The organism is Paucibacter sp. M5-1 (assembly GCF_027498415.2).
Classification (GTDB): Bacteria; Pseudomonadota; Gammaproteobacteria; order Burkholderiales; family Burkholderiaceae_C; genus Roseateles_E.
The window spans coordinates 5,818,019-5,870,825 of the sequence record NZ_JAPZLM020000001.1; the positions used below are offsets into that span (position 1 = coordinate 5,818,019).

The 52,807-nt window shown below is 68.1% G+C and carries 57 protein-coding genes (2 of these 57 cut by a window edge); 35 read left to right on the forward strand and 22 right to left on the reverse strand.

What is annotated here, in order from left to right; translation table 11 throughout:
• Positions 1-522 carry the 3' end of an efflux RND transporter permease subunit gene (locus tag O5M90_RS27460; RefSeq protein ID WP_269840795.1) on the forward strand. 2,565 nt of this gene lie to the left of the window's left edge, so the window shows 522 of its 3,087 coding nt (coding positions 2,566-3,087); its start codon lies off the left edge, out of view; its stop codon occupies positions 520-522.
• A gap of 202 nt (positions 523-724) precedes the next feature.
• On the opposite strand, the gene O5M90_RS27465 is transcribed toward O5M90_RS27460, so the two are convergent.
• From O5M90_RS27465 to O5M90_RS27475, 3 genes are all read right to left on the reverse strand, one after another.
• A complete protein-coding gene (locus O5M90_RS27465) occupies positions 725-1,708 on the reverse strand; it encodes a tripartite tricarboxylate transporter substrate binding protein (RefSeq protein ID WP_269840794.1) in 984 nt (327 codons plus the stop codon).
• Positions 1,709-1,769: 61 nt separating this feature from the next.
• Complete coding sequence (locus tag O5M90_RS27470; RefSeq protein ID WP_262968044.1) at positions 1,770-2,519, reverse strand: fumarylacetoacetate hydrolase family protein; 750 nt, start codon at positions 2,517-2,519, stop codon at positions 1,770-1,772.
• 2 nt (positions 2,520-2,521) lie between these two features.
• Complete coding sequence (locus O5M90_RS27475) at positions 2,522-3,757, reverse strand: pyridoxal-phosphate-dependent aminotransferase family protein (RefSeq protein ID WP_269840793.1); 1,236 nt, start codon at positions 3,755-3,757, stop codon at positions 2,522-2,524.
• 135 nt (positions 3,758-3,892) lie between these two features.
• On the opposite strand from O5M90_RS27475, the gene O5M90_RS27480 reads away from it, so the two are divergent.
• From O5M90_RS27480 to O5M90_RS27490, 3 genes are all read left to right on the forward strand, one after another.
• Positions 3,893-4,582 carry a GntR family transcriptional regulator gene (locus O5M90_RS27480; RefSeq protein WP_269840792.1) on the forward strand — a complete coding sequence of 230 codons (690 nt, stop codon included), beginning with the start codon at positions 3,893-3,895 and terminating at the stop codon, positions 4,580-4,582.
• On the forward strand, positions 4,579-7,632 hold the full coding sequence (locus O5M90_RS27485; RefSeq protein WP_440402491.1) for an FAD-binding and (Fe-S)-binding domain-containing protein: 3,054 nt from the start codon (positions 4,579-4,581) through the stop codon (positions 7,630-7,632). The genes O5M90_RS27480 and O5M90_RS27485 overlap by 4 nt, the downstream gene beginning before the upstream one ends.
• Positions 7,633-7,740: 108 nt before the next feature.
• Positions 7,741-8,430, forward strand: a complete 690-nt coding sequence (locus O5M90_RS27490; protein WP_269840790.1) for a PEP-CTERM sorting domain-containing protein — start codon at positions 7,741-7,743, stop codon at positions 8,428-8,430.
• A gap of 65 nt (positions 8,431-8,495) precedes the next feature.
• Here the strand turns inward: O5M90_RS27490 and O5M90_RS27495 are convergent, their stop codons facing one another.
• On the reverse strand, positions 8,496-10,361 hold the full coding sequence (locus O5M90_RS27495; protein WP_269840789.1) for a glycoside hydrolase family 13 protein: 1,866 nt from the start codon (positions 10,359-10,361) through the stop codon (positions 8,496-8,498).
• Positions 10,358-11,908 (reverse strand): alpha-amylase family glycosyl hydrolase, encoded by a 1,551-nt coding sequence (locus tag O5M90_RS27500; protein WP_269840788.1) that lies wholly within the window; start codon positions 11,906-11,908, stop codon positions 10,358-10,360. Before O5M90_RS27500 ends, O5M90_RS27495 begins: the two co-directional genes overlap by 4 nt.
• Before the next feature lie 135 nt (positions 11,909-12,043).
• Between O5M90_RS27500 and pulA the strand changes: the two genes are divergently transcribed.
• Both pulA and O5M90_RS27510 read left to right on the forward strand, forming a co-directional pair.
• Positions 12,044-14,815, forward strand: a complete 2,772-nt coding sequence (pulA, locus tag O5M90_RS27505; RefSeq protein WP_269840787.1) for a pullulanase-type alpha-1,6-glucosidase — start codon at positions 12,044-12,046, stop codon at positions 14,813-14,815.
• A gap of 118 nt (positions 14,816-14,933) precedes the next feature.
• A complete protein-coding gene (locus tag O5M90_RS27510) occupies positions 14,934-16,097 on the forward strand; it encodes a tetratricopeptide repeat protein (RefSeq protein ID WP_171018204.1) in 1,164 nt (387 codons plus the stop codon).
• A 15-nt stretch (positions 16,098-16,112) separates the two neighbouring features.
• On the opposite strand, the gene O5M90_RS27515 is transcribed toward O5M90_RS27510, so the two are convergent.
• The 3 genes from O5M90_RS27515 to O5M90_RS27525 are packed head-to-tail and all read right to left on the reverse strand — an operon-like array spanning position 16,113 to position 18,663.
• Complete coding sequence (locus tag O5M90_RS27515; protein WP_269840786.1) at positions 16,113-16,448, reverse strand: YkgJ family cysteine cluster protein; 336 nt, start codon at positions 16,446-16,448, stop codon at positions 16,113-16,115.
• Between the two features lie 9 nt (positions 16,449-16,457).
• Positions 16,458-17,903, reverse strand: a complete 1,446-nt coding sequence (locus O5M90_RS27520; RefSeq protein WP_269840785.1) for a serine/threonine protein kinase — start codon at positions 17,901-17,903, stop codon at positions 16,458-16,460.
• A gap of 4 nt (positions 17,904-17,907) precedes the next feature.
• Positions 17,908-18,663, reverse strand: a complete 756-nt coding sequence (locus O5M90_RS27525; RefSeq protein ID WP_137942366.1) for a metallophosphoesterase family protein — start codon at positions 18,661-18,663, stop codon at positions 17,908-17,910.
• A gap of 93 nt (positions 18,664-18,756) precedes the next feature.
• Here O5M90_RS27525 and O5M90_RS27530 point away from each other — a divergent pair, with 93 nt between their 5' ends.
• Positions 18,757-19,572, forward strand: coding sequence for a substrate-binding periplasmic protein (locus tag O5M90_RS27530; RefSeq protein ID WP_269840784.1), 816 nt, complete (start codon positions 18,757-18,759; stop codon positions 19,570-19,572).
• 3 nt (positions 19,573-19,575) lie between these two features.
• Here the strand turns inward: O5M90_RS27530 and argF are convergent, their stop codons facing one another.
• Together argF and O5M90_RS27540 are read right to left on the reverse strand one after the other, a co-directional pair.
• A complete protein-coding gene (gene argF, locus O5M90_RS27535) occupies positions 19,576-20,538 on the reverse strand; it encodes an ornithine carbamoyltransferase (RefSeq protein ID WP_137942367.1) in 963 nt (320 codons plus the stop codon).
• Complete coding sequence (locus tag O5M90_RS27540; RefSeq protein WP_269840783.1) at positions 20,535-21,737, reverse strand: aspartate aminotransferase family protein; 1,203 nt, start codon at positions 21,735-21,737, stop codon at positions 20,535-20,537. The genes argF and O5M90_RS27540 overlap by 4 nt, the downstream gene beginning before the upstream one ends.
• 256 nt (positions 21,738-21,993) lie before the next feature.
• Between O5M90_RS27540 and O5M90_RS27545 the strand changes: the two genes are divergently transcribed.
• The 3 genes from O5M90_RS27545 to O5M90_RS27555 all read left to right on the forward strand — a co-directional run bounded on the left by O5M90_RS27545 (position 21,994) and on the right by O5M90_RS27555 (position 24,436).
• The gene (locus tag O5M90_RS27545) at positions 21,994-22,323 is read left to right on the forward strand and encodes a DUF3579 domain-containing protein (RefSeq protein WP_137942369.1); all 330 of its coding nucleotides are present in this window, start codon (positions 21,994-21,996) and stop codon (positions 22,321-22,323) included.
• 314 nt (positions 22,324-22,637) lie between these two features.
• Positions 22,638-23,633, forward strand: coding sequence for a M14 family zinc carboxypeptidase (locus O5M90_RS27550; RefSeq protein ID WP_269840782.1), 996 nt, complete (start codon positions 22,638-22,640; stop codon positions 23,631-23,633).
• Positions 23,630-24,436, forward strand: a complete 807-nt coding sequence (locus O5M90_RS27555) for an alpha/beta fold hydrolase (protein WP_137942371.1) — start codon at positions 23,630-23,632, stop codon at positions 24,434-24,436. Before O5M90_RS27550 ends, O5M90_RS27555 begins: the two co-directional genes overlap by 4 nt.
• A 113-nt stretch (positions 24,437-24,549) precedes the next feature.
• Here O5M90_RS27555 and rpsT read toward each other — a convergent pair whose 3' ends face one another.
• On the reverse strand, positions 24,550-24,846 hold the full coding sequence (gene rpsT, locus O5M90_RS27560; RefSeq protein ID WP_137942372.1) for a 30S ribosomal protein S20: 297 nt from the start codon (positions 24,844-24,846) through the stop codon (positions 24,550-24,552).
• A gap of 152 nt (positions 24,847-24,998) precedes the next feature.
• On the opposite strand from rpsT, the gene murJ reads away from it, so the two are divergent.
• From murJ to O5M90_RS27600, 8 genes are all read left to right on the forward strand, one after another.
• The gene (gene murJ, locus O5M90_RS27565; protein ID WP_269840781.1) at positions 24,999-26,561 is read left to right on the forward strand and encodes a murein biosynthesis integral membrane protein MurJ; all 1,563 of its coding nucleotides are present in this window, start codon (positions 24,999-25,001) and stop codon (positions 26,559-26,561) included.
• Positions 26,562-26,571: 10 nt separating this feature from the next.
• Entirely contained in the window at positions 26,572-27,426 is an 855-nt protein-coding gene (locus tag O5M90_RS27570) for a SirB1 family protein (RefSeq protein WP_137942374.1), read from the forward strand.
• A gap of 80 nt (positions 27,427-27,506) precedes the next feature.
• The gene (hda, locus tag O5M90_RS27575) at positions 27,507-28,187 is read left to right on the forward strand and encodes a DnaA regulatory inactivator Hda (protein ID WP_137942375.1); all 681 of its coding nucleotides are present in this window, start codon (positions 27,507-27,509) and stop codon (positions 28,185-28,187) included.
• Complete coding sequence (locus O5M90_RS27580) at positions 28,184-28,852, forward strand: HAD family hydrolase (RefSeq protein ID WP_137942376.1); 669 nt, start codon at positions 28,184-28,186, stop codon at positions 28,850-28,852. Before hda ends, O5M90_RS27580 begins: the two co-directional genes overlap by 4 nt.
• A complete protein-coding gene (gene pcnB, locus O5M90_RS27585; protein WP_269840780.1) occupies positions 28,849-30,411 on the forward strand; it encodes a polynucleotide adenylyltransferase PcnB in 1,563 nt (520 codons plus the stop codon). The genes O5M90_RS27580 and pcnB overlap by 4 nt, the downstream gene beginning before the upstream one ends.
• Positions 30,408-30,911, forward strand: a complete 504-nt coding sequence (gene folK / locus O5M90_RS27590; protein ID WP_269840779.1) for a 2-amino-4-hydroxy-6-hydroxymethyldihydropteridine diphosphokinase — start codon at positions 30,408-30,410, stop codon at positions 30,909-30,911. Before pcnB ends, folK begins: the two co-directional genes overlap by 4 nt.
• 133 nt (positions 30,912-31,044) lie before the next feature.
• Positions 31,045-31,692, forward strand: coding sequence for a DUF47 domain-containing protein (locus O5M90_RS27595; RefSeq protein WP_137942379.1), 648 nt, complete (start codon positions 31,045-31,047; stop codon positions 31,690-31,692).
• A gap of 15 nt (positions 31,693-31,707) precedes the next feature.
• The gene (locus O5M90_RS27600) at positions 31,708-32,718 is read left to right on the forward strand and encodes an inorganic phosphate transporter (protein WP_137942380.1); all 1,011 of its coding nucleotides are present in this window, start codon (positions 31,708-31,710) and stop codon (positions 32,716-32,718) included.
• A 56-nt stretch (positions 32,719-32,774) separates the two neighbouring features.
• Here O5M90_RS27600 and O5M90_RS27605 read toward each other — a convergent pair whose 3' ends face one another.
• Positions 32,775-33,206: an NINE protein gene (locus tag O5M90_RS27605; protein ID WP_269840778.1), complete on the reverse strand. Its 432-nt coding sequence runs from the start codon at positions 33,204-33,206 to the stop codon at positions 32,775-32,777.
• A complete protein-coding gene (locus tag O5M90_RS27610) occupies positions 33,203-33,760 on the reverse strand; it encodes a GNAT family N-acetyltransferase (protein ID WP_137942382.1) in 558 nt (185 codons plus the stop codon). The genes O5M90_RS27605 and O5M90_RS27610 overlap by 4 nt, the downstream gene beginning before the upstream one ends.
• A gap of 232 nt (positions 33,761-33,992) precedes the next feature.
• Between O5M90_RS27610 and rpsP the strand changes: the two genes are divergently transcribed.
• The 6 genes from rpsP to O5M90_RS27640 all read left to right on the forward strand — a co-directional run bounded on the left by rpsP (position 33,993) and on the right by O5M90_RS27640 (position 37,993).
• Entirely contained in the window at positions 33,993-34,259 is a 267-nt protein-coding gene (rpsP, locus tag O5M90_RS27615) for a 30S ribosomal protein S16 (RefSeq protein WP_137942383.1), read from the forward strand.
• A gap of 14 nt (positions 34,260-34,273) precedes the next feature.
• Complete coding sequence (gene rimM / locus O5M90_RS27620; RefSeq protein WP_137942456.1) at positions 34,274-34,897, forward strand: ribosome maturation factor RimM; 624 nt, start codon at positions 34,274-34,276, stop codon at positions 34,895-34,897.
• A gap of 27 nt (positions 34,898-34,924) precedes the next feature.
• The gene (trmD, locus tag O5M90_RS27625) at positions 34,925-35,704 is read left to right on the forward strand and encodes a tRNA (guanosine(37)-N1)-methyltransferase TrmD (protein WP_269840777.1); all 780 of its coding nucleotides are present in this window, start codon (positions 34,925-34,927) and stop codon (positions 35,702-35,704) included.
• A 142-nt stretch (positions 35,705-35,846) separates the two neighbouring features.
• The gene (gene rplS, locus O5M90_RS27630) at positions 35,847-36,200 is read left to right on the forward strand and encodes a 50S ribosomal protein L19 (protein WP_089417256.1); all 354 of its coding nucleotides are present in this window, start codon (positions 35,847-35,849) and stop codon (positions 36,198-36,200) included.
• Positions 36,201-36,265: 65 nt separating this feature from the next.
• Complete coding sequence (locus tag O5M90_RS27635; RefSeq protein WP_269840776.1) at positions 36,266-36,961, forward strand: CoA pyrophosphatase; 696 nt, start codon at positions 36,266-36,268, stop codon at positions 36,959-36,961.
• Positions 36,962-37,003: 42 nt separating this feature from the next.
• Entirely contained in the window at positions 37,004-37,993 is a 990-nt protein-coding gene (locus O5M90_RS27640; protein ID WP_262968070.1) for a CobD/CbiB family protein, read from the forward strand.
• A 108-nt stretch (positions 37,994-38,101) separates the two neighbouring features.
• On the opposite strand, the gene O5M90_RS27645 is transcribed toward O5M90_RS27640, so the two are convergent.
• The gene (locus tag O5M90_RS27645; RefSeq protein WP_269840775.1) at positions 38,102-38,989 is read right to left on the reverse strand and encodes a Tim44 domain-containing protein; all 888 of its coding nucleotides are present in this window, start codon (positions 38,987-38,989) and stop codon (positions 38,102-38,104) included.
• A gap of 175 nt (positions 38,990-39,164) precedes the next feature.
• Between O5M90_RS27645 and O5M90_RS27650 the strand changes: the two genes are divergently transcribed.
• Entirely contained in the window at positions 39,165-40,697 is a 1,533-nt protein-coding gene (locus tag O5M90_RS27650) for a methyl-accepting chemotaxis protein (RefSeq protein ID WP_269840774.1), read from the forward strand.
• A 23-nt stretch (positions 40,698-40,720) separates the two neighbouring features.
• On the opposite strand, the gene O5M90_RS27655 is transcribed toward O5M90_RS27650, so the two are convergent.
• Genes O5M90_RS27655 through O5M90_RS27675 form a run of 5 tightly spaced genes read right to left on the reverse strand, consistent with a single transcriptional unit; the run spans position 40,721 to position 44,271 of the window.
• Positions 40,721-41,458, reverse strand: a complete 738-nt coding sequence (locus tag O5M90_RS27655; RefSeq protein WP_269840773.1) for an SDR family NAD(P)-dependent oxidoreductase — start codon at positions 41,456-41,458, stop codon at positions 40,721-40,723.
• Positions 41,455-42,060, reverse strand: a complete 606-nt coding sequence (locus O5M90_RS27660; RefSeq protein ID WP_269840772.1) for a DUF938 domain-containing protein — start codon at positions 42,058-42,060, stop codon at positions 41,455-41,457. The genes O5M90_RS27655 and O5M90_RS27660 overlap by 4 nt, the downstream gene beginning before the upstream one ends.
• A 6-nt stretch (positions 42,061-42,066) precedes the next feature.
• The gene (locus tag O5M90_RS27665; protein ID WP_269840771.1) at positions 42,067-42,666 is read right to left on the reverse strand and encodes an RluA family pseudouridine synthase; all 600 of its coding nucleotides are present in this window, start codon (positions 42,664-42,666) and stop codon (positions 42,067-42,069) included.
• Complete coding sequence (locus O5M90_RS27670; RefSeq protein ID WP_137942392.1) at positions 42,666-43,142, reverse strand: protein-tyrosine phosphatase family protein; 477 nt, start codon at positions 43,140-43,142, stop codon at positions 42,666-42,668. The genes O5M90_RS27665 and O5M90_RS27670 overlap by 1 nt, the downstream gene beginning before the upstream one ends.
• Before the next feature lie 40 nt (positions 43,143-43,182).
• Positions 43,183-44,271 (reverse strand): hypothetical protein, encoded by a 1,089-nt coding sequence (locus O5M90_RS27675; RefSeq protein WP_269840770.1) that lies wholly within the window; start codon positions 44,269-44,271, stop codon positions 43,183-43,185.
• A 120-nt stretch (positions 44,272-44,391) separates the two neighbouring features.
• Here O5M90_RS27675 and O5M90_RS27680 point away from each other — a divergent pair, with 120 nt between their 5' ends.
• Entirely contained in the window at positions 44,392-44,979 is a 588-nt protein-coding gene (locus O5M90_RS27680) for a hypothetical protein (RefSeq protein ID WP_269840769.1), read from the forward strand.
• 9 nt (positions 44,980-44,988) lie between these two features.
• Here O5M90_RS27680 and O5M90_RS27685 read toward each other — a convergent pair whose 3' ends face one another.
• On the reverse strand, positions 44,989-45,492 hold the full coding sequence (locus O5M90_RS27685) for a thioesterase family protein (protein ID WP_262968075.1): 504 nt from the start codon (positions 45,490-45,492) through the stop codon (positions 44,989-44,991).
• A 116-nt stretch (positions 45,493-45,608) separates the two neighbouring features.
• On the opposite strand from O5M90_RS27685, the gene O5M90_RS27690 reads away from it, so the two are divergent.
• Complete coding sequence (locus tag O5M90_RS27690; protein WP_269840768.1) at positions 45,609-46,943, forward strand: cation:proton antiporter; 1,335 nt, start codon at positions 45,609-45,611, stop codon at positions 46,941-46,943.
• A 22-nt stretch (positions 46,944-46,965) separates the two neighbouring features.
• Here the strand turns inward: O5M90_RS27690 and O5M90_RS27695 are convergent, their stop codons facing one another.
• Positions 46,966-47,280: a BON domain-containing protein gene (locus O5M90_RS27695; protein WP_137942396.1), complete on the reverse strand. Its 315-nt coding sequence runs from the start codon at positions 47,278-47,280 to the stop codon at positions 46,966-46,968.
• A 215-nt stretch (positions 47,281-47,495) separates the two neighbouring features.
• On the opposite strand from O5M90_RS27695, the gene O5M90_RS27700 reads away from it, so the two are divergent.
• Entirely contained in the window at positions 47,496-48,047 is a 552-nt protein-coding gene (locus O5M90_RS27700) for a hypothetical protein (RefSeq protein ID WP_269840767.1), read from the forward strand.
• A 65-nt stretch (positions 48,048-48,112) separates the two neighbouring features.
• Here O5M90_RS27700 and O5M90_RS27705 read toward each other — a convergent pair whose 3' ends face one another.
• Positions 48,113-48,379, reverse strand: coding sequence for a hypothetical protein (locus O5M90_RS27705; protein WP_262968077.1), 267 nt, complete (start codon positions 48,377-48,379; stop codon positions 48,113-48,115).
• A 181-nt stretch (positions 48,380-48,560) separates the two neighbouring features.
• Between O5M90_RS27705 and O5M90_RS27710 the strand changes: the two genes are divergently transcribed.
• The 7 genes from O5M90_RS27710 to O5M90_RS27740 all read left to right on the forward strand — a co-directional run.
• A complete protein-coding gene (locus tag O5M90_RS27710) occupies positions 48,561-48,890 on the forward strand; it encodes an ArsR/SmtB family transcription factor (protein WP_269840765.1) in 330 nt (109 codons plus the stop codon).
• Positions 48,891-48,937: 47 nt separating this feature from the next.
• Positions 48,938-49,435 carry an arsenate reductase ArsC gene (locus O5M90_RS27715; protein ID WP_137942400.1) on the forward strand — a complete coding sequence of 166 codons (498 nt, stop codon included), beginning with the start codon at positions 48,938-48,940 and terminating at the stop codon, positions 49,433-49,435.
• Between the two features lie 21 nt (positions 49,436-49,456).
• Positions 49,457-49,963: an arsenate reductase ArsC gene (locus tag O5M90_RS27720; protein ID WP_269840764.1), complete on the forward strand. Its 507-nt coding sequence runs from the start codon at positions 49,457-49,459 to the stop codon at positions 49,961-49,963.
• A gap of 10 nt (positions 49,964-49,973) precedes the next feature.
• A complete protein-coding gene (locus O5M90_RS27725; RefSeq protein WP_269840763.1) occupies positions 49,974-50,669 on the forward strand; it encodes an aquaporin in 696 nt (231 codons plus the stop codon).
• Positions 50,662-51,393, forward strand: coding sequence for an arsenical resistance protein ArsH (gene arsH, locus O5M90_RS27730; RefSeq protein ID WP_269840762.1), 732 nt, complete (start codon positions 50,662-50,664; stop codon positions 51,391-51,393). Before O5M90_RS27725 ends, arsH begins: the two co-directional genes overlap by 8 nt.
• 8 nt (positions 51,394-51,401) lie before the next feature.
• Complete coding sequence (locus O5M90_RS27735) at positions 51,402-52,490, forward strand: ArsO family NAD(P)H-dependent flavin-containing monooxygenase (protein WP_269840761.1); 1,089 nt, start codon at positions 51,402-51,404, stop codon at positions 52,488-52,490.
• A 108-nt stretch (positions 52,491-52,598) separates the two neighbouring features.
• Positions 52,599-52,807, forward strand: partial view of a MarR family winged helix-turn-helix transcriptional regulator gene (locus tag O5M90_RS27740; protein WP_269840760.1) — the start only. Its footprint extends 271 nt past the window's final position; only the first 209 of its 480 coding nucleotides appear in the window; it begins with the start codon at positions 52,599-52,601; its stop codon lies off the right edge, out of view.

Genomic DNA, 52,807 nt, shown 5'->3' on the forward strand with positions numbered 1-52,807 from the left:
GCCAACAAGGCCTTGTTCGCGGTGTTTCCTGTCATGTTCGCCGTGATGCTGACCCTGCTGATGATCCAGCTGCAGAGTTTCTCGCGCCTGCTCATCGTGTTCCTGACCGGCCCGCTGGCGCTGATCGGCGTGGTGCCGGCCTTGCTGCTGTTCCAGGCGCCGTTCGGCTTTGTCGCGCTGCTGGGCGTGATTGCGCTGGGCGGGATGATCATGCGCAATTCGATCATTCTCGTCGACCAGATCGACCAGGACATCGCGCGAGGCGTCGCGCCGTGGACCGCCATCGTCGACGCCACGGTGCGGCGCTCGCGACCGGTGGTGCTGACGGCCGCCGCCGCAGTGCTGGCGATGATCCCGCTGTCGCGCAGCGTCTTCTGGGGACCGATGGCCATCTCGATCATGGGTGGCCTCATCGTCGCCACGGCGCTGACCCTGGTCTTCGTGCCGGCGCTGTACGCCGCGTGGTTCAGCGTCCGGCGCGACAGCCCGGCCAGGGTGCCGACGGCGGCGATCGCTGCTTGAGGACCGGGTGATGGGTTTGATGCATGATCATGGGGCGCATGGAGACGGCCGATCCGCCGGAAGTCGTGGCTGGGGCGGTGGAGCGGGCATGAGCAGGCCCGCCCCCAGTCCGCGCCCTTAGAACTGCGCCCTGAGAACAGCGCCCTTAGAACTGCGCCCTTAGAACTGCGCTTAGACCCGCACCCGTGGGCGCAGCCGGCACTCAGGTGTCGATCGTCACCTTGCCGTCCTTGACCACTTTGCCCCATTTGGCGGTTTCGGTCTCGATGAAGCGCTTGAACTTGTCGGCCGAGCCGCCGCCGTCTTCGGCGCCGTACATGTCCAGCTTCTCCTGCACATCGGGCATGGCCAGCACGGTGTTGACGTCGCGGTTGACCTTGTCGGTGATGGCCTTGGGCAGCTTGCCGGGGCCGGCCAGGCCATACCAGGTGGTGGCCTCGAAGCCCTCGAAACCCTGTTCCTGCATGGTGGGCACGGTGGGGTGGCCCTTGGCGCGCTTGGTGCGGGTCTGGGCCACCGCGATCACCTTGCCGCTCTTCACATGGGGCGTGGCCGCCGTCATCGTTTCGAAGCTGTACTGGATCTGGCCGCCCATGATGTCGGTCAGCAGCGGGCCGCTGCCCTTGTAGGGGATGTGCAGCGCGTCGACCTTGGCCTGCTGCTTGAACAGCTCCAGCGCCAGATGCTGGGCCGAGCCATTGCCGGCCGAGCCGAAGCTGATCTTGCCGGGCTCGGCCTTGCACAGCGCGGCGATGTCCTTGGCGGTCTTGGCCTGCTGGCCCGGGTGCGCGATCAGCAGGTTGGGCGTCACGCCCACCAGCACGATGGGGGTGAAGTCGCGCTCGATGTTGTAGCGCAGCTTGGGCTGCAGGCTGGGCGCCAGCGCATGGCTGTTGATATGGGCCATCAGCAGCACGCTGCCGTCGGCCGGCTGCTGCGCCACATACTCGGCCGCCAGCACGCCGGCCACGCCGGCCTTGTTCTCGATCAGCACCTGCTGGCCCCACATCTGCGAGAGCTTCTGCCCGACCACCCGGGCCAGCGCATCGGTGCCGCCCCCTGGCGGGAAGCCGACGATGATGCGCACCGGGCCGGCCGGCCAGTCGCCCGCCTGGGCGTGCAGCCGGGGCGCGACGAGGCCGGCAGCGGCCGCACCGGCCGCCTGGATCAGGGTACGTCTTTGCATGCTTTGTCTCCTGTTGTGATGGGAAATCGAGCGAAGGAACGCGCGGTCGATCAGAACAGCATCAAACCAGCACCAAACGCACCGGGGGCAGGCCGGCGATCTGCCCCAGCGCCTCGCCGGGGCCTTCGGGCAGATAGGCACCGGTATAGGTGCCGGTGGTGATCAGCGTGCCGGGCGGGACGGCCTGGCCACGCTCGCGGCAATGGTTGAGCACCCAGACCAGCAGGCGGCGCGGATCACCGGCCGGGTTGGCGGGCAGAGTCGGGGCGATGTCGCGGCCGTCGAACTGCCAGCTCAGTGCGGGCGCAACAAAAGGGAAGGCCGGGTCATAGGGCACACAGGCACCGGCGACCAGCGCGCCGTGGTTCTGCAGATCGGCCAGCTGGGCCAGCGGTGCCAGCGGCTTGTTGTCGCCCTGGGGGCGCAGGCGGCTGGCGACCAGCTCGATGGCGGCACAGACGCCGTCGACGCCGGCCAGCGCTTCCTCGAGGCCATAGGGCTGCGGACGCACCGGGAACTCGCGGCCGATCCGGAACGCGATCTCCAGCTCCAGGCCCAGAAAGCGGCCGAAGCGGGCCGGCTGCAACCGTGCCGGACTGAGCAGCACCTGCGGCAGCGGTGCGCCCTGGGCCGGGCCGTCGGCGCCCTTGGCCCCGACCTTCCAGCCCGCTGCCTGCTGGCCGCGCAGCAGCAGGGTCAGGTCTTGCACCGTGTATGACGAGGCCGCATCGAGAGGTGTCAGTTCGAGCGGCAGCGCGACCGGCCCGTCCATCCAGGCCTGGGTCAGCAGGGCAGCCAGATCAGCGTCCATGCTCAGCCCCGCTTCAGTGCGGCTGCCGCGTGGGCGGCGAAATAATCCATCGCCGCCTGCACGCCGCTGCCGGCGAGCCGGACGCCGGCCAGCTTCAGCCCCATCTCGCAGCCGGCCAGCGTGGCCAGCAGGGTCAGGTCATTGCTGTCGCCCAGATGGCCGATACGGAACATGCGGCCCTTGAGCTTGCCCAGGCCGGTGCCCAGCGACATGTCGAAGCGCTCGTAGATCAGCCGGCGCACCGCGTCGGCATCGACGCCCGCCGGCATGATGACCCCGGTCAGCACCGGCGAGTAGACGGCCGAATCGGCGCACTGGATGGGCAGGCCCCAGGCCGTGACGGCGGCGCGCACGCCGGCGCCCCAGCGCTGGTGGCGGGCGAACACCGCGTCCAGCCCCTCGGCGGCCAGCATCTCCAGCGCCTCGTGCAGGCCGTAGAGCAGATTGGTATTGGGTGTCGAGGGCCAGTAGCCGTCCTTGTTCATCTCCAGCATCTCGTCCCAGGCCCAGTAGGCCTTGGGCAGCTTGGCGCTCCTGGCGGCCTCCAGCGCTCTCGCCGAGGGCACGTTGAAGCTGATGCCCGGCGGCAGCATCAGGCCTTTCTGCGAGCCGCTGACCGTCACGTCCACGCCCCATTCGTCATGCCGGTAGTCGGCGCTGGCCAGGCCCGAGATCGTGTCGACCAGCAGCAGGGCCGGGTGGCCGGCCGCGTCGATCGCGCGGCGCACCGCGGCGATGTCCGAGGTCACGCCGGTCGAGGTCTCGTTGTGCACGACGCAGACCGCCTTGATCTTCTTGTCGACGTCCTTCTTCAGCCGCGCCTCGATCAGCTCGGCCTGCACGCCGCGCCGCCAGCTGGGCGCCTGCGGCAGGTGCTCGTCCTCGCCGGCCCAGGCCAGGATCTCGGGCTTGAGCCCGAGGCGCACAGCCAGCTTGGCCCATAGCGCGGCGAAATGGCCGGTCTCGTACATCAGGACCTCGTCGCCGGGGCTCAGGGTGTTGGCCAGGGCCGCCTCCCAGGCGCCGGTGCCCGAGGCCGGGTAGATCAGGACCGGCTGCCGGGTCTTGAAGATGGGCTTGATGTCGGCCAGCAGCTGCCGCCCCAGCGCGCCGAACTCGGGGCCGCGATGGTCGATGGTGGGCAGGCTCATCGCGCGCAGGATGCGGTCCGGCACCGGGCTGGGGCCGGGGATCTGCAGGAAATGGCGGCCGGTGGGGTGCTGGTCGAGCTGGAGCATGGGGGTCTTTCCGAGTTCTTTGCCTTGGGCTAGTTTTGCATGCAAAAACAAGGGGTGCACCTTGGAATACCCTTAATCATTGGCTTTATAGGGGTGAAAATTTGCATGCAAAATACGACGAAGGAGTTTTCAGCCATGGCCGAGATCGTCAAGATGTCCCATCTGGCCCTGCATGAGCAGGTGTCCGCGCGCCTGCGCACCATGCTGGTCGAAGGCCGGATCGCGCCGGGCGCCAAGCTCAACGAGCGCGAGCTCAGCGAGCAGCTGCAGGTCTCACGCACGCCGCTGCGCGAGGCCATCAAGCTGCTGGCTGCCGAGGGGCTGGTGGATCTCTTGCCCAACCGCGGCGCGGTCGCGGTCAAGCTGACCGAGGCCGATGTGATGCACAGCTTCGAGCTGCTGGCCGAGCTGGAGGGCCTGTCCGGCATGCTGGCGGCCGAGCGCATTGCCGAGGCCGAGATCGCCGAGCTGCGCGCCCTGCATTTCGAGATGATGGCCTGCCATGCGCGGCGCGATCTGTCCGGCTACTACCGGCTCAATGCCCGCATCCACAGCGCCATCAACGAGGCGGCCGGCAACCCGGTGCTGGCCCAGACCTATCGCGCCATCAATGCCCGCGTGCAGTCGCTGCGCTTTCGCACCAACCAGGACGAGGCCAAGTGGGCCCGCGCGCTGGCCGAGCACCAGCAGATGATTGAGGCGCTGGCCGCGCGCGATGGCGCCCGGCTGCGCGAGGTGCTGATCCAGCATGTGCTGGCCAAGCGCGACGCGGTGCTGGCCCTGCTGCGGGACGGGGCTATCTATCCGGCCGAGGCCGTGCGATGAGCGGCGATGTGCTGTTGATGGAGCAGCGCCTGCGCCGCGAGACCGAGGGCGAGGTGAGGTTTGATGCCGGCTCGCGTGGCCGCTATGCCACCGACGCCTCGATCTACCAGATCATGCCGCTGGGCGTGTTCGTGCCCAGGACCGAGCGCGACATCGCCACCGCGATCGCGATCGCCGGCGAGCTGAAGATTCCCGTGCTGCCGCGCGGCGGCGGCACCAGCCAGTGTGGCCAGACCACCGGCGCGGCCCTGGTGATCGACAACAGCAAGCACTTTCGCCGCGTGCTGAGCGTCGATGTCGAGCAGCGCCGCGCCACGGTCGAACCGGGCCTGGTGCTGGACCATCTGAATGCGCAGCTCAAGCCCCATGGGCTCTGGTACCCGGTCGATGTCTCGACCAGCGCCCAGGCCACCTTGGGCGGCATGGCCGGCAACAATTCCTGCGGCTCGCGCTCGATCGCCTACGGCAATATGGTGCACAACGTGGTCGGCGCCAGCGCCTGGCTGTCCGATGGCTCGCTCGTGGATTTCGGGCCGGTGTCAGGTCTTGCCGCCGGCCGTGCGGCCGGGATCGCCGAGTTCGTGCGCGGTCTGGCGCAAAGCCATCGCGCCGAGCTGGCCGAGCACTGGCCCAAGGTGCTGCGCCGCGTCGGCGGCTACAACCTCGACATCTTCGACAACCAGAACGAGCGGCCTTACACGGCCGACGGCAGCGTCAACCTGGCCCATCTGCTGGTCGGCTCGGAGGGCACGCTGGCCTACACCCGCAGCCTGAGCCTGCAGCTGGCCGAGCTGCCGCGCGCCAAGGTGCTGGGCGTGGTCAATTTCGAGAGCTTCCACGCGGCGATGGATGCGGCCCAGCACATCGTCAAGCTGGGCCCCAGTGCGGTCGAGCTGGTCGACCGCACGATGATAGAGCTGAGCCTGGCCAACCCGGCCTTCAGGCCGACGATAGAGACCGCGCTGATCGGCCGTCCGGCCGCCATCCTGCTGGTCGAGTTCTCCGGCCCGCAGAAACCGCCCCTGCTGAGGCAGCTGGCCGAGCTGGTCGATCTGATGGGCGAGCTGGGCCTGCCGGGCACGGTGGTGGAGATGGCCGACGAGGCGCCGCAGAAAAACCTCTGGGAGGTGCGCAAGGCCGGGCTCAACATCATGATGAGCCTGAAGGGCGACGGCAAGCCGGTGTCCTTCATCGAGGACTGCGCGGTGCCGCTGCAGCACCTGGCCGAGTACACCGACGCGCTGACCGAGGTGTTCGCGAAGTACGGCAGCCGCGGCACCTGGTATGCCCATGCCTCGGTCGGCACCCTGCATGTGCGGCCCATCCTGGACATGCGCCGCGACGGCGCGCTGAAGATGCGGGCGATGGCCGAGGAGGCCTCGGCCCTGGTGCGCAAGTTCAAGGGGGCTTACAGCGGCGAGCATGGCGACGGCCTGTGCCGCGGCGAATGGATTGAATGGCAGTTCGGCCCCAAGCTCAATGAGGCCTTCCGCGCGATCAAGCACCATCTGGACCCGGCCGGTCTGTTCAACCCCGGCAAGATCATCGACCCGCCGAAGATGGACGAGGGCGCGCTGTTCCGTTTCCCGCCGGCCTCGGCGCCCAAGCCCTACCGCACGATTGCCTTGAGGCCGGCGCTGGACTGGTCGGCCTGGAATGTGCAGAACGATCCGGTCACCGAGGCCACGACCGCGCCTGGCAGCGGCGGCGACAGCACCGGCGGCCTGGCCAAGGCGGTCGAGATGTGCAATAACAACGGCCACTGCCGCAAATTCGACGCCGGCACCATGTGCCCCAGCTACCGCGTCACCCGCGACGAGCAACACCTGACCCGCGGCCGCGCCAACACGCTGCGGCTGGCGCTGTCGGGCCAGCTGGGCGAGGGCGCCTTCACCAGTGAGGCGATGGCCGAGACCATGGCGCTGTGCGTCGGCTGCAAGGGCTGCAAGCGCGACTGCCCCACCGGCGTCGACATGGCGCGGATGAAGATCGAGTTCCTGTCGCACTACAAGGCCAGGCATGGGCGGACGCTGAAGGACCGGCTGGTCGCCGCACTGCCCGACTACGCGGCCTGGGGCGCGCGTGCGCCCTGGCTTTTCAACCTGCGCCTGCCGGGGCTGACCGAAAAACTACTGGGTTTCTCGGCCAAGCGCAGCCTGCCGCGCTGGCGCCGCGACACCTTCTGGCGCGCACCGGACGAGGGCCTGTTCTCCAGTCTTGAGGCCACCTTGGCGGCGGGCGAGAAGGCAGCCGTGCTCTTCGTTGACACCTTCAACGGCAGCTTCGAGAGCGAGAACGCGCTGGCCGCCGCGCGCGTGCTGAAGGCGGCCGGCTATACCCTGCACCAGGTGAGCAAGAACGGCGGCCAGCATTGCTGCGGCCGCACCTATCTGGCCAGCGGGCAGGTCGATGAGGCCAAGGCCAGGGCGGGTGCGCTGATCACGGCGCTGCTGCCGCTGGCCAGCGCCGGCATCGCGGTGGTGGGCCTGGAGCCCTCCTGCCTGCTGACCCTGCGCGATGAGGCCCTGGTGATGGGCCTGGGCGAGCCGGCCCAGATCGTCGGCGCCCAGGCGCTGATGTTCGAGGAGTTCATCGCCCGCGAGGCCAGGGCCGGCCGCTTCGATCTGAAGCTCAGGTCCGCGGAGGCGCCCATCCTGCTGCACGGCCATTGCCATCAGAAGGCCTTCGGCGCGGTGACTCCCATCCTCGAGGTGCTGCGGCTGATTCCCGGCGCGAGCCCGGAGCTGATCGAGAGCAGCTGCTGCGGCATGGCCGGCAGCTTCGGCTACGAGGCCAGGCACTATGAGGTGTCGATGCAGATGGCCGAGCTGAGCCTGCTGCCGGCCATCCGCGCCCGGCCCGAGGCCATCGTCGTTGCCGATGGCACCAGCTGCCGGCACCAGATCAAGGACGGCGCGCAGCGCGAGGCTGTTCATGTGGCGCGGCTGCTGGAGCGGCTGATGCAGCCCCCCGCATCTGCGGGGGATGCCGGCCATGATTCAGGTGACAGCAGGGCCGATTCCGTCGCTTCGGGGCCCGCCGCGCCTTGACGCTCGGCGGCATTGCTTTAGATTGCGGCGGCGCACCTCCGTCTTTCGGTCCCGGTCGTGCGGTCTCCTCTCCCGGGTCCTGTTCTCGATAGACATGAAGGAATAAACATGAAATTGCTGCTCTCCGCCGCCGCGCTGGGTCTCGCGCTGGGCGCCTCCTCGGCCTCGGCCCTGGTCGTGCAAGACAACGGCGCCTACACGCTGAGCTATGACGAAACCACCTCGTTGGGCTATCTCTCGTCCTGGTTCAGCAGCTCCAATGACACTTATGGCTTCAGCTGGAATCTGGACTCCGGCATCCAGGCCATCAGCGAGGGCGGTTCGACGGTCAATGCCTTCAGTCTTCCCGACTTCGTGCTGAGCGCGAACTCGGGCTATGTGCTGGGGGGCAATGTCAGCGCCTTCCTTGGCAATCTGGTTTTCAATCAGCTGGGCGCCGCTGCCAGCACCGGCGCAACCGTCAGCGCAATGATCTCGGTCGACGGCGGTCCGGCAATCGCCTTCGGTGGCCCGCTGGACCAGGTGATCACCGCGTCCAGCGGCAATTTCACGTCCGGCTACTTCTCTGTAGAGACCAGCCAGAATTTCGGCAACTTCAGCAGCCTCAGCGTCAGTGCGGTGACCTTGACCTTGTCGGCCGAAGGTGGCACGTTTGCCAGCGTGCTGAGCCAGCCCCAGAACAAGCTGGAAGTCAGCTTCCAGGCCGTTCCCGTGCCTGAGCCCGAAACCTATGCGATGCTGCTGTCGGGCCTGGCTGCGCTGGCCTGGGTGGCGCGCCGCCGCCGTCGTTGCGACTGAAGCGTTGACCCCAGGGGCGTGTGCGTCACGCCCGAGCAAGAGGCCCCGTCGGGGCCTCTTTTCATTCAGGGTTGCAGATCGAGCAGCAGGGCCGAGCGGGCCGGCACGCGCAGCGAGCCCCCGAGTGCATGACGCGCGCCGGTCAGCGGATCGTGGCCCCAGGTGCTGGAACCCAGCACCTCGCCAAAGCGCCGCGTGTCCAATTGGGTCTCGCTGCCGTTCTTGTTCAGCACCAGCATCACGGTTTGCGTGCCCAACTGGCGAAACAGCACATAGCAACCCTGCTCGGGCGTGTAGTGAATCAGCCGCCCGGCATGCACGGCTGGCGAGCCCTTGCGCCAGTTCAGCAAGCGACGCAACCAGTCCTGCGCCTCACGCTGCTGCGCGCTGAGTCCCTGGCCGCTGAAGCCGTTGACGCTGTCGCCGGCCCAGCCGCCGGGGAAGTCGGCCCGCACCACGCCGTCATCGCGCTGCTTCGGGCTTTGCAGCAGCAGCTCGCTGCCGTAGAAGAACTGCGGGATGCGCCGCGTCACGGCCAGATAGGCCCAGGCCATCTTGGTCAGTGCCAGCTCGCCGTTGAGCAGCGAATGCAGGCGCGGCGTGTCATGGTTGCCCTCGAACAGCACCAGATTCGCCGGGTCCGGGTAGACGAAGTCATGGGCCAGGGCCTCGTAGAGCTTGATCAGCCCGCCGCCCTGGTCCTCGGGTTCGCTGAGGCCGGCCAGCAGCGCGCCATGCAGCGGGAAATCCATCATGCTGGGCGTCTGCGAGACATAGCCGTCGTGGTTTTTCTTGCCGCGCTGCCAGTAGGACACGATGGCCGGGTGCGGGCTCCATTCCTCGCCGACGATATTGAGCCGGGGGTACTCGCGCATCAGCCGGGCCGACCAGGCGGCCAGGAAGTCCTTGTCGGAGTAGCTGTAGGTGTCGGTGCGGATGCCGCTGAGCCCGGCGTACTCGATCCACCACACGCTCATCTGGGTCAGGTAGCTGGCCAGCAGCGGATGGCGCTGGTTCAGGTCGGGCATCGTCGTGGTGAACCAGCCGTCGGTGAAGCGCTTGCAGTCGCTGGCGGCGGCGTAGGGGTCGAGCAGGCTGATGCGGGCGTGATGGGTCTCGGTATAGGCCGGCCATTGGTTGAGCCAGTCGGGGTCGGGCAGGTCGCGCATCCACCAGTGCTGGCCCCCGATGTGGTTCAGCACGATGTCCTGGATCACGCCCAGGCCCTTGGCGCGGGCCTCGGCGACCAGGCTGCGGTAGTCCGCGTTGCTGCCGAAGCGTGGGTCGACCTTGTAAAAGTCGGTCGCGGCATAGCCGTGATAGCTGTAGGCGGCGCTGTTGTTCTCGCTCAGCGGGGTCGGCCAGAGCTGGGTGAAGCCCATGCCGGCGATGTAGTCCAGATGCTGGCGCAAGCCCTTCAGGTCACCGCCATGCCGGCCGCCCGGTGATGCGCGGTCAAGCCCCTCCCGCATCCCCGCGCGGGCCGTCAGCCCAGGGTCGCCCTGGGCAAAGCGGTCCGGCACCACCAGATAGATCGCGTCCTTGGGGCCGAAACCCTGGCGCTGCGCCGAGCCGGGCTCGCGGGTCTGCAGCGCATAGCGCTGCGTCAGCACGGTCTTGCCCTGAGCGCTGTCGAAATGCAGTTCGAGCTCGCCGGCCCGGGCGGCCGCGTCCAGTTGCAGGTCCAGGAACAGGTAGTTGGGGCTGCTGACCCGATGGACCTCGCGCAGGCTGACGCCGGCATAGGGCTGCAGTCTGGGGCTCAGCTCGGCGATGCGCTCGCCATGCACCAGCAGCTGCAGGCCGGGTTCGGCCATGCCGACCCACCAGGACGGCGGCTCGATGCGGGAGAGGGTGTGAGCGAGGGCTGTGTTCATCAGAAAGCTGGCGCCGAGGGCGAGCGCGGCCAGAGTGCTTGCGAGGATGTTCATGGCTTGATGCGGTAGACGGCGACCGATCGGGCCGGGATGGACGGCCGGCCCTGCGCATCGGCGCGCAGCCGCGTCTGCCCGCGAGGATAAACGGCCTGCAGCCTGGCCCGGGCCGGCAGGGTCATGTGCGGCGTCGGCGCGGCCTGCGCGCCGTAGTTGATCACGACCAGGGTCTGCTCGCGCCCCAGCCGGCGCCGGAAGCTCAAGACCTGACCCTCGACCCGGGCGGCCTCGTAGCTGCCGCGGGCGATGGCGGGCAGGGTGTTGCGCAGCCTCAGCATGGCTTTGTAGAAATTCAGCAGGGAGTCGGGGTCGGCAGCCTGGGCGGCGGCGTTGTGGGTGGCGGCATTCGGTGAGGTTTGGCGATAGGGCTCAGCGCGACTGAAGCCGCCATCGCTGCGCCAGCTCATCGGGCCGCGCAGCGGTTCGTCGCCGGGCAGGCCGGGGATGCCGGCCATGCCGATCTCCTCGCCGTAGTAGATGAAGGGGGTGCCGGGCATCAGCAGATAGCTGGCGGCGGCCAGCTTGTAGGCGGTCTCGTCGCCGGCCAGCTGATCCCAGATGCGCGCGCCGGCGAAGATGTCATGGTTGGCCAGCATGGTCGCCATGGTCGGCGGCGCCGTCCTGAAATAGTCGGCCACGGCCTGGATCGCCGCCGGCTCGCCGCGCGCGGCCTTGATGATCTGATGCTCCAGGCCGAAGGCGAAGGCGCTGCCGCAGATGGCCGGGTCGGCATAGACCTGCGGATTGGCGGTGGCCTCGCAGACGACGTGGCGCTGGCGGTAGCGCTTGATCAGGTCCTGCAGCTGCTTGGTCAGGCGCCGGCTCTCGGGCTGGTCGTTCCATTCGACGGCGTCGGTCTCGACCAGATGCGGCACGGCATCGAGCCGGAAACCGTCCAGGCCGCGATTGAGCCAGAAACGCAGGCTGTTCAGGTGGTAGTCCCAGACCTGGGGATTGTTCAGATTGAAGTCCGGCATCGCGGGGCCGAAGGTGGCGAAATAGCTGCCGGTCGGCGTCGCGGTCCAGGGGTTCTGGCCCCAGATGTCCCAGCCGCTCGGGCTTTCTTGCCGCCAGACAAACCAGTCGCGGTAGGGGCTGGCCGGCTTGTGCAGGGCCTGCTGGAACAGCGGGTGGGCGGCGGCGCTGTGGTTGATCACATAGTCGATGATGACGCCGATGCCGCGCCGATGCGCTTGACGGAGGAACTCATCGAAATCGGCCAGGCTGCCGTACTGCGGCTCCAGCGCGCGGAAATCGGTCGTCGCATAGCCATGGTCGCGGTCGGCGCTGGCGGTGATGGGCATCAGCCAGATGCCTTTGATGCCCAGGTCCTGCAGATAGTCCAGCCGCGCCGTCAGGCCTCGCAGATCGCCGATGCCGTCGCCATCGCTGTCCTGGTAGCCGCGCACAAAGATCTCGATGAAGGCGCCATGCTGCCAGCCGGGTGCCAGGCGGCTGCCCGGGTCGCGGGCCGGCACTGGGCCGAGATCGGCGGCGGCTGCGCTGCCGGCCATCGCAGCGGCCAGGATGAGGGTTTTGATCATTGTCTCGATGATGTAGCTAAATTACTTGTCTAGCGATTTGATTTGGCGGCAGCATAGGTGAAACATCGATGGATTGGAAGTTGTTGGTGAAAGTCGCTAGTGGGTTGTTGATGTAGTTTTGCTACTATTTTGAAAATGAAATACAAGAAGCAAGCCATGGCCGCAGGCGGCATCGGGATGTGGGCGGGGATGCTGGCCTTGCTGGCCGGGGTCGCGCAGGCGGCCGCCGCCGCCGACAGCGCCGAGCTGCGCGCGGCCTGTGATGCGCCGGGCTTCGAGCAGTTGCTCGTTGCGGCGCCGGCCATGGATGCGCGCGGCCATTGGTTGAACCGGCGCCTGCTGCTGTGGCCGGCGCTGACGGCCAGCGGGCGCTTTAGGCTCTATCACTCGGCCGCCGGGCAGCTGGACGCGAGAGCCGGCCACCAGGTCAGCGGTTTCGATGGCGTGGTGCCGCTGACGCCGCGCTCGGCAGCCCTGCCGCCGGCGCTGGCCGGACGCTTCGGCCATCTGGGGCCGGGGCTGCTGCTGGCTGTGCCCGAGTCTGCGGTGGCGCGCCTGCCGGAGCTGCTGCGCGGCCAGATGCTGCTGGTTCAGGAGGACGAGCGGGGTCAGGTCTTGCAGGCGACCGGCCTGCAGGCCGCCGCGGCGTTGGACGATCTCTATGCCAGGGCCGAGTCCGTGCCGGATCTCGGGGTGAGCGTCGTCGCCGGCCGCCGCACCGGCTTCAAGCTCTGGGCGCCGACGGCCCTCGCGGTGCATCTCTGCCATTACGCCGGCGCCGCGGCGGCGGCGCAGCAGGCCCTGCCGATGCGGCGCGATGCCGCCACCGGCATCTGGTCGCTGCGCCTGCCCGCTGATCTGAGCGGCGGCTACTACAGCTATCTGGTCGAGACCCATGTGCGCGGCGTCGGCCGGCTGCGCAACCGGGTCACCGATCCCTACTCGCTCAGCCTGAGCGCCGACTCGCGACGCAGCTATATCGCCGATCTGGCCGCGCCGGCCTTGAAGCCGCCGGGCTGGGATGCGCTGCAGCTGCCGGATCGCGTCAAGCGCAATACCGAGATGGTGATCTATGAGCTGCATGTGCGCGACTTCTCGATCAATGACGCCTCGGTGCCCGAAGCCCAGCGCGGCAAGTACCAGGCTTTCACCGTTGCCGGTTCGCTGGGCATGCAGCATCTGCGCGCGCTCAGCGAGGCCGGCCTGACCGATGTGCATCTGCTGCCGGTGTTCGATATCGCGACGATTCCCGAGACCGGCTGCGCCGTGCCCCAGGTGCCGGCGGCGGCGCCGGACAGCGAGGCCCAGCAGGCGGCGGTGATGGCGCTGGCCGAGCGCGACTGCTTCAACTGGGGTTATGACCCCTTGCACTACAACGCCCCCGAAGGCAGCTACGCCAGCGATGCGATGGACGGCGCGCGCCGCATCGTCGAGCTGCGACAGATGGTGCAGGCGCTGAGCCGGGCCGGCCTGCGGGTCGGCATGGACGTTGTCTACAACCACACGGCCGCCGCCGGCCAGCATCAGAAATCGGTGCTGGACCGCATCGTGCCCGGCTACTACCAGCGCTACGACGCCCAGGGCCAGGTGGAGCGCTCGACCTGCTGCGACAACACCGCCACCGAGCACCGCATGATGGGCAAGCTGATGGAGGACTCGGTGCTGCTGTGGGCGCGCGAGTACAAGATGGCCTCGTTCCGCTTCGATCTGATGGGCCATCAGCCGCGCGCCGCGATGGAGCGGCTGCAGGCCCGGCTGCGGCGCGAGCTGGGCCGGCCGGTGCAGCTGATCGGCGAGGGCTGGAACTTCGGCGAGGTGGCCGATGGCCGGCGCTTTGTCCAGGCCTCGCAGCTGTCACTGAACGGCAGCGGCATCGCCACCTTCAGCGACCGGGCGCGCGACGCGCTGCGCGGCGGCGGCGCGGCCGATGGCGGCGAGGACCTGATACGCCGCCAGGGCTGGCTCAACGGCCTGCACCATGAACCGAACGCGCTGGGCGGCGCGGCCACGCGCGAAGACCTGCTGCGTGCCGCCGACCTGGTGCGGGTCGGCCTGGCCGGCTCGCTGCGCGGCTATCAGCTGCAGACCTTTGGCGGCGAGCGCCGGCGCCTGGAACAGATCGACTACGCCGGCCAGCCGGCCGGCTATGCCTCGGCGCCGGGCGAGGTGGTCAACTATGCCGACAACCATGACAACCAGACCCTGTTCGACATCAATGCGCTGAAGCTGCCGCAGCAGACCTCGCGCGAGGACCGGGCTCGCGTGCAGCTGTTGGGCATGGCTGTCACCGCCTTCAGTCAGGGCGTGCCTTACTTCCATGCCGGCATCGAGACCCTGCGTTCCAAGTCGCTGGACCGCAACAGCTACGACTCGGGCGACTGGTTCAACCGCCTGGACTGGTCGCTGAGCGACAACTATTTCGGCACCGGACTGCCGCCCAAGGCCGACAACGGCGCGAACTACGCGCTGCTGCGCCCGATGCTGAACAACCCGCTGATCAAGCCCGAGCCGGCCCAGATCCGCTGGACCCGCGATGCCTTTCTGGACCTGCTGCGCATCCGCGCCAGCTCCAGCCTGTTCCGCCTGGCCACGGCGGCGGCGGTGCAGCAACGGCTGCGTTTCCACAACACCGGGCCGCAGCAGAACCCGCTGTTGCTGGTGGGTGAGCTGGACGGCCGCGGCCTGGCCGGCGCCGGCTTCGAGCGGCTGATCTATTTCGTCAACACCGGCAGCACCGCTCAGACCCTGAGCCTGCCGGATGCGCGCGGTCTGGCCTACCGGCTGCATCCGGTGCATCTGGCACCGCAGGCCGCCGACACGAGGCCGGCCGAGCAAGCTGGCTTCGAGCCGGAAACCGGGCGCTTCACGGTGCCGGCGCGCACCGCCCTGGTCTATGTGCTGAATTGAGGGCATCGGCACGGCTTTGCGCACTGGCGAGCCAGGGGTTTCGGTGCTAGCTTTGGAACAAGGGACGCACGGCGGTCGCAACAGGCTGGCCGGCGCCATGTTCGCAGGAGACAGCACCATGAAACCCCTGGCCGTTCTCTGGCTCGCACTCGGGTTTGCTGCACTGACCGGTTGTGCCAGCGCGCCGCCCGCCCCGCAGCCGCAGCGCCTGTTTGACGATGCCTTGTTCGCGCCGGCGCCTGCCTCGCTGGGCGCCGAGGCCCTGTTCAAGCTCAGCCCCGAGATGCAGCGCTATCTGGACCATGAGATCGCCCAGCAGGCCCGCCGCGAAGGCAGCCGCCAGGGCCTGATCGATGCGCTCTACAACAAGAGCAAGCTGCAGCTGGAGTACGACGCCAGCATCACCCGCAGTGCCGCCGAGGCTTTCGAGGCGCGCCGCGGCAACTGCCTGTCCCTGGTGCTGATGACCTCGGCATTCGCCAAGGCGCTGGGCCTGCCGGTGCGCTACCAAAGCGTCTACGTCGAGGAGTTGTGGAGCCGCAGCGGCGATCTCTATTTCCTCAGCGGCCACATCAATCTGAGCCTGGGCCGGCCCGTCTACGAGCGCAGCGCGCGGACCTTCGAGGCCGAGCTGCTGGTCATCGACTTCCTGCCGGCCGACCAACTGCGCGGCCAGCGCAGCCGTGTGATCGATGAGAGCACGGTGATCGCGATGTATATGAACAACCGCGCGGCCGAGCTGCTGCAGCAGGGCCGCACCGATGAGGCCTACTGGTGGGCGCGCGGCGCGATGACCCAGGATCCGCGCTTCATCGCCGCTTACAACACGCTGGGCGTGATCTACCGCCGCCATGGCCATGCCGAGCGGGCCGAGCAGGTGTTTCGCACCGTCCTGGCCGAGGAACCGGCCAATGCCCAGACCCTGTCCAATCTGATCCTGGTGCTGAAGGACAGGGGCCGGCGCGAGGAGGCCGAACTGCTGAGCGCCAAGCTGCGCGACATCCAGCCCAATCCGCCGTTCAAATACTTCGACGAGGGCGTGGTGGCCATGCGGGCCGGTGACTTCAAGGCCGCGAAGAAACTCTTCACCCGCGAGATCGAGCGCTCGGCCTATTTCCACGAGTTTCATTTCTGGCTGGCCCTGGCCAACTACGGCCTGGGCGAGCTCGGCGAAGCGCGCAAGCATCTGGCGCTGGCGCGCGACAACAGCGCCACCGTCAAGGACCGTCAGATGTATGCGGCCAAGCTGGAGAGCCTGCGCAATGTCAGGCTGGTGCAGTAGCGGCCGAGGGCGTGGCTAAAGCAGCGCGAGGCCGTGGCGGGCCCGCGCCCGCGCACAGGCCTCGTCGCCGATGCCCATCGGTGCGCGCAGGCCGAACTCGCGGCAGGGGCCGGGCCGCCATTCGTAGATACCGCAGCTGGCCTTGATGCCCACCGTGCCGACCAGCGCCGCGCAGCGCGGCCGGGCATGATCGGTGCCGCGCATGCGGCTGAGGTTGGGGTTGAGGTCCACCGCCAGCCCGTCGGGTACGCAGCCGCCCTCGCTTTGCAGCTCTTCGCGGGCGAAATCGACCCGGAAGCTGGCGCAGCAGGCGCCGCAGGCGATGCAGGGATTGGCGGGAGGCGCAGACATGGCCCGATTTTAGGAGGCGCGCACCACCGTCACGCTGCACTCCGCCTCGGCCACCACCTGGGCCGAGACGCTGCCCAGATAGCGGCGCAGCGCCGAGCTGCCGCTAGCCCCCATCACCAGATGGTCGACTCGGGCCTTGGCGGCGAACTCGATCAGGGCCTGGGCCGCATCGGGCGCCTCCAGCACATGGAAGGTCAATCGCCCATCCTCCAGCGCCAGCGCGCGGCTGATCGGGCGGGCCCAGTGCTTCAAGGCGATCAGCTGTTTGACATGCAGGCTCTGGCCGGCCTTGTCGGTCAGCTCGTCCATGCCGATGCGGGCCGTCTTCATCACGCTGACGCAGGCCAGCCGCGCACCCGGCTCGGCCTGCACCAGGCGCCGCACCGTCTCCTGCAACTGGGCCAGCAGGGCGGGGGTGGCGGCCTCGGTGTCGACCGCCGCCATGATGATGGGACTGCGCGCCACCTGCTCGTCAACACTGGCCGCAGGCGAGGGCTCGGCGCCCAGCGCAAAAAACCAGCGCTTGAAGGTCTTGACCACCGAGCTGGTTTGCAGGCGCTCGGCGCGGCGTGTCAGCGCGATGCCCTCGGGGCGCTGCAGATCCAGCGCGAGCTGGGCCGCGCTCTGGTAGCGGCGCTCGGCCTTGACCTCCAGGCAGTGCAGGATCAGTTCCTGCAGCCAGGGCGGGATCTCGGCGCGCAGCGCGCGCGGCGGCACCGGATCGATGTACAGGCGCCGACGCAGGCCACGCACCGACGAGGGCTGGCCGAAGGGCCGCTCGCCGGTGGCCAGGTGGTAGAGCATCACGCCCAGCGCGAACAGATCGCTGCGCGGGTCGTTGCGGACGAACTGCACCTGCTCGGGCGACATATAGGGGCCGGTGCCCATGGGCAGCTCGAACTCCTCTTCCAGCAGATCGGGCAGCTGGCTGTGGCGCGACAGGCCGAAATCCACCAGCACGGCCACGCCGTCCGGGCGGAACATGATGTTGCTGGGCTTGATGTCCAGATGCACCACATGCTGGCGGTGCAGTGCATGCAGGGCGGTGGCCACCTTGATGCCGATGTCCACCACCTCGTCCAGCGGCAGCGGTGCATCGTCCAGCCGTGGCCGCAGCGAGGGGCCGTCGATGCGCTCCATCACGATATAGGCCTGGCGTGTCCAGTCGCCGCGCGCCACATAGCGCGGCACATGCGGGCCCTTCAATGCCGGCATCAGCATCTGCTCGACCTCGAAGCCGACGATGGTGGCCGGGTCCTCGCCGCCCTTGATGCGTGGTAGCTTCATGATCAGCGGCAGGCCGTCGCCGGGCTCGACGCGGGTGACGGCCCAGAGATTGGCCATGCCGCCCTGGTGCAGGTGCTCGTCCAGGCGGAAGCCATCGAGCACCAGCCCCGGCACCAGCGGGCCGGGCAGGGGCAGGTCTTGCGTGCTGTGGGGAGCGCCGTCGCTCATCGGCCTACTCGCCCTGGCTCAGCCGCGCGGCCAGGCGCTCGGCCACGGCCTCGGGCAGGCCGGAGCTGCGGATGCGGGCGGCGGCGGCCTCGACGTCATAGGGCACGCGCTGGAAGCTCAGCAGGCCGGTCTCGGTGTCGAAGCAGGCATAGCAGGCCTCGGGATTGCCATCGCGCGGCTGGCCGCAGGAGCCCGGGATGATCAGCCACTGGCGATGGCTCAGCAGCGGGATCTCGACGCCCGGCACCGGGCAGAAGTCGCCGGCCTTTCCGGTGCCCGACAGGTGGTAGAGCATGGGCTCGTGCATATGGCCGCAGAAAGTGTAGGCGCGGTCGGTGGCCTGCAGGCTGCGCATCGCCTCGGCACGGCCCTGGATGTATTCGAAGCCCTCGGGCGCGAAGGCATTGGCATGGACGAACAGGCAGTCGCCCCGGCTGGCCGTCATCGGCAGCTCGGCCAGGAAGCGCAGCTGCTCGGTGCTCAGCTGTTCGCGGGTCCAGGCGGCAGCGGCGCGGGCATCCTCGCGCATGGTCGGCAGCGCGCCATGGACGACCGCGCTGTCGTGGTTGCCCATCACCGCCGGCGCGCCCTGATCGACCAGTTCGCGCACCCGGTCCAGCACCCAGCCGGGGTCGCCGCCATAGCCGACATAGTCACCCAGAAAAGCGTGGCCGTCGCAGCCCTGGGCCTGGGCATGGGCCAGCACGGCCGTCAGGGCTTCTCGATTGGCATGCAGGTCGGTGATCAGCGCAAGTTTCATGGGCGCATCATGCTACAGGGGGCTGACGGCAGGCTGAGCTATGCTGGCTGCTCTGCATCTGCCGCCGCGGATCACTCGTCAAAGGGTTGGGTGATGATTGAGAGTCTTGGGCGCCTGCTGCGCCGGATCGTGTTGTGGCCCATGGCATTGGGCCTGTCGACGCCTTCGCTGGCCGACTGCTCGCGCGCCATGCAGGTGCCGGCGGCGCCGGTCGGCCTGAGCATGATCGTCTCGGACGAGGGCATCGGCGGGGTCTATCACGAGGTGCTGAGCGGCATCACCGGCTGCAGCTTCCTGTTCACCCCGGTGCCGCGGGCCCGACTGGAGGCCATGTTCGAGAATGGCCGTGCCGATCTGCTGATACCGGCGGCCCGCACGCCGCGCCGCGACGAGTTCGGACATTTCGTGCCGCTGATCTATGCACGCGCCACGCTGATCTCGCTGAACGCGGAACGCGCGCCGGTGCGCAGCCTGCAGGAGCTGCGCGAGCGCAAGGAGCTGCGTGTCGCGCTGGTGCGCGGCTTCGATTACGGCGATGCCTACCAGGCCTTGATCAGGGATCTGCGCGCCCAGGGGCGGCTTTTTCTCGATGTGGACCCGGTCTCGGTGGGGCGCATGCTGCAGGCCGGTCTGGCCGACATCACCATCATGGCGCCGTCCATCCTGGTCGGGGCCTTGCTGGCCGATGCCCGCTTCAAGCCGCTGATCGAGCGGCTGCGCTACGAGCCGGTCGATGAGCTGCCCTGGGTCGACAGCGGTGCCTACATCTCCAAGACCTCGGTCAGCGAGCAGGACCGTGCGGTGCTGCGCGAGGCCCTGGAGAAGGCTTCGCGCAGCGGCATCGTCTGGAAGACCTTCCAGCGCTACTACCCGGTCGGCAGCCTGGCCGACAGCATCAAGCCGCGCTGAGTCTCAGCCGATGCGGCCCAGCAGCAGGTACTCCATCAGGGCCTTCTGCACATGCATGCGGTTCTCGGCTTCTTCCCAGACCACCGACTGCGGACCATCGATCACATCGGCCGCCACCTCCTCGCCGCGATGCGCCGGCAGGCAGTGCATGAAGAGCGCATCGGGCTTGGCGACGGCCATCATCTCGGCATCGACGCACCAGTCGGCAAAGGCGGCGCGGCGGGCCTCGTTCTCGGCCTCGTAACCCATGCTGGTCCAGACATCGGTGGTCACCAGATCGGCGCCGCGGCAGGCGTCCATCGGGTCCTTGAAGACCTTGTAGCAGTCGGTGTTCTTGATGCCGGCCACCACCGGGTCGACCTCGTAGCCGCCGGGCGTGCTGACATGGACCGTGAAGCCCAGGATCTCGGCCGCCTGCAGCCAAGTGTTGGCCATATTGTTGCCGTCGCCGACCCAGGCCACGACCCGGCCCTTCAGGCAGTCCACATCGACGACGCCGCGGTGGTTCATGCCGCGCGCTTCGATGAAGGTGAACAGATCGGCCAGGATCTGGCAGGGGTGGTACTCGTTGGTCAGGCCGTTGATGACCGGCACCCGCGAGTGGGCCGCGAAGCGCTCGATCTTGGTCTGCTCGTAGGTGCGAATCATCACCAGATCGACCATGCGGCTGATCACGCGGGCGCTGTCCTCGATAGGCTCGGCCCGGCCCAGCTGGCTGTCGCCGGTGGTCAGGTGCACCACCGAGCCACCCATCTGGTACATGCCGGCCTCGAAGCTGACCCGGGTGCGGGTGCTGGCCTTCTCGAAGATCATCGCCAGCGTGCGGTCCTGCAGCGGCTGGTAGCGCTCGTAGTTCTTGAAACGCCGCTTGATCAGTGCGGCGCGCTCGAACAGATAGACATACTCCTCGGCCCGGAAGTCCTTGAACTGCAGGTAGTGGCGCATCAAGCTCATCCCCGGCTTCATGGCTGGGCCAGGAAAGCTTTGATCAGCGGGCAGAGCAGGTCGACGATCTGCGCCGCCTCGGCCTCGCTGAGGATCAGCGCCGGCACCAGGCGCACCACCTTGTCGGCGGTCACGCTGATCAGCAGGCCGGCTTCGAGGGCCTGGCCCAGCAGCACGCCGCAGGGGCGTGACAGCTCGATGCCCAGCATCAGGCCCTGGCCGCGGATCTCGACCACGCCGGCCACGCCGGCCAGTTCGCGCTCCAGCCCGGCCTTCAGCGCCGCGCCGACGGCGGCCGCATTCGCCAGCAGGCCTTCCTCTTCCATGATGCGCAGGGTCTCGACCCCGGCGCGCATGGCCAGCGGATTGCCGCCAAAGGTCGTGCCGTGATTGCCCGGTTGCAGCACCTTGGCCGCACGTGGCCCGCAGACCACGGCGCCGATCGGCACGCCCGAGCCCAGACCCTTGGCCAGCGGCATCACATCCGGCTGGATGCCAGCCCATTGGTGGGCAAACCACTTGCCGGTGCGGCCGATGCCGCATTGCACCTCGTCCAGCATCAAGAGGATGTCGTGCTGGTCGCAGAGCTTGCGCAGCGCCTGCAGGAACTCGATGCGGGCGGGGTTGATGCCGCCTTCGCCCTGGATGGTTTCCAGGAAGATCGCGGTGACGTTCGGATGCGCCTGCAGCGCGGCTTCCAGCGCCGGGATATTGTTCAGCGGCACCCGCACAAAACCCTCGACCAGCGGGCCGAAGCCGGCCTGCACCTTGGGGTTGGCGGTGGCGGACAGGGTCGCGATCGAGCGGCCGTGGAAAGCGCCTTCGAAGACGATGCATTCCGGGCGGCTGTTGCCGCGGTCATGGCCGAACTTGCGGGCGATCTTCAGCGCCGCCTCATTGGCTTCCAGGCCGCTGTTGCAGAAGAAGGCATTGCTCAGGCCCGACAGCTCGCAGAGCTTGGCGGCCAGCTGTTCCTGCAGCGGCACATGGTAGTAGTTGCTGGTGTGGATCAGCTTGGCAACTTGCTCCTGCAGCGCCGGCACCAGCTTCGGGTGCGCATGACCCAGGGTGTTGACCGCGATGCCGCCCAGCCCGTCCAGATATCGTCGGCCGTTGACGTCCCAGACCCAGCAGCCCTGGCCGTGCGACAGCGCAACGGGCAGGCGGCCATAGGTTTGCATGACATGCGGCTCGGACGGTACGGCAGGCACAGCGTTCATCAACTCTCCGGATCGGTGGTGGGTGTTGGGAAAGGCAGGGGCGGTCTTGCCGCCCCTGTGCACAATTCTAAGGGGGCTGTTTCGCACAGCCATCGCTTTGTGCGCAGAACTGCCGCCCTTGGTGCGGCCTGCAAGCCCCCGTCTTGCTGCGGCGCAACACATCCGAGGCACAATAGCGCTCTTGCCGCGAGTCGCGGCAGACCGGGCCGCCGCAGCCATCTCCTCGGTGCCTGGGTTTGAACCCCTTGTCAGACGCATGAGCCAGTCCCCCAAACCGCGCGAAGTCTTTATTCAGGGCCTGACTCTGGACGGACGCACGTTTCGCCCCAGCGACTGGGCCGAGCGGCTGGCCGGCGCCATGTCCTGCTTTCGGCCCGGCGGCTCGCGCGGCGGCCCGGGTGCCCACATCGGCTACTCGCCTTACTGTGTGCCGCGCGTGATCAACGGCATCAAATGCGTGATCGTCAATGAAGAGCTGAAGGCGCTGGAGCCCATGGCCTGGGACTTCGTGATGAACTTCGCGCGCGACAACCAGTTGCAGGTCGCCGAGGCCTGCCTGCTGCCCGACAAGCCACCGGCTGGCTGAGCCGCGCGCGGCCTAGCGCTGGTGCCGGGACCGCCACAGGGCCAGCAGCTCAATCAGACCCCATAAGCAGGCGCTTGCCAGTGCGAGCACGGCACGAAAGGTCAGAGGGTGGCTGGGTGTCATCGCAACAGGGGACGGGTTTTCGTGCTGTTCACGCTACGCACACTTGATGTCTATCGTGTGACGGGATGTAATCGCGCTGGGTATATCGAGGCCGCAACTGCGGCGTCTATGCTTCAGGTCCTCACCAATTGGAAGCCCGGGTGTCCAGCACACAGGCCGTAGAGCCGTCCCCCTTGATCGAATTGCTGGAAATGGAACGCCTTGTCGAGCAGGGCGCGCCTTATCTGCAGCAGCGCCAGCTTTGCGATGTCGAAGTGGCGGGCCGACGGCTTCCTGTGCTGGCTTTTTGCCTCGGCAACCCCGATCCGGAGGTGCCGGCCATCGGCATCTTTGGTGGCGTGCATGGCTTGGAGCGCATCGGTGCCGAGGTCGTGATGGCTTATCTGGGCAGCCTGGTCGCACGCTTGCGCTGGGATTCGACCCTGCATCGCCAGCTTGAGTCGCTGCGCATGGTGTTCATGCCCATGGTCAATCCCGGCGGCGTCTGGCGCGGCACGCGGGCCAACCCCCAAGGTGTCGATCTGATGCGCAATGCGCCGGTCGAGGCCAGCGGCGGCGCGCCTTTCATGCTGGGTGGCCAGCGCATCAGTGCCAATCTGCCCTGGTATCGGGGCGCGGCCGGCGCGCCGATGCAGCTCGAGAGCGAGGCCTTGTGCGCGCTGGTGCGGCAGGAGTTGCTGAGCCACCGCTTCGCGATCAGCGTTGACTGCCATTCGGGCTTCGGCCTGAGCGACCGCATCTGGTTTCCCTTTGCCCATACCGCCGTGCCGATCGAGCATCTGCCCGAGATCTATGCCTTGGCCGAGATCCTGGATCAGACCCATGTTCAGCACCGTTATGTCTTCGAGCCGCAGAGCCGGCAGTACCTGACCCATGGCGATCTCTGGGACCATCTGTATCTGCAGGCCTGCGAGCGGCCCGAGTGCATGCTGCTGCCGCTGACTCTGGAGATGGGCTCCTGGCTGTGGGTCAAGAAGAATCCGCGCCAGATGTTCTCGCGCCAGGGCATGTTCAACCCGCTGATCGGCCATCGCCAGCAGCGGGTGCTGCGCCGGCATATGAGCTGGCTGGATTTCGTGTCGCGGGCCGCCAGCGGTGCCGAGCGCTGGCTGCCCCGGCCCGAGCAGCGCGCCGAGCAGCGCGAGCGTGCGTTGACGCGCTGGTACCGGCGCGGGAGGGTGTCATGAGCGAGCCTGTGACCTGGGTGCTGCTGCGTGGACTGACCCGCGAGGCCGGCCATTGGGGCACCTTCCCGGCGGTGTTCACCCAGGAAATCACCGCCCAGCAACCGGGCGCCCGGGTCATGACCCTGGACCTGCCCGGCAACGGTGCGCTGTACCGCGAGGCCAGCCCCAGCCGTGTGCCGGATATGGTGGAGGCCTGTCGGGCCGAGCTGGCGCGTCGCGGGCAGACCGGGCCGGTGCATCTCCTGGCCATGTCGCTGGGCGCGATGGTGGCATGCGACTGGGCCTCGCGCTATCCGGACGAGGTCGGCGGCACGGTGCTGATCAACACCAGCCTGCGTCCCTACAGCCCCTTCTTTCATCGTCTGCGTCCGGCCAATTACTGGAAGCTGCTGGCCCTGGGCCTGCTGCGGCTGGGGGTGCGCTGGCGCGAGGCGAGGGTGCTGAAAATGACCTCGCGCATGGTGACCGAGCCTCAACCGGTGCTGGAGTCCTGGGTGGCGCTGCAGCGCCAGCATCCGGTAGGGGTGCGCAATGGCGTGCGCCAGTTGCTGGCGGCGATGCGCTATCGCGCCAGCCGTGGCCGGCCGCATGCACCGATGCTGCTGCTGTGCAGCCAGGCGGACACCCTGGTCGACTGGCGCTGCTCGCAGTCCCTCAGTCGTGCCTGGGGGGTGCCGCTGCGCCTGCACACCCAGGCCGGCCATGATCTGCCGCTCGATGACCCGCCCTGGGTGGCGCGTGCGGTGTCGGACTGGCTGCGCGCACGGCAGATGCATGCCAGTGCTGGGCTGGGTCGGACGTAGGTGGTCCGGCAGCAGGCCCGCCGAAGCGGCCAGGCATGAAAAAGCCCGCATGAGCGGGCTATTCATCAAAAAGCCCGCCGAAGCGGGCTTTTGCTTTGCACCAGATCTGGTTTTCAGGCGGCCAGCGCCTTGATCTTGGCGGACAGGCGGCTCTTGTGACGAGCAGCCTTGTTCTTGTGGAAGATGCCCTTGTCGGCGACCGAGTCGATCACGTTCTGGGCGGTCTTGAAGAGCTCAGCGGCCTTGGTCTTGTCGCCAGCGACCACAGCCTTTTGCACGTTCTTGATGACCGTGCGGAATTTGGAGCGCAGCGCCGTGTTGGCGGCGTTCAGCTTCACGTCCTGACGAGCGCGCTTGCGGCCCGATGCCAGACGGACGGTTTTCTTTTTGGCTTTGGAAGAGCTTGCCATGTTGTGTATCTACCCAGATGGTGCAAAGACCGCGAGTGTAGCACTTTTGTGAAAGCCATGGCAAAGACTCTGTGCCGATATCGAGGCGGGTGCTGCAGCGCAACGCGGATAATGCGCCGGCTTCGGCCCCTCCACACGCTCTGTGCCCCTTCATGAATCTGCTGCGCGCTGCCTCCACGATCTCCGTTCTGACCCTGTTGTCGCGCATCACGGGCCTGGTGCGCGAGCAGTTGGTGGCCGCGTTGTTCGGCGCCTCCAGCCTGACCGATGCCTTCCAGGTCGCGTTCCGGATCCCGAACATGCTGCGGCGGCTGTTTGCCGAGGGGGCATTTTCCCAGGCTTTCGTACCCATCCTGGCGCGCACCCGCGCGGCCGACGGGGATGAGGCGACGCACAGCCTGATCGATGCCGTGGCCACGGTGCTGCTCTGGGCGCTGATCGTGGTCTGCGTGCTGGGTGTCATCGGCGCGCCGCTGCTGGTCTGGCTGCTCGGTGCCGGGCTGCCGGCCGATGGGCGCGAGGCCGCCATCGTGATGACGCGCTGGATGTTTCCCTATATCGGCTGCATGTCCCTGGTCGCGCTGTCGGCCGGCATCCTGAATACCTGGCGGCGCTTCGTCGTGCCGGCGGCCACGCCGGTGCTGCTGAACCTGTCGGTGATCGCCTGCGCCTGGCTGCTGCTGCCCAAGATGGAGGCATGGGGCTGGCGGCCCATCTATGCGCTGGCGATCGGCGTGATGGTCGGCGGCGTGTTGCAGTTGCTGGTGCAGATTCCGGCGCTGCGCCGCATCGGCGCGCTGCCGCGCCTGGGCTGGTCGCCGTCGCGCTTGCGGACGGCCTGGCACCATCCCGGCGTCAGGGGTGTGCTGGGTGCGATGGGGCCGGCCCTGCTGGGTGTCGGCGTGGCCCAGCTGTCGCTGGTCATCAATCTGCAGATCGCCATCTTTGTCGGCGCCGGTGCGGCGTCCTGGCTGACCTATGCCGACCGGCTGATGGAATTTCCCACCGCCTTGCTGGGCGTGGCGCTGGGTGCGGTGCTGACGCCGCAGCTGTCGGCGGCCCAGGGGCGTGGCGAAGCGGCGGCCTATTCGGCGATGCTGGACTGGGGGTTGCGCATGGTGGTGGTGCTGGCCCTGCCTTGTGCGGTGGCCTTGCTGGTGTTTGCCGAGCCCATGGTGGCCGTGCTTTATCACCGCGGCGCCTTCACCGCGCTCGATGTGGGCCAGACCAGCACCGCGGTGATGGGCTATGGCGCCGGCCTGATGGGTCTGGTCGCGATCAAGGTGCTGGCGCCCGGCTTCTATGCCAAGCAGGACATGCGCACGCCGGTGCGCATCGCGGTGATCGTGCTGGTGTTGACCCAGCTGATGAATGCTGCGCTGGTGCCGCTGCTGGGCGTGGCCGGGCTGGCCCTGTCTATCGGTCTGGGCGCGCTGGTCAATGCAGGCTGGCTGCTGCGTGGCCTGGTGAAGCTGGGCAGCTACACGCCGTCGCCCGGCTGGCTGGGCTTTGGTCTGCGGGTGCTGCTGGCCAGTGCGCTGATGGGCGGCTTGCAATATCTGATCGCCACAAAGCTGGACTGGATCGTGCTGGGCGAGCGTGAACTGCTGCGTGCCTTGCTGATGGCGGCCAGCCTGGCGGTATCGGCCTTGCTGTACTTCGGTGTGCTGGCCCTGTGCGGGCTGAATCTGCGCCAGTTTGCCCGTCGTGCATAAACTCGGATTCATGACGCTGTCCCGACATTGGCAAGCCCCCTCGGCCCTGGAACATTTCGCCACCTTGGTGGCCGATGCCGGGGAACTGAATCTGCTGGAGGCGGCGGCCTGCATAGCCCAGGACGAGCACCCGGGCCTGGACGTGCAGGCCGTGCTGGCCGAGGTCGACGCGCTGGCCGAGCGCCTGCGCCGGCGGTTGCCGGACGACGCCGCGCCCAGCCACCGGCTGCTCTTGCTGAACCGCTATTTCCATGACGAGCTGGGCTTTGCCGGCAATGTCAACGACTACTACGCCCCGGGCAACAGCTTCATCCACCAGGTGCTCGCGACCCGGCGCGGCATCCCGATTGCGCTGGCCGTCATCTATATGGAGTTGGCCGGCCAGATCGGGCTGCGCGCCAACGGCATCGGCTTCCCCGGCCACTTTCTGGTCGGCCTGCATCTGCCTCAGGGCGAGGTGGTGCTGGACCCCTTCACCTGCCGCTCGCTGTCGCGCGAGGCGCTCGAGGAGGCCCTGCTGCCTTACCGCGGCGGCGCGGCCGAGCCGCCGCTGGAGTTCTTTCTGCAGGCGGTCAGCTCGCGCCAGTTGCTGGCGCGCATGCTGCGCAATCTGAAGGAGATCCACCGCAGCGCGGCCGACTGGCCGCGCCTGCTGGCGGTGCAGCAGCGCCTGGTGCTGCTCCTGCCCGAGGAGCCGCAGGAGTTGCGTGACCGGGCCCTGGTGCTGGAGGCGTTGCAACACTGGAGCGGCGCGGCCGCCGATCTGGAGCGCTACCTGAGCCTGCGTCCGGATGCGGCCGACCGGGCCGAGCAGCGCCAGCGCCTGCAGGCCTTGCGTGCCAGGGGCGAGCCGCCGCTGCACTGATGGCGGCCCGTAGAATCGCGGCCAATTTGGAAATCCCGGGCGCATGGTGTTACACCGGTTGAGAGGGTGTTGGTTTGGTTTTGAAGCAGATTCCGCTGTCGCTGGGCCCGGAGCCGGTTTACAGCTTTGACAATTTCCTGCCGGGTGGCAATGCCGCCGCGCTGACTCATTTGCTGAGCCTGGGCGCGGGTGCTCCGCCGGTCTTCCTGTGGGGCGGCCCGGGCAGCGGCAAGACCCATGCGCTGCGCGCGCTGGCCCAGCGCTGGCAGGCGGCCGGCGCCCAGGTGGGCTGGTATGACGCCGACACCGCGCTGCCCTGGGAGTTGCCCAGCCAGCCCAGCCTCTTGCTGATGGATGACTGCCAGCACTTCGATGCCGGCCAGCAGCACGCCGCCTTCCAGCTCTTCGTCGAGGCGGCCACCCATGGTCTGGCGGTGGTGGCCACCGGCACCGCGCCACCGGTGGACCTGGCCTTGCGCGAGGACTTGCGCACCCGGCTCGGCTGGGGCCCGACCTTTGCGCTGCAGCCGCTGTCCGAGCTGGAGGTGAGGGCGGCGCTGCGGCGTGAAGCCGACCGGCGCGGCATCTTCCTGTCGGACGAGGTGATGGACTATCTGCTGACCCGCTTCGCCCGCGACCTCAAGCACCTGATGGGCCTGTTGGACCGTCTCGATGAATTTGCCCTGTCGGCCAAGCGCGCGGTCACCGTGCCGCTGCTGCGCCAGATGCTGGCCGATCAAGCCCCTTCTTCCCAATCATGAATCTGACACTTTTCGATCTGGACGGAACCCTGATTCCGAACGACTCCGACCACGCTTTCGGCGGCTTCATGGTCGACATCGGCTGGGCCGACGGCGAGGCCTGGCGAGCCCGCAATGACGAGTTCTACGCCCAGTACCAGGCCGGCCGGCTGGACCTGGACGAGTACATCGAGTTCTCGACCTCGGTGTGGCGCGCGCGGCCGCTGGCCGAGGCCCTGGCCGCGCGCGAGCGCTTCATGGCCGAGGTGATGGCGCCGCAGCTGTTGCCGCAGGCGCGGGCCCTGGTGCGCCGGCATCAGGAGGCCGGCGATCTGGTGGCCATCGTCACCGCCACCAATGAATTCGTCACCGCGCCGATCGCCCAGGCCTTTGGCGTCGAGCACCTGATCGCGGTCGATCTGCAGCGCGAGGACGACGGGCGCTTCAGTGGCCTGGTGCGGGGGGTGCCGTCCTTCCAGGCCGGCAAGATCACGCGGGTCGAGCAGTGGCTGGCCGGCTTGGGGCGACAATGGCAGGATTTCGAGCAGATCCACTTCTACAGCGATTCGGTCAATGACCTGCCTTTGCTGGAGCGCGTCAGCCACCCGGTGGCGACCAATCCGACGCCGGCGCTGGAAGCGATTGCCGGCCAGCGCGGCTGGCCTCTTTTGAAACTCTTCGCATGATCAAGAAATTCATCGACAAGCTGCTGGGCAAGCCTTCGGCCAAAGCGCCGGCCAAGAGCGCACCGGGCTCGGTGCTGGGCAAACGGGTCGAGGTGCAGGTGGCGGATCACGGCATCGATCCGAGCCTGCTGGACGAGCGCGCGGTGCGCGTCGTGCAGACTCTCACGGATGCGGGTTTCGAGGCCTATATCGTCGGCGGCGCGGTGCGCGATCTGCTGCTGGGCATGCGGCCCAAGGACTTCGACGTCGCGACCAATGCGACGCCCGAGGAGGTCAAGGGCCTGTTCCGGCGCGCCTTCATCATCGGCCGGCGCTTTCGCATCGTCCATGTGGTCTACGGCCGCGGCCGCGAGCACGAGGTGATCGAGGTCTCGACCTTCCGCGCCCTGCTGGCCAATGAGAGCGCCGAGCAGGTCAGCGGCAACGAGAAGACCTCCAAGAGCGAGCTGGCCGGCAAGTCCCATGTGGTCGACGCCGAGGGTCGGGTCTTGCGCGACAACGTCTGGGGCCCTCAGGTCGAGGATGCGGCGCGGCGCGATTTCACCGTCAACGCGCTCTATTACGACCCGCAGCGCCAGCTGGTGGTCGACTACCACGGCGGCTTGGTCGATGCGAAGAAGCGCGTGCTGCGCATGATTGGCGACCCGGAGGCGCGCTATCGCGAAGACCCGGTGCGCATCATCCGTGCGGTGCGTTTCGCGGCCAAGCTGGGTTTCGAGCTGGAGCCCAAGACGCGTGCGCCGGTCAAGGCCTGCGCGGCGCTGCTGGCCAATGTGCCGGCCTCGCGGCTGTTCGACGAGATGATCAAGCTCTTGCAGACCGGCCATTCGCTGGCCAGCCTGGAGCAGCTGCGCAAGCAGGGCCTGGCGCGCGGCGTCTTCCCCATCCTGGACGCGATGCTCAACGAGCAGGGCGAGCTGTTCGAGGGTGTGCGCGGCACGTTTGTGCGCCAGGCCTTCGAGGACACCGATCTGCGCGTGCGCGAGGGTCGTGGCGTGTCGCCCAGCTTCATGCTGGCCTGCATGCTGTGGCACGAGGTGCTGGAGCGCTGGACCCGCATCCGCGAGGAGGGCGAGGCGACCGTGCCGGCGCTGGCCCAGGCCATCGATGCGGTGTTCGATGCCCGCATTGGCGACATCTCGGGTCGCGGCAAGCTGGCCACCGATATGCGCGAGATCTGGATGATGCAGCCGCGCTTCGAGCGCCGCAGCGGCAGCGGGGTCTACACCCTGGTCGAGCAGCCGCGCTACCGCGCCGGCTTCGACTTCCTGCGCCTGCGCGCCGATGCCGGCGAGACCGATGCGGCCCTGGCCGACTGGTGGGAAGACTTTGCGCTGGGTAGCGACGACGAGCGCGCTGCCTTGCTGGACGAGGCGCGCGAGGCCGACAAGCAGCGCCGTGGCGGCGCCAAGGTGCACCAGCTGCCCCGCAAGACCGCGTCGCCCAAGCCGGCGACCCTGCCGGCCGATGGCAGCGAGCCGGTCTCGCTGGATGGCGGCCCGGCCAAGAAGCGCCGCCGGCGCCGCAAGCCGGCTGCCAAGGCGGCTGCTGCTGAATGACACTGGCTGGGCCGGCCCGTGTGTCAGCTTTTATCGGGCTGGGCGCGAATCTGGGCGATACGGCCCGGACCCTGACCTTGGCCCTCGAGGCCTTGGCGGCCTTGCCCGACACCGAGTTGCTGGCGGTCTCCAGCCTGTATCGGAGTGCGCCGGTGGACGCCAGCGGTCCGGACTATCTGAACGCTGCGGCCCGGCTTGAGACGGCGCTCCCGCCCGAGGAACTGCTGCGCCGTCTGCAGGCCATCGAGCTGGCCCATGGCCGCGAGCGGCCTTTTGTCAATGCCTCGCGCACCCTGGATCTGGACCTGCTGCTCTACGCCGACGAGCAGATCCGCAGCGAGCATTTGTGCGTGCCACATCCGCGTCTGCACCAGCGCGCCTTCGTGCTGCTGCCGTTGCTGGAGATCGCCCCTGATTTGACGGCCCCGGGTCTGGGTGTCTTGCAGCCCCACTTGGCCGCTGTTTCCGGCCAGCGCGTGGAGCGTCTGCCCGGCGACTGAACCGGCCGGCGCCGGTTTGTGCGCTGCTCGCCGTTACACTCCTGCCTTTGCCGCTTGTGACGCGGTGATGAATTTTTTGTGACATTGCGTTGTCCATGTGCTCATGCGCAGGGCGGCGGCGCAAGGAGAACTCATGCTGTTTGGCAAGCTGCTGCCCCGCGAGGGCAATTTTTTTGAGCTGTTCAATGAACACGGGGATCAGATCGTCGAGGGCGCGCGCGCCTTCATGCTGATGATCCAGAACTACAACGACCTGAATCTGCGCGAAAAATACGCCGCCGAGGTCGACAAGGCCGAGCATCATGCCGACCGCGTCACCGCCGAGGTCAACCGCCTGCTGCACCGCACCTTCATCACGCCGATCGATCGCGAGCAGATCCACGGCCTGATCAATGCGATGGACGATATCCTGGACCTGCTGCAGGACTCGACCGAGACCATGTCGCTGTATGACGTGCGCTCAATCCCCGAAGAAGTGTTGCGCCTGGGTGAGTTGAGTGCCAAGTGCTGCGAGCGGGTGCAGTACGCCGTGTCGCTGCTGCCCAAGCTGAGCCAGCCGCAGACGGCCGAGGCCGCGATCAAGACCTGCGAGGAGATCGACAAGCTGGAGTCGGACGCCGACCGCGTGATGCGCTCGGCCATGTCCAAGCTGTTCCGCGAGCAGGAAGATGTGCGCGAGCTGATCAAGCTGAAGGCCATCTATGAGCAGCTCGAGTCGATTTCCGACCGCTGCGAGGATGTCGCCAACCTGATCGAGGGCATCGTCCTCGAGAATTCCTGAGCGCGCGAGCCTGTCATGGAATCAATGCAGGTCGCCTTTTGGGTCGTCGCCATGCTGGTCATCCTGGCCGTGGCGTTCGACTTCATGAATGGCTTTCACGATGCGGCCAACTCGATCGCCACGGTGGTGTCCACCGGCGTGCTCAAGCCCCAGCATGCGGTCTTGTTCGCGGCCTTCTTCAACTTCGTCGCCGTCTTCGTCTTCCACTACGCGGTCGCCAAGACCGTGGGCAAGGGCATCGTCGAGCCGGGCATCGTGGACCACCATGTGGTCTTCGGTGCGCTGATCGGCGCCATTGTGTGGAACGTGGTCACCTGGTACTACGGTATCCCGTCAAGCTCTTCGCATGCGTTGATCGGCGGCATCGTCGGTGCGGTGATTGCCAAGGCCGGCACCGGGGCGCTGATCGCCACCGGCGTGGGCAAGACGGTGCTCTTCATCTTTGTCTCGCCGCTGCTGGGCTTCATGCTGGGCTCGCTGATGATGGTGGTGGTGGCGCATCTGTTCAAGCGCGCCTCGCCGCTGCGGGTGGACAAATGGTTTCGCCGCCTGCAACTGGTGTCCGCCGGGCTCTACAGCCTGGGCCACGGCGGCAACGATGCGCAGAAGACCATCGGCCTGATCTGGATGCTGCTGGTGGCCTCGGGTTATCTGGCCGCCACGGAAACCTCCCCGCCGGGCTGGGTGGTGTGGATCTGCTACATCGCCATCGGTGTGGGCACCATGTTCGGCGGCTGGCGCATCGTCAAGACCATGGGTCAGAAGATCACCAAGCTCAAGCCGGTGGGCGGCTTCTGCGCGGAGACCGGCGGCGCGCTGACCCTGTTCCTGGCGACGGCACTGGGCATCCCGGTCTCGACCACCCACACCATCACCGGCGCCATCGTCGGCGTGGGCTCGGTGCAGCGCATGTCGGCGGTGCGCTGGGGCGTGGCCGGCAATATCGTCTGGGCCTGGATCTTCACGATACCGGCCTCGGCCTTTGTGGCCGGCATCTGCTACTGGTTGAGCTTCACCTTGTTCTGACTGGCAGGGCACTTTGATAGAGAAACGGGCCTGAGGGCCCGTTTCTTCTGGTCGGGTCACTGCGGTGTCTCGACCTGGCTCTCGAAATACCGTTGTGCGCTGAAGGCGATGGTCGTCATCAGGCTGGTGCCGCCGAGCAGCACGCAGGCCACGACGCCGATCACCGGGCCCCAGCCGGTGGCGCGTGGCGAGGCACCGGGGTTGTGCTGGGCGTCCCACTTTTCGTCGGGGGTCAGGCCGTAGACGATGCCGCAGATCATCGCGTTGACCAGCATCAGGCCCAGCAAGGGCATCAGCAGCCAGCTCAGGCGGTCGTCCTGGCCGAGCTGATCCATGCGCTGCAGGCCGTACAGCCCTAATAGGGTCGGTAGCGGGTGCAGCCAGGCCAGGCGATCACCGAAGCCGTGCAGATAGAAGCGATGCAGGCCGAAGCTGCCCAGCAGCAGGGCCAGCCAGGTGGCCAGGGTCTTGGATTTGTAGGGCGTCACTGAGGCTCCGGGCTGCTCTGATCACCCTGGCCGAGCTGGCGCTGCATCATCACCACGTCCAGCCAGCGGCCGAACTTCCAGCCCGCACTTTTCAGCACGCCGCTGTGCTCGAAGCCCAGCGCGCTGTGCACACCGATCGAGCCCTTGTTCTCCGAGTCGCCGATGACGGCCAGCATCTGGCGTGCGCCGGCGGCCTCGCAGCGGGCGATCAGCTCGGCCAGCAGCAGGCGGCCCAGGCCCTTGCCCTGATGGCCCGGGCGCAGATAGATCGAGTCCTCCAGGCAGAAGCGGTAGGCCATGCGCGGGCGGAAATAGTTGGCATAGGCATAGCCAAGCACCAGGCCGTCCTGCTCGACGACCAGCCAGGGCAGGCTGCGGCTGAGCACCTCGGTGCGGCGGCGCCGCATCTCGGCCAGGTCGGGCACCTCGGTTTCGAAGGTGCCGGTGCCTTGCAGCACCGCCACTTCATAGATCTCGCGGATGGCCGGCAGATCGGCCTCGGTGCTGGGGCGTATCAGCAAGCCGGCGGCCGCTTGGGAGTTTTCTGATTGCATATGGGCTATTTGTTGGAAACCAGAGTTTATAATGCTGGGTTCTGGCGACGGTCGGTTGCAGCGGTGGTGTTCTCTGAGGGGCGCCCTGATGTGGTCGGCGTATCTACGGCGCTGGTGTCGAAATCAATGCGGCGGACCGTGATCCCGGGTATTCCGGAGCATGGGCCGTCAAACGATCTGCTCGCCCTGAGTGTCTCCTCGTGCGGTTGGTCACTAAATCTTAGGAAACATCATGGTTGTGATTCGTCTGGCTCGCGGCGGCTCCAAGAAGCGCCCTTTCTACAACATCGTCGTGGCTAACAGCCAACAGCGCCGTGACGGCCGCTTCATCGAGCGCGTGGGTTTCTACAACCCCGTCGCCTCCGGTGCTGCAGAGCCGCTGCGCGTGGCCGTGGACCGCGTCAACTACTGGGTCGGTGTCGGCGCCCAGCTGTCGCCCACCGTCGCCCGTCTGGTCGACCAGGCCAAGAAGGCCACCCCGGCTGCCGTCGCGGCCTGAGTGAGTGAATGAGCATGGTGTCCGAGACCTCTCGCGCATCCGCCGCCGGCTCCAACGAGCTGGCCTGGCCGGATGACGCCATCGAGATCGGGCGCGTGCTCGACGCCTGGGGTGTCAAAGGCTGGATCAAGGTCCTGGCCTATTCCAATGACCCCCAGGCCCTGTTTTCCTCTCGGCGCTGGTTTCTGAAACCGAGCGAAGAGAACAACAAGCCGGCTGCAGCGGTGGCCGCCAAGGCCCGCGCCCTGCCGCCGGTCTTGAAGGTGCTGTCCGTGCGCGAGCATGGCGACGGCATCGTCGCCAATGTCCAGGATGTCAGTGATCGCAGTGGCGCCGAAGCGCTGCGCGGTGCGCGCATCTTTGTCTCGCGCTCGACCTTTCCGAAGGTTGATACCGACGAATACTACTGGGTCGATCTGATCGGCCTGACGGTCGTCAATCGCGCCGGCGAGACCCTGGGTGTGGTGGCCGATCTGATCGACGCCGGCCCGCACAGCGTGCTGCGCATCACGCCGCCCGGCCTGACCCCGCCGATCAAGCCCGACCAGGAGCGTCTGGTGCCTTTTGTCTCGGCCTTTGTCGATGACGTGAATCTGGACCAGCGCCGTATCACGGTCGACTGGGGCCTGGATTACTGAGCCCCGCAAGCCCTGCGGCGGCGCGCGATGCGCTTTGACCTGATCACCCTGTTTCCCGAGCTGTTCGGGCCGCATCTGAGCAGCGGCGTGACGCGCCGCGCCTTCGAAAGCGGGCAGGTCGATGTCCGGCTCTGGCAGCTGCGCGATTTCGCCGACGACAACTACCGCCGCGTCGATGACCGTCCCTATGGTGGCGGTCCGGGCATGGTGATGCTGGTCGAGCCGCTGGAGCGCGCGCTGGCGGCGGTCAAGGCGCAACGTCAGGCGCAGGGGGGTGAGGCGGCGCCGGCGGTGATCCACTTCAGTCCGACCGGTCGACGCATCGACCAAGCCCTGATGCAGGAGTTGGCCCAAGGGCAGGGCGGTGTCTTGCTGTGCGGCCGCTATGAAGGCATCGATCAACGCTTCCTGGACCGTCATGTGACGCTGGAACTGAGCCTAGGCGACTTCGTGTTGTCCGGCGGCGAGTTGCCCGCGCTGGCCTTGCTGGACGGCATTGCCCGTCTGCAGGACGGGGTGCTCAATGACGCGGCCTCGCACCAGCAGGACAGTTTTTCCGACGGTCTGCTGGACTGTCCCCACTACAGCCGGCCCGAGGTCCTGCGCGGGCTGGAGGGGCAGGTCGAGGATCTGCCGGTGCCGGCGGTGCTGATGTCGGGTCACCATGCGCAGATCAAGCGCTGGCGGCGCGAGCGCTCGTTGGCAATCACCCAGCAACGGCGCCCGGATCTGATCGTCGCGGCGCGCGCCGCCGGGCGCCTGAGCCGCAGCGACGAGGCTTTTCTGAAGCTTCTGGCAAGCGCCTAGCTGCGAACTATCCGAAAACGGTTATACTCGTAGGCTTTTCGATCCTCTGATGGGCGATTCACCGGCCACTCGGTCTGTGCGGCGCGAACACCATGTTGGTGATTTGACGACCTTGGCGCCATCATGATCACAGGAGAAATCAATGGACTTGATCCAAACCCTTGAGCAAGAAGAAATTGCTCGTCTGAACAAGACCATCCCCGCGTTCGCCCCCGGCGACACGGTGATCGTCAGCGTGAACGTCGTTGAAGGCACGCGCAAGCGCGTGCAGGCTTACGAAGGCGTCGTGATTGCCAAGCGCAACCGCGGCCTGAACAGCAGCTTCATCGTGCGCAAGATCTCCAGCGGCGAGGGCGTTGAGCGTACCTTCCAGCTGTACAGCCCGCTGATCGCGTCGATCGAAGTCAAGCGTCGTGGCGATGTGCGCCGCGCCAAGCTGTACTACCTGCGCCAGCGCTCGGGCAAGTCGGCTCGTATCAAGGAGAAGCTGGCTTAATTGCCTGGCTCCTGCAGCAAAGCCGCCTCCGGGCGGCTTTGTCGTTTGCGCTCTATGCTTTGACGATGTCCCGCCCGCCCATCCTGAATCCCCAGTTGGTACCCGTGACGGGCGTCGACGCCCATCTGCCGGCGGTCGATGCTTCGGCGCTGACCCCGCAAGCGCTGCGCCAGCGCTTTGCGATGCCGCCGACCTGGCAAGCCGAGCTGCCCGGCGATGGCGGCATTTTTGCGTCGCGCACGCCGGCCTCGGCGGCGGTGCTGCTGCCGCTGGTGATGCACGAGCAGGGGCTGACGCTGCTGCTGACCCGCCGCACCGCCCATCTGCGCGAGCACGCCGGTCAGATCAGCTTCCCCGGCGGCCGGGTCGAGCCCGAGGACGGCAGTGCGGTGGCCACCGCCTTGCGTGAGACCGAGGAGGAGATCGGCCTGGCGCGCGAGCACATCGAGATCATCGGTGAGCTGCCGATCTACACGACGGTGACGGCCTTCCAGGTCACGCCGGTGGTCGCGCTGGTGCGGCCCGGCTTCGAACTCACGCTCGACGCGTTCGAGGTGGCGGAGGCCTTCGAGGTGCCGCTGCAGTTTCTGATGACGCCGGCCCATCATCAGCGCCATCTCTTCAGCTTCGAGGGCGGGCCGCGCCAGTTCCTGTCCATGCCCTGGCGCGGCCCCGACAGCACAGGCCAGACACACGACTATTTCATCTGGGGCGCCACAGCGGCGATGTTGCGCAATCTCTATCGCTTGCTGATCGCCTGATCCGGGCTTGAGGCGCACCATCCGCCGCTATCATCCCGGGCCATGAACTTCTTTGCGGTCTTGTTCGCGCTGATCTGCGAACAGCTCAAGCCCTTGCCCCATGGCAACCGGGTCCATCACACCATCATTGCCTGGGTCCGCTGGACCGGTCGCAACTTCGACGCGGGACGCGAACACCACGCCGGCGTGGTCTGGGCCATCACCGTGCTCGGTCCGGCCGTGCTCACCGCGCTGATCTATATCGCGCTGAGCCGCTTCAGCGTGCTGCTGGCGCTGGCCTTCAACGTGCTGATGCTCTACCTGACCCTGGGCTTCCGGCAGTTCAGCCATTACTTCACCGACATCCGCGACGCGCTGGAGCGTGGCGACGAGCTGGAGGCGCGCCGACTGCTGGCCGAATGGCGCCATCTGGACGCCAGCGAGCTGCCGCGCACCGAGCTGCTGCGCCATGCGATCGAGCACTCGCTGCTGGCCGCGCATCGCCATGTGTTCGGCGTGTTCTTCTGGTTCGTCGTGCTGTCGACGGTGGCGCTGGGGCCGGCCGGCGCGGTGCTCTACCGCATGGCCGAGTTCGCCAGCCGCTACTGGGCCTTCAAGAGCCGTACCCTGGATGCGCCGACCAATGAGCGCCTCATGCAGCTGTCGCGCCAGCTGTTCGGCTGGGTCGACTACCTGCCGGCGCGCCTGACCGCCACCGGCTTTGCCATCGTCGGCAATTTCGAGGAGGCGGTGAACGGCTGGCGTCGCGATGCCAAGCTCTGGCTGCATCCCAATGAGGGCATCATCCTGGCCTCGGCCGCCGGCGCTCTGGGCGTGCAGCTGGGCGGCTCGGCCGCGCCGGGCATCACGCCCGACCGCAGCAAGACTTTCGAGGCCGGCAGCGATGCCGAGGCCACCCGCGCCGATGGCTCGACGCCCGGCCAACTGCCGCAGCTGGGCCATCTGCAAAGCGTGGTCGGCCTGGTCTGGCGCTCGGTCGTGCTGTGGATGCTGCTGCTGGCCCTGCTGACGCTGGCCAATCTGGTCGGCTGATCGGTCGATCAGAAGAGGCGGCAAAAGAAAACCGCCTCGTTCCGAGGCCATCATCGGCCAGGGTCTCGAGGCGGCGCCCGAATTGCTTCGGGTCGGTGCTGGTCTGTATCAGGCCATCGCTTGAATGCCGGCGATCGCCCATTCACGGCTCTCGTCCAGCGGGCGCACCAGATGCCAGACCTCATCGAAGGGCTGGGCGGCGGCCTCGCTCTGCTCGCGGATCAGGCCCGAGAAACGCACGCTGACGATCTGCTCGCCGCGCTCCTCGACCCGCTCGACCACCTGGGCCTGCAGCTCCAGCACATCGGTGCGCTGCGTGCCCTTGCGATCCAGCAGTTCCTGCTGGATCGAGGCGTACATCTCGGGCGTCGTGAAGCGGCGCAGATCGTTCTGGTCGCCGGCGTCATTGGCCGCCTGCATGCGGATGAAGACGCGCTTGGCGATCTGCTCGAAACCGCTGGTGTCGAAATCCGAAACCGGCGCAGCGGCAACCGGGGCCGAACCGCCGGCCGGCATCGCCATCGGCGCGGGCATCACCGGTGCCGGGGCCTGGCCAAAGGGCGCGCCGGCGCCGGCGAACTGCAGGCCTTGCGGCGCAGCCTTCTTGGCAGCCATGCGGCGCATCACGAAGCCGATCACCACCATCACCACCAGGCCCAGCAGCACCATGGTCATGATATTGGCCAGGGCCTCGCCGAAGCCGAAATGGCTGGCCAGCGCGGCCAGACCCAGGCCGGCGGCCAGACCGGCCACCGGGCCCATCCACGAACGCTTGGGCGCGGCGGCGGCAGCGCCGGCTGTCGGGGCGGCGGCCTGCTGCGGCGCCGCATTCTGTTGCTGGGCTGGCGCGTTTTGCGGCGGTGTCGCCGGCTTGGCCGGCTGGGTCGGCACGCTGCGCTTCATGCCACCACCACCCAGGCGCTTGGCCTGCACGTCGGCGGCCACCAGGCTGAGGCTCAGTGCGGCGATAACGGTGCACAAGGCAAGTGATTTCACGCAATATCTCCTGTAGAAACGGTTTGTAGCTGGGGGCTTGGTGCGCTGTTTCAAGTCCGGCCCCCGGAAGCAGGGGTCCAGTATGCCTTGCGGCGGCCGATAATCATCACAGGGATGGCCGCTGGGCGCGACAGCAAAACCAAACTACGCGCGCCCGGTCCAGAAGGTCCACGCCATGAATGCGATCAGCATACGCGCCCGGCTCGCTGCCCTGGTGGCCCTGATGCTTTTCTTGCTGGCGGCTTCGGTGGGCAACAGCCTGCTGCGCCTGCATGAGGCCAACCAGCGGCTTGGTGCCACCTACCATGACCGGGTGGTGCCGCTGAAGCAGCTCAAGCTGGTGGCCGATGCCTATGCGGTGGGCTATGTGGACGCGGCCCACAAGATGCGCGACGGCGCGCTGTCCCCGCCGGCCACCGTCAAGACCATCGAGGACAACCACCAGGTCATCGTCAAGAACTGGAAGGCCTATACCGCGACCCGGCTGACGGCCGAGGAGGCCGAGCTGGTGCGCAAGGCCGAGGCCAGCATGAAGCTGGCCGATGTGGCCGGCCAGCGTCTGCTGGCTCTGGCACGGGCGGGCGACAAGCCCGGCATGGCGGCCTATGCGGCGGATCAGATGTATCCGGCCATCGATCCGGTGGCCGAGATCCTGCTGGCACTGACCGAGCTGCAGCTCAAGGTGGCGGAGTCCGACTACGAGGCCAGCCAGCAGGCCTTCAACACGATGATCTGGCGCAGCCTGCTGATCTTTGCGCTGGTGCTGAGCGCCGCGGCCTGGGGCGCCTGGCTGATCGTGCGCTCGATCACCCGGCCGCTGTCGGCCGCAGTGCAGGTCGCCAGCGCCGTGGCCGGCGGTGACCTGCGCACCCAGATCGAGGTCGAAGGCAAGGATGAGACCGCCCAGCTGATGAGCGCGCTGAAGACCATGAATACCAGCCTGCTGGCCATGGTCTCCCAGGTGCGCGACTGCGCCGAATCGATCACCAGCGGTTCGTCCGAGATCGCCCGTGGCAGCATGGACCTGAGCCAGCGCACCGAAGAGCAGGCCAGCAGCCTGGAGGAGACGGCGGCCTCGATGGAGCAGCTGACCTCGACCGTCAAGCAGAACTCCAGCACCGCCGCCGAAGCCAGCCGGCTGGCCGACAGTGCCTCGGCCGTGGCTCAGCGCGGCGGCGCGGCGGTGCAGGGCGTGGTGCAGACCATGGAGGGCATCAGCGAGCAGTCGCGCAAGATCGGCGACATCATCGGTGTGATCGACAGCATCGCCTTTCAGACCAATATCCTGGCCTTGAATGCGGCCGTCGAGGCGGCGCGGGCCGGCGAGCAGGGCCGTGGCTTCGCGGTCGTGGCCGGCGAGGTGCGCACGCTGGCCGGCCGCTCGGCCGATGCGGCCAAGGAGATCAAGCAGCTGATCTCGGCCAGCGCCGCGCGCGTCGAGGCCGGCTCGGCCCAGGTGCAGGACGCCGGCCGCACCATGACCGATCTGCTGGCCCAGGTGCAGAGCGTCACGACGCTGATCTCCGAGATCAGCATGGCCAGCAAGGAGCAGAGCCAGGGCATCGATCAGGTCAGCGATGCGGTGATGCAGATGGACCAGGTGACCCAGCAGAACGCGGCCCTGGTCGAGGAATCGGCGGCCGCTGCCGAGAGCCTGCGGCTGCAGGCCGAGAGCCTGGGTCAGGCGGTCGCGGTGTTCAAGACCTGAGCCGGCTCCGCCCAGGCTCGCGCTCAGGCATCCCGCACATCGGCCAGCACTGTCTCCCCGAAATCGGCGCGCGCCAGATAGCGCAGCACCTTGGCGGCGGCGGCCTCGGGGCTGTCGAGCTGGCCCTCGGCCTTGAAGGCAGCAAAGCGCGGCTGGTCGGGGAAGGCGGCCGGGTCGCCGGCGCGCAGCTGGCTCTGCATCTCGGTGTCGATGATGCCCGGCGCCAAGGACACGATGCGGGCCCCGTGCTCGCGCCCGGCCTCGTCCAGCGCGATCGCGCGCGACAGATTGTCCATGCCGGCCTTGGCCGCGCAGTAGGGCGCGCTGCCGGCCATGGCCCGGCGGCCCAGGCCGGAGGAGATGTTCAGCAAGCGCTTGTCGGCCGTCCAATGCCGCGTGGCGCGCAAAAAGGCGCTGGACAGCAGCAGCGTGGCCTCCAGCCCGACCCGCAGCGCGCTCGACAGCTCGGCCAGCGGCACCGCATCGATCGGCCCGGGCGGCGTGATCACGCCGGCGTTGTTGATCAGGGCGGCGTGGCTGAAGCGGGCCGGGTCCTGCACCGCCAGCCAGGCCTGCAGGCGCTCAGCCGCGTCCAGCGGCTCCGCCAGGTCCTGCTCCCATTGTTCCAGGCCGGGCCCGGCGGCCAGGCTGGCGCTGCGGCGGCGCGAGATGCCGATGACAAGATGCTCGGGCGAGATCAGCTGGCGGGCGATGGCCTCGCCCATGCCGCGCGAGGCGCCGGTGATGATGTAGAGCTTCATGGCTGAGGGTTCCGGTTGAAGATCAAAAGCAGATTGTTGGCCGGCAGCGAGCGGTACTCCCGCAGGCCCAGCCCAGCTTCGTCGGCCTGCTGCTGCACGGCCTCGAGATTGCGCAGGCCCCAGGCCGGATCGCGCACGCGCAGATCGGCATCGAAGGCGAGGTTGCTGGCCGCGGTGGCAAGACCCGGCACCACGAAGGGGCCATAGATCAGCAGCAGTCCGTCCGGGCGCAGATGGCGGGCGGCGCCCTGCATCAGGGCCGCGCAGCAGGCGGGCCATGGCGATACATGCAGCATGTTCGCGCAGAAGATCGCATCCAGCGGGGGTAGCCCGGGCGGCAGCGGCCAGGGCTCTTGCAGGACATCGAGAGGCAGTGGTTCCGGGCCTTCGGGTCGCAACGCCCGGATCGAGCTCAGCGCCTCGGGTCTGGGATCGGAGGCTAGCCAGTGCCAGCGCGGCAAGGCGGCGGCGAAATGGGCCGCATGCTGGCCGCTGCCGCTGGCGATCTCCAGTGCGGTGCCGCTGGGCGGCAGCAGGGTCAGCAGGGCGTCGAGGATGGGCTGCTTGTTGCGGTCGGCGGCGGGGGAATGCAGGGCGCTCATGGGGTATCAGAACTCCGGTGGGCAATCGAGGCTGAGCGCGCGCGCGGGCAGCGCCAGATGGCAGGCATGCAGAAACAGTCTGGGGGCGACCGGGCCGCCGTAGAGGGTGTCGCCGACGATGGCATGGCCCAGCGCCAGCATGTGCACGCGCAGCTGGTGCGAGCGGCCGGTGATGGGCTCGAGCTCAACCCGCGTCTGGCCGCCTTCGTGCGCGAGGCTGCGGTAGCGTGTCAGCGAGGGCTTGCCGGTCTGGGCATTGACCTGCTGGCGCGGCCGGTTCGGCCAGTCGGCGCTCAGCGGCAGGTCGATCTCGGCCCAGGCGCCGCCGGTGTCGAGCCGGCCCTGCAGCAGCGCGATATAGCGCTTGGCGACGCGGCGCTCGGCGAAGTCCAGGCTCAGCGCGCGCTGCATCGCCGCGCCTCGCGCGAACAGCAGCAGGCCCGAGGTCGCCATATCGAGCCGGTGCACGGTCAGCGCGTCGGGGAAGCTTTGCTGCAGCCGGTGGACCGCGCAGTCCTGCTTGTCCGCGCCGCGGCCGGGCACCGACAGCAGGCCGGCGGGCTTGTTGACGACGATCAGCCCCGCGTCGGCATGCAGCACCTGCATCAGAACTGCTCGATCCAACCCGATTGCAAGGCCGACTGCGGGTTGGAGCCGGCCGCGCGCACCGCCGCCAGCGCCTGCTCGGTCGTCAGGCCCAGCGCCTTCAGCACGCAGGCCGCCACCGTGCCGGTGCGGCCGATGCCGGCGGCGCAGTGCAGCAGCGCGCGGTCGCCGAGCACCAGGCTGTGCTGCAATAGCTCCACGCCCTTGGCGAAAGCGCTCGGGTCGGCGCCCAGGCCGAAATCGCGCATCGGCAGATGCTGCCAGCGAAACGGCAGCCGGCCCTCGGCAATCGCCTTGTGATAGGCCGGCGAGAGCTGGGCCACTTCTTCGAGCGGATTGAGACAGACCACCAGGCTGAGGCTGCGGGCGCGCGCCTCGTCGAGAAAGCTGCCGAAGGACTCCAGGCGGCCGGGCATCGATTGCAGCCAGAGCTGGCCGGCCACGCCGGCGGGGAGGGGGAGGGGTCGGAAAGCCATGGCCGGCATTCTCCACCACGGCGCCAGGTCCGCGCCGCGATCAGGGCAGCTCGGGCCGGTGCAGCACGCCCAGCGCCTGCTCGCGCATGGCCTGGCGGGCGCGCAACGCTTCGTCCAGCTCCAGCGCCACGGCCTGCGCGGCCTCGCTGCGGTCCAGCGCTCGCAGGCAGGCCAGCGCGGTGCGCAAGGCCGGCAGCCGCAGGCTGAAGCTGCCGTGGCCGGGCTGGGGCGCCAGCAGCCCGTCCAGCCAGCTCAGGCCCTCGGCCGGCCGGCCCTGGCGCAGCGCCATCTCGGCCAGGCTGTGCTCGGCGGCCAGGCGGTTGTAGCCGGTGCCTTGCTCGCTGTACTGGCGGTGGGCGGCCGCCAGCCAGGGCTCGGCCTGCTCCAGGCGGCCGCACAGCAGGGCCAGATGCCCGGCGGCGAGCTGCAGGCCGGCTCGTGCGGTGGCCGGCAGGCGTTCATCGGCCAGCAGGCCGCTGGCCTGGGCCAGGAAGCGCGGCGCATGGACCAGCGCGATCTGCGCGGCCGCTTCGCCGCGGCCGTGCAGCAATTCCTCGTAGGCCTGGCCCAGCGACAGCAGCAGGTTGATGAAGGCCAGCGCCAGCAGATTGGCGTCGTGCGACTCGCGGGCCAGCGAGATGGCCCGCATATGCATCAGCTCGGCATGGCTGACATCGCCGAGGCGGGCGTGCACATGGGCGGCGCAGCTGAGCGTGCGCGGCAGCAGCTCGGCCGAGTCGCCGGCGGCGGCCAGGGCCTCCAGGCTGATCGGCCTGGCCTCGTCGGCCAGGCCCAGCTCGGCCAGCGCAAACGCGGCCAGGGTCAGACCGTCGACCTCGGTGCGGGCGTTGCTGCTGAGCCGTCCGAGCCGACCCACTTCCAGCGCCGGCAGATAGACCTGCCAAAGCGCACCCATCTGCCAATGGGCGCGCGCCTGCATCAGCAAGGCCTGGGCGCGCTGTGCATCGTGCAGCGCGCGGCCCAGGGCCTGCGTGGCCAGCGCCAGCGCCACCGGCCATTGCTGCCGGGCCAGCGCGGCATCGGCCTGCTCCAGCAGCTGCAGGGTCTGCTCGGCGGGGGCGGGCGAAGGCGATGCGGGGCGGGAGGGCGCGTCGGGCATGGTCGGCATCGGAAGGTCTCGCTGGGACTTTATGCCAAGCCGGCGTCGTGTCCGGGGCGGGCTTTCGAGCATCAGCGGCGAGCCCGCTACTATGCTAGCCACCTGAAAACAACCGGGACGGAATTCCGCATGATCGAGACAGTAAAAAGCCTGCGCGCGGCGCTGGTCGCTACCGGGCTGGCCGTGCTGGCTGGCGGCGCGCTGGCCGACTTCGAGCTGAAGGACGAGCAGGGCCGGCGCATCCTGCTCAAAGACGACGGCAGCTGGCGTTATGTCGATGCGACCGCACCGGCAGCGCCCGCTGCGTCGGCGGCACCGGCCAAGCCGCTGCTGCAGGCCGAGCTGCGGCTGGAGCGGCGTGTCGAGGCGCCCGGCGGTTGCCGCTTCGAGCTGGCCTTGAGCAATAAGCTGGACTACGAGATTCGCAGCGTGGTGCCCGACTTCACCGTGCTGCGCGCCAACGATGTGGCCTATATGACCCAGCTGACCGGCTTCGGTCCGGTGCGGCCGGGCGACCAGCATAGACGCGCGCTGCAGTTCGCCGGCATCGGCTGCGGCGAGATCGCCAAGCTGCAGGTGCATGGCGGCGACCGCTGCGAGATGGGCGAGCTGAACAAGTTCACCGAGTCCAAGGGCGCCTGCCTGGCCCTGCTGAAGGTGCTGCCCAGCGACTTGCTGCCCTTCGAGAAGAAGGCCGAGACGCCGGCCAAGAAGTAGGCCGCCCGCTCAGGACACGATGTAGGCGCCAGCGCCGCTGCTGAGCAGACGGCCCTCGGCGTCCTTGAACTCCATGCGGGTCGAGGCCACCCGGCTGCCCAGGCGCAGCACCTCGGCCGTGGCGTGAAAGCGCGGGCCGGTGGCCGGGCGCAGATAGTCGATGCGCAGATCGATGGTGCCGAGCTTGCCGAAGCGCGCCAGCCGGGCCAGCGGCGCCTCGTCCATATGGCGCGCGCCGGTTGCCGCCATCACGGCCAGCCCGCCCATCGCATCGAGGGTGGCGCTGATCACGCCCCCATGCAGACGCTGATGGGTGAAATGGCCGATCAGCTCGGGCCGCATCGTGATATGCGCCTTGACCCGGTCGGCCTCCAGGCTGTCGATCCGCAGGCCCAGCACCTGGTTGAAGGCGATGTGCTGTTCGAAGATCTCGCACAAGCGCTGGCTGAACTCGGGCTCGAACAGGCTGGAGATGCTGTGCATGCGGTCGGGTGGGGCGCTGGTGTTGTTCATGCCGCGACGGTAGCGCATTTGGCCCGCCGGCGGGCCGGCCCTATGCGTGCTGCAGCACAGACGCACGCCGCACCGGGCCTCATGCTGGATCGACATTCGTTATCCCTTTCCCGTCCATGCAGTTCTGGTCCTTGTTTGTCGGCGTGCTGCTGATCACGATGGTGCTGGCCGGCACCTTGCTGGGCCGGCTGCCGCTGAGCAGCGCGATGGTGTATCTGGGCCTGGGCTGTGTGCTGGGGCCGGACGGCATCGATGTACTGCGCCCCGATCCGCAGGCCCATGCCGGCGCGCTGATGCATCTGACCGAGCTGGGCTTGCTGATCTCGCTGTTCGCGGTCGGGCTGCGCCTGGGGGTGCCGCTGCGCGACCGGCGTTGGCGCCTGCCGCTGCGCCTGGCCTTTGTGTCGATGAGCGCGATGGTGCTGATGGTGACGCTGATCGGCGTCTGGCTGCTCGAGCTGCCGCTGGGTGCGGCCGTGCTGCTGGGCGCGATCTTGGCGCCGACCGATCCGGTGCTGGCCTCCGATCTGCCCTCGGACGCCGGCACCGACCCGGAGCGCCTGGGCTTCAGCCTGGCCGGCGAGGGCGGGCTCAATGACGGCGCGGCCTTTCCCTTCGTGATGCTGGGCCTGGGCCTGCTGGGCCTGCACGAGCTGGGCGACGGGGGCTGGCGCTGGTGGACGCTGGACCTGCTATGGGCCACGCTGGGCGGTATCGCGATCGGCGCCGCGCTGGGCGCGGCCACCGGCTGGCTGGTGGTCTATCTGCGCAGCCGCCATCACGAGGCGATCGGGCTCGATGTCTTCCTGGGCCTGGGCCTGCTGGGTCTGGCCAACGGCCTGGCCTTGCTGAGCCACAGCTCGGGTTTTCTGGCGGTGTTTGCTGCCGGCATGGCTTTGCAGCGGGTGCGGGAGCGGCCCCGGCCCGAGAGCCGGCCGCTGGCGCCACCGCTCGACTCGGCCGGCCACTCCTACGACACACTGGCCACCCATCCCCACCATGCCAGCGCGACGATGCGCGATGCGGTGCAGGCTTTCAACACGCAGCTGGAAAAGCTCGCCGAGCTGACGCTGGTGCTGCTGGTCGGGGCGATGCTGGCCTATGCCAAGCCGCTGCCGGCCGCCTGGTGGTTCGTGCCGCTGATGATTCTGCTGCTGCGGCCGCTGTCGGCGCTGGGCGCGACGCTCGGCGAGGGGCTGACGGCGCCGCTGCGCGGGATGATAGGCTGGTTCGGCATCCGCGGCATCGGCTCGGTGTTCTATCTGCTCTATGCGCTGGATGCCGGCGTCTCGGGCGAGGTGGCCGACATCCTGCTGTCGCTGACGCTGTGGACCGTGGTGGCCTCCATCGTGGCTCACGGCGTGACGGCCCAGCCGCTGATGCAGACCTATCTGGCCTGGCGACAGCGCCGACGACGCAAGCCAGCCCCGGTCTCGAAACCCGAGGACTGACGGCCGTGCCGCCGGGGCGGCCTCAGGGGCGAACGGTGATCTCGTTCTTGACCGCCTTGACGCCGTCGACCTTCCAGGCCAGTGCTTCGGCGGTGCTCTTCTCGGTGCTGTTCTTCGCGAAGCCCGACAGCATCACGGTGCCCTTCATCGTCTCGACGCTGATGGCCGAGGCCGCGACATTGGTGTTGTCGACAAAGCGCGCCTTGACGGCCGTGGTGATGGCCGCGTCATCGACGTAGGCGCCGACCGATTGCTGGCCGCGGGTGACGGCGCAGCCGGTGGTGGCGAGCAAGGCCAGCGTGGTCAGGCCGATGGCAAAGGTATGGCGAATGGTCATGAGAATCTCCTTGGAGTGGTGAGGGCAGTGGACTGCGCAAGCTGCGACAAGCCATGACTGCACTGTAGAAACTTCGTCGATATCGGCCCATAGGCGCACAGCGCCAGCCCATGTAGGACGCCGACTACGCCAGGCCGGGCGTTCCTCTGCTAGGCCTGGGCCCAGGGTGATTTGCATACTGAGGCCACTCCATCAACCCTAGAGAGGACGCCTCCATGAACACCAGCTTCAAGATCAAATCTGCACTGCTGATTTCCGCCCTGCTGGCACTGCCGGTGGCCCAGGCCGCCACCATCAGCAAGGACGAGTACAAGGCCGGCAAGACCCGCATCAGCGCCGAGTACAAGGCCGCGAAGGCCGCCTGCACCGCGATGTCGGGCAATGCCAAGGATGTCTGCGAAGAGCAGGCCAAGGGCAAGGAGAAAGTGGCCCTGGCCGAACTCGAGTACGCCCATAGCGGCAAGCCGGCCGACCAGACCAAGGTGTTGACCACCAAGGCCAAGGCCGAGTACGAGGTGGCCAAGGAGAAGTGCGACGACAAGGCCGGCAACGACAAGGATGTCTGCGTCAAGGAGGCCAAGGCCGCCGAGACCAAGGCCCTGGCGGACGCGAAGCTGGGCAAGCAGGTCGGCGAGGCGCGTAAGGACGCCGCCGAGGACAAGCGCGATGCCAACTACAAGGTCGCCGTCGAGAAGTGCGATGCGCTGGCGGGCGATGCCAAGAGCGCCTGCATCTCCGGCGCCAAGGCCCAGTTCGGCAAGAGCTGACCCTCCCTCGCTGATCCTCGCCAGCGGGCGAGGTCGAACCCGTGATCAGCCGATCACGGGTTCTTTTATTTCTGGCGCTGCTCGGACCGCAGATCGAACTCGCGCAGCATCACCGGCTCCAGCGCGCCCTGGGCGACACGGCGCTGCACGGCCAGGGCCAGCTCGGCCGAGAAGGCCTCGAAGGTTTCCAACGGATCCTCGTCCTGCGCGCCGGGGCGGAAGCAATGATGCAGGGTCGCGCGGCTGACGCTGGCGCCTACCTGTCCGGTACCGACTGGAACATAGAAGCGGACGGTTTCCGAAGGCTGGTGAAAAAAAGCGGCGTGGGACATGGTAGGGCCTGCGGTTGACTGCGTGCGGCGCGAGGCCGGGAGTGGTGTTGCCCGTCTGTGCCGGCTTCCCGTCCGAGGCTACCCCTTATTCGTCCGCAGCGTGGGATTGTTTTGCTGCGATGCGGGCCCGGCCGCTCCCGGGGTCTTGTTGTTTATTCTGTATTTCGATTAAGATGGAAATATGGAAGAGCAACAAGTCATCAAATCGCTGGCCGCGCTGGCGCAGGCCGCGCGGCTGCAGGTGTTCCGGGCCCTGGTCGTGGCCGGGCCGGCCGGCCTGACGCCCAGCGCGCTGGCCGAGCATTTGGCGTTGCCCGGCTCGACGCTGTCTTTTCATCTGAAGGAACTGCTGCATGCCGGCCTGGTGACTCAGGAGCGCGATGGCCGCCACCTGATCTACCGCGCCGCCTATGCGCAGATGAACGCCTTGCTGGCCTATCTGGCCGCCAACTGCTGCCAGGGCGAGGCCTGCCTGGACGAGACGGCCGCCGCCGGCTGCGCCAGCTGCTGAATCCCCCGATCTCCCTTTCTTTCCCCCTTCTTTCGCCGAGGTTCTAGATGTCCGACGAGAAGATCTACCAGGTGCTGTTCCTGTGCACCGGCAACTCCGCCCGCTCCATTCTGGCCGAGGGCCTGATGAACCATCTGGGCCGAGGGCGCTTCCAGGCTCACTCGGCCGGCAGCCATCCGGCCGGCGCGGTCAATCCGCTGGCGCTGCAGACCTTGTCGCAGCTGCAGATTGCCAGCGGCAATTTCCGCAGCAAGAGCTGGGACGAGTTTGCGCAGCCGGGCGCGGCCGCGCTCGACTTCGTCTTCACCGTCTGCGACAAGGCCGCCGGCGAGGTCTGCCCGCTGTGGCCGGGCCAGCCGATGACCGCGCATTGGGGGGTGGAAGACCCCTCGGCCGTTGAAGGTTCGGACGAGACCAGGCTTCGCGCCTTCATGGACACGGCCGTGATCCTGAAGCGCCGCATCGAGCTGATGCTGGCCCTGCCGCTGGCCACCTTGGACAAGCTCTCGCTGCAGCGCGAACTCGGCATGGTCGGCACCGCCTGAACCCACCAAATAGGAAGAGCAATGACCGTCCACGTCCTGATTCTCTGCACCCACAACTCGGCCCGCAGCGTGCTGTCCGAGGGCATGCTGAACCACCTCGCCGCACGCCTGGGCCGCGATGTTCGCGCGCACAGCGCCGGCAGCGCGCCCAGCGGGCGCCTGAACCCCTTTGCCATCGAAGCGCTCAACAACGCAGGCATCGACACCGCCGCCTACCGCAGCAAAAGCTGGGACGAGTTCACCGGCCCCGAGGCGCCGCCGCTGTCCCTCGTGATCACGGTTTGCGACAGTGCCGCGGCCGAGCAATGCCCGGTGTTCTTCGGCGGTCAGGGGCAGCCGGTCAAGGTGCACTGGGGCTATGCCGATCCGTCGAACGCCGAGGGTGGCGATGAGGGCAAGCGCCGTGCCTTCGAGCTGACCCGCCAGGCCATCGGCTACCGCATGCTGCAGTTGCTGCTGCTGCTGCCGCTGGAGTCGCTGAGCAAGCCGGAACTGCTGGCGGCGCTGAACGCCATCGCGAAGAGCTGAGGCGCCCCCCATGCATGCAAGCACCTCCCAGAAGCTGCTGGCCGAGGGCCTGGGCACCGCGCTGCTGCTGGCCGTGGTGATCGGCTCGGGCCTGATGGCCGAGCGCCTGTCGGGCGGCAATGTGGCCATCGCGCTGCTGGCCAATACCTTGGCCACGGTGGGCGGTCTGTACATCCTGATCGAGGTCTTCGGCCCCGTCAGCGGCGCGCATTTCAACCCGGCCGTCAGTGCCGTGATGGCCTGGCGTGGCGAGCTGCCCCCAGCCGCCTTGCTGCCCTATGTCGGCGCCCAGCTGCTGGGCGCCATGCTGGGCGCCTGGCTGGCCCATGCGATGTTCGATCTGAGCATCTTGCAGTTCTCCAGCAAGCTCAGGAGCGGCACCGGGCAGTGGGTTGCCGAGGCCGTCGCCACCTTCGGCCTGCTGCTGGTGATACTGCGGGCGCCGGCTTCGCGGGTGGCGGCCATGGTCGCGGCCTATATCGGCGCGGCCTACTGGTTCACCGCCTCGACCTCCTTTGCCAACCCGGCCGCCGTGTTCGGCCGCATGTTCAGCGACAGCTTCGCCGGCATCGCGCCGGCCAGCGCACCGGGCTTTGTCCTCGCCGAGCTGCTGGGCGCCGCGTTGGCGCTGGGCGTGCATCGGCTGCTGCGGCCGGCGACTGCCCGCCAGTCTCCCCGTCCATCTGCCTCCGAGCGCCATGTCTGATCCCCTGTTTCCGCAAGCCAGCTTGCCGGCCCTGCAGCCGGCCCTGTTCGAGCCACCGACCCAGGAGCGCCTGAGCGTGGCCGCGCCGTCCCGGCACCGGCCGCGCTTCCTGCTGCTCTACGGCTCGCTGCGCGAGCGCTCCTACAGCAAGCTGGCCGTGCTGGAAGCCGGCCGGCTGCTGGAGGCCATGGGGGCCGAGGTGCGTGTCTTCGACCCGGCCGGCCTGCCGCTGGTGGATGGCGCGCCGGACACCCACCCCAAGGTGCAGGAACTGCGAGCGCTGGCCCAGTGGTCCGAGGGCATGGTCTGGTGCTCGCCAGAGCGCCATGGCGCGATGACCGGGTTGATGAAGACCCAGATCGACTGGATTCCGCTGAGCAGCGGCGCGGTGCGCCCGACCCAGGGCAAGACCCTGGCGGTGATGCAGGTCTCGGGCGGCAGCCAGTCCTTCAATGCGGTCAACCAGATGCGCATCCTGGGCCGCTGGATGCGCATGCTGACCATCCCGAACCAGAGCTCGGTGGCCAAGGCCTTCCAGGAGTTCGACGAGGCCGGCCGCATGAAGCCCTCCAGCTACTACGACCGCATCGTCGACGTGATGGAGGAGCTGATGAAGTTCACGCTGCTGACCCGCGATGTCTCGCCCTATCTGGTGGACCGCTACAGCGAGCGCAAGGAAGACGCCGAGGCGCTGAGCCGGCGCGTCAACCAGGCCAAGATCTAGAGCACTCGATGAACAGCCCCGACGTGCTCATTATCGGCGGTGGTCAGGCCGCGCTGTCGCTGGGCTATTTTCTGCGCCGCAGCCGGCGCAGCTTCCTGATCCTCGATGCCGAGGATGGCCCCGGCGGCGCCTGGCGCCATGCCTGGCGCTCGCTGCGCCTGTTCTCGCCGGCGCAGTGGAGTTCGCTGGCGGGCTGGCCGCTGCCGCCCGAGCCGGGCCACAGCTATCCCTCGCGCGAGCATCTGCTGGACTATCTGGCGCGCTACGAGCAGCGCTATGAATTGCCTATCGAGCGGCCGGTGCAGGTCGACAGCGTCGAAGCCTCGCCCGAGGGCCTGCTCGTCCGGGCCGGCGCGCGCCAGTGGCTGGCCCGCAGCGTGGTCAGCGCCACCGGCAGCTGGCGCCATCCGGTCGTGCCGGCCTATCCGGGCCGGGCCGCCTATCGCGGCCGCCAGCTGCATTCGGCCCACTATCAAGACCCGACCCCGTTTGCCGGCCAGCGTGTGCTGGTGGTGGGCGGCGGCAACTCCGGCGCACAGATCCTGGCCGAGCTGTCGGAACATGCGGCGCAGACCGTCTGGGTCACCGAACGGCCGCCGCAGTTCCTGCCCGACGAGGTCGACGGCCGGGTGCTGTTCGAGCGCGCCACCGCGCGCTGGCGGGCCCAGCAGCGCGGTGAGCCGCTCGAGGAGTTGCCCGGCGGCTTCGGCGACGTCGTGATGGTGCCGCCGGTGCGGGCCGCGCGCGAACGCGGGGTGCTGACGGCGCGTCCGCCCTTCGAGCGCTTCACGGCCGAGGGCGTGGTCTGGCCCGATGGCCAGGCGCAGGCCTTCGACGCGGTGATCTGGTGTACCGGCTTCAAGCCCGCGCTGGACCATCTGGCGCCGCTGGGCCTGCCGGACCCGGGCACCGGCCGCATCGCGGTGAACGGCACGCGCAGCATTGCCGAGCCGCGGCTGTGGCTGCTGGGCTATGGCGACTGGGTCGGTGCGGCCTCGGCCACCCTGGTCGGCGTGATGCGCAGCGCGCGCAGCACGGCGCTGGAGATCGACGACTACCTGAACCAACTGGACGCGCCGGCCGGGCCGACGCACTGAGGCGGCAGCCCATCGCTGCGCCGCCCTCATCTTTGACTAGATAGATGCTATTGACAACCAAATCCGCGAGGACTACCGTGCCAGCAACTAGTTGCTATCCACAACCTCATGAATACCTCCTCCGCCTCGGCCGGCGAACTGCTGCGCGAAGTGGCGCGGCTCTACACCCGGGCCCAGCGCCTGGTGGCCGACTGCTGCCAGACCACGCCGACCCAGTGCCACATCCTGACCGAGCTGGCTCGGGCTGGTGTCGCGCTGCCCATGTCGGAGCTGGGCACGCGGCTGCTGCTGGAGAAGAGCTGGGTCAGCCGCGCCGT

What these genes read in the sequence shown, in the direction of transcription:
- O5M90_RS27540 (WP_269840783.1), bottom strand. Translation starts at nt 21,737, where the DNA reads ATGAACGCTGTGCCTGCCGTACCGTCCGAGCCGCATGTCATGCAAACC.
- O5M90_RS27530 (WP_269840784.1), top strand. Translation starts at nt 18,757, where the DNA reads ATGATTGAGAGTCTTGGGCGCCTGCTGCGCCGGATCGTGTTGTGGCCC.
- O5M90_RS27705 (WP_262968077.1), bottom strand. Translation starts at nt 48,379, where the DNA reads ATGTCCCACGCCGCTTTTTTTCACCAGCCTTCGGAAACCGTCCGCTTC.
- O5M90_RS27545 (WP_137942369.1), top strand. Translation starts at nt 21,994, where the DNA reads ATGAGCCAGTCCCCCAAACCGCGCGAAGTCTTTATTCAGGGCCTGACT.
- O5M90_RS27485 (WP_440402491.1), top strand. Translation starts at nt 4,579, where the DNA reads ATGAGCGGCGATGTGCTGTTGATGGAGCAGCGCCTGCGCCGCGAGACC.
- pulA (WP_269840787.1), top strand. Translation starts at nt 12,044, where the DNA reads ATGAAATACAAGAAGCAAGCCATGGCCGCAGGCGGCATCGGGATGTGG.
- O5M90_RS27675 (WP_269840770.1), bottom strand. Translation starts at nt 44,271, where the DNA reads ATGCCGACCATGCCCGACGCGCCCTCCCGCCCCGCATCGCCTTCGCCC.
- O5M90_RS27555 (WP_137942371.1), top strand. Translation starts at nt 23,630, where the DNA reads ATGAGCGAGCCTGTGACCTGGGTGCTGCTGCGTGGACTGACCCGCGAG.
- O5M90_RS27685 (WP_262968075.1), bottom strand. Translation starts at nt 45,492, where the DNA reads ATGAACAACACCAGCGCCCCACCCGACCGCATGCACAGCATCTCCAGC.
- O5M90_RS27465 (WP_269840794.1), bottom strand. Translation starts at nt 1,708, where the DNA reads ATGCAAAGACGTACCCTGATCCAGGCGGCCGGTGCGGCCGCTGCCGGC.
- O5M90_RS27580 (WP_137942376.1), top strand. Translation starts at nt 28,184, where the DNA reads ATGAATCTGACACTTTTCGATCTGGACGGAACCCTGATTCCGAACGAC.
- O5M90_RS27480 (WP_269840792.1), top strand. Translation starts at nt 3,893, where the DNA reads ATGGCCGAGATCGTCAAGATGTCCCATCTGGCCCTGCATGAGCAGGTG.
- O5M90_RS27660 (WP_269840772.1), bottom strand. Translation starts at nt 42,060, where the DNA reads ATGAGCGCCCTGCATTCCCCCGCCGCCGACCGCAACAAGCAGCCCATC.
- argF (WP_137942367.1), bottom strand. Translation starts at nt 20,538, where the DNA reads ATGAAGCCGGGGATGAGCTTGATGCGCCACTACCTGCAGTTCAAGGAC.
- O5M90_RS27595 (WP_137942379.1), top strand. Translation starts at nt 31,045, where the DNA reads ATGCTGTTTGGCAAGCTGCTGCCCCGCGAGGGCAATTTTTTTGAGCTG.
- O5M90_RS27650 (WP_269840774.1), top strand. Translation starts at nt 39,165, where the DNA reads ATGAATGCGATCAGCATACGCGCCCGGCTCGCTGCCCTGGTGGCCCTG.
- O5M90_RS27495 (WP_269840789.1), bottom strand. Translation starts at nt 10,361, where the DNA reads ATGAACATCCTCGCAAGCACTCTGGCCGCGCTCGCCCTCGGCGCCAGC.
- O5M90_RS27470 (WP_262968044.1), bottom strand. Translation starts at nt 2,519, where the DNA reads ATGGACGCTGATCTGGCTGCCCTGCTGACCCAGGCCTGGATGGACGGG.
- O5M90_RS27520 (WP_269840785.1), bottom strand. Translation starts at nt 17,903, where the DNA reads ATGAGCGACGGCGCTCCCCACAGCACGCAAGACCTGCCCCTGCCCGGC.
- O5M90_RS27725 (WP_269840763.1), top strand. Translation starts at nt 49,974, where the DNA reads ATGCATGCAAGCACCTCCCAGAAGCTGCTGGCCGAGGGCCTGGGCACC.
- O5M90_RS27500 (WP_269840788.1), bottom strand. Translation starts at nt 11,908, where the DNA reads ATGATCAAAACCCTCATCCTGGCCGCTGCGATGGCCGGCAGCGCAGCC.
- folK (WP_269840779.1), top strand. Translation starts at nt 30,408, where the DNA reads ATGACACTGGCTGGGCCGGCCCGTGTGTCAGCTTTTATCGGGCTGGGC.
- O5M90_RS27570 (WP_137942374.1), top strand. Translation starts at nt 26,572, where the DNA reads ATGACGCTGTCCCGACATTGGCAAGCCCCCTCGGCCCTGGAACATTTC.
- O5M90_RS27490 (WP_269840790.1), top strand. Translation starts at nt 7,741, where the DNA reads ATGAAATTGCTGCTCTCCGCCGCCGCGCTGGGTCTCGCGCTGGGCGCC.
- O5M90_RS27655 (WP_269840773.1), bottom strand. Translation starts at nt 41,458, where the DNA reads ATGAAGCTCTACATCATCACCGGCGCCTCGCGCGGCATGGGCGAGGCC.
- O5M90_RS27670 (WP_137942392.1), bottom strand. Translation starts at nt 43,142, where the DNA reads ATGGCTTTCCGACCCCTCCCCCTCCCCGCCGGCGTGGCCGGCCAGCTC.
- rimM (WP_137942456.1), top strand. Translation starts at nt 34,274, where the DNA reads ATGGTGTCCGAGACCTCTCGCGCATCCGCCGCCGGCTCCAACGAGCTG.
- O5M90_RS27690 (WP_269840768.1), top strand. Translation starts at nt 45,609, where the DNA reads ATGCAGTTCTGGTCCTTGTTTGTCGGCGTGCTGCTGATCACGATGGTG.
- pcnB (WP_269840780.1), top strand. Translation starts at nt 28,849, where the DNA reads ATGATCAAGAAATTCATCGACAAGCTGCTGGGCAAGCCTTCGGCCAAA.
- O5M90_RS27710 (WP_269840765.1), top strand. Translation starts at nt 48,561, where the DNA reads ATGGAAGAGCAACAAGTCATCAAATCGCTGGCCGCGCTGGCGCAGGCC.
- rplS (WP_089417256.1), top strand. Translation starts at nt 35,847, where the DNA reads ATGGACTTGATCCAAACCCTTGAGCAAGAAGAAATTGCTCGTCTGAAC.
- rpsT (WP_137942372.1), bottom strand. Translation starts at nt 24,846, where the DNA reads ATGGCAAGCTCTTCCAAAGCCAAAAAGAAAACCGTCCGTCTGGCATCG.
- O5M90_RS27475 (WP_269840793.1), bottom strand. Translation starts at nt 3,757, where the DNA reads ATGCTCCAGCTCGACCAGCACCCCACCGGCCGCCATTTCCTGCAGATC.
- rpsP (WP_137942383.1), top strand. Translation starts at nt 33,993, where the DNA reads ATGGTTGTGATTCGTCTGGCTCGCGGCGGCTCCAAGAAGCGCCCTTTC.
- O5M90_RS27720 (WP_269840764.1), top strand. Translation starts at nt 49,457, where the DNA reads ATGACCGTCCACGTCCTGATTCTCTGCACCCACAACTCGGCCCGCAGC.
- O5M90_RS27510 (WP_171018204.1), top strand. Translation starts at nt 14,934, where the DNA reads ATGAAACCCCTGGCCGTTCTCTGGCTCGCACTCGGGTTTGCTGCACTG.
- O5M90_RS27735 (WP_269840761.1), top strand. Translation starts at nt 51,402, where the DNA reads ATGAACAGCCCCGACGTGCTCATTATCGGCGGTGGTCAGGCCGCGCTG.
- O5M90_RS27610 (WP_137942382.1), bottom strand. Translation starts at nt 33,760, where the DNA reads ATGCAATCAGAAAACTCCCAAGCGGCCGCCGGCTTGCTGATACGCCCC.
- O5M90_RS27600 (WP_137942380.1), top strand. Translation starts at nt 31,708, where the DNA reads ATGGAATCAATGCAGGTCGCCTTTTGGGTCGTCGCCATGCTGGTCATC.
- trmD (WP_269840777.1), top strand. Translation starts at nt 34,925, where the DNA reads ATGCGCTTTGACCTGATCACCCTGTTTCCCGAGCTGTTCGGGCCGCAT.
- O5M90_RS27515 (WP_269840786.1), bottom strand. Translation starts at nt 16,448, where the DNA reads ATGTCTGCGCCTCCCGCCAATCCCTGCATCGCCTGCGGCGCCTGCTGC.
- O5M90_RS27550 (WP_269840782.1), top strand. Translation starts at nt 22,638, where the DNA reads ATGGAACGCCTTGTCGAGCAGGGCGCGCCTTATCTGCAGCAGCGCCAG.
- O5M90_RS27635 (WP_269840776.1), top strand. Translation starts at nt 36,266, where the DNA reads ATGTCCCGCCCGCCCATCCTGAATCCCCAGTTGGTACCCGTGACGGGC.
- O5M90_RS27680 (WP_269840769.1), top strand. Translation starts at nt 44,392, where the DNA reads ATGATCGAGACAGTAAAAAGCCTGCGCGCGGCGCTGGTCGCTACCGGG.
- O5M90_RS27640 (WP_262968070.1), top strand. Translation starts at nt 37,004, where the DNA reads ATGAACTTCTTTGCGGTCTTGTTCGCGCTGATCTGCGAACAGCTCAAG.
- O5M90_RS27525 (WP_137942366.1), bottom strand. Translation starts at nt 18,663, where the DNA reads ATGAAACTTGCGCTGATCACCGACCTGCATGCCAATCGAGAAGCCCTG.
- murJ (WP_269840781.1), top strand. Translation starts at nt 24,999, where the DNA reads ATGAATCTGCTGCGCGCTGCCTCCACGATCTCCGTTCTGACCCTGTTG.
- O5M90_RS27700 (WP_269840767.1), top strand. Translation starts at nt 47,496, where the DNA reads ATGAACACCAGCTTCAAGATCAAATCTGCACTGCTGATTTCCGCCCTG.
- arsH (WP_269840762.1), top strand. Translation starts at nt 50,662, where the DNA reads ATGTCTGATCCCCTGTTTCCGCAAGCCAGCTTGCCGGCCCTGCAGCCG.
- O5M90_RS27665 (WP_269840771.1), bottom strand. Translation starts at nt 42,666, where the DNA reads ATGCAGGTGCTGCATGCCGACGCGGGGCTGATCGTCGTCAACAAGCCC.
- O5M90_RS27715 (WP_137942400.1), top strand. Translation starts at nt 48,938, where the DNA reads ATGTCCGACGAGAAGATCTACCAGGTGCTGTTCCTGTGCACCGGCAAC.
- O5M90_RS27695 (WP_137942396.1), bottom strand. Translation starts at nt 47,280, where the DNA reads ATGACCATTCGCCATACCTTTGCCATCGGCCTGACCACGCTGGCCTTG.